Origin of the sequence: Hyella patelloides LEGE 07179 (assembly GCF_900659865.1) — a bacterium.
Taxonomy (GTDB): domain Bacteria; phylum Cyanobacteriota; class Cyanobacteriia; order Cyanobacteriales; family Xenococcaceae; genus Hyella; species Hyella patelloides.
In genome coordinates this window covers 1-44,269 of sequence record NZ_LR213790.1, presented here as the reverse complement: position 1 = coordinate 44,269, position 44,269 = coordinate 1, and the positions used below count along the sequence as shown (strand labels likewise).

The window sequence follows — 44,269 nt, the reverse complement described above, 5'->3', positions numbered from 1 at the left end:
ATCGGAGAGAAAAGAGCGACAGTGGCAGGCATTCGATTTTGTAGTTCTGTCTGAATCTTATCTGTTCTCCTTTCTGCACGATACTGGTCTACATTATGTAATGCGAACATGATACCGAACATCATCAAGACTCCGAAAGTAATCAAACGCTTAGTATGGGGTGAAGTTACAGAAGCTCTGATTCCTGCATTTTCTGCCATAGATTCAGCTATGAGAGCAAAGCTACACATGATGCTGATCACGACCGCAAAAGCTGCCAGTATGGAACAGATAGTCACCAAAAGTTCTGCATACTTATCAATCCAATCTGGCAGTATATTCCAACCAAGTGCTTCATCAGTAGTCCAGAGAATTACACCGACCACCACGATTAGGAAGACGATCAGTCCTGTATTGGTCGAAGCTCTTAGGGCGCGTCGGTAATTCATTATCAAATCTCCCCGTCAGGGATACACTACAACTTTAAGGGATTATTTTGACATTGAGAATATCGCAGGTATTTGTCTAGATTGATTATTCACTTGGACGGAATTAATTCTTATAGGATGGATTTACATTATATTTCTTAAGATTAACAACATCCGAGTAGCAATTCAAAAAATGTCCTAACCTGTATACGTAGTGCTATTAGCGATCGCCTAGTGCCAAGCTTCGTCTGATCGCCCAACTATCCAGCGATCGCTATTAACTCAGATCGTTTCTCACCCATTAACAAGAAACTTAGTTTGTGGCTAGGACTAAAATCAGCAAATTCACAGTAGCTAGTTGTTTTGTTTGATCTTTTGTTCAAACACTACTTATTAAATTCAAATTCTGCCATAACGAGCTTGTAAAATATTTTCAGGATGCTGTTGATTATGCAGCCACGCCCACATCTGATCCCCTAGGGAAAAATGCCACCATTCCCCAGGATGACGCATAAAACCAGCGAGAGTCATTACTTGGTTTAGTAATTGGCGATGTCGATGATATTGTTGCTCTACTAGCTGTTTGCTTTTTTGATAATAGTTTGGATGCGATCGCTCAGATAATTCATCTATTTCTCCTCCCATATCAATTACGTTGTTATAGCTATTCACCAGGGTTAAATCGATCGCAGCCCCCGTACTGTGAGGAGGGGGAAGCTCTTTTTCGATGCTTGGTACTGCCCAAAGCTGATACACTTGCTCCCAAATATTTTGTCTTTGTTGGGCTGATACAGTGCTGGGAGTGAGATGATGTTTTTTCAGCAACAAGTCAAAGGTATAGTCCACCATAAATTGTTGTACTCCCACTGGTCTATAGGCATCATATATTTTTAATTTCCAACCAGGGTGACTTGTCCCTAAGAAAAATTGAGCCATTTCTAAGGCTTCCACCACTCCTTGACGCAAACAATATGGCGATCGCTGTCCGTATTCTGCACCCAATTTTTCGTAAGGATGAGGTAATTCGACAGCAAATTTTTCCAAAGGAATGGGAATTAATGGCTCGTTACATTCTCGAATCAGAATTTTTTGATAGGGTTTCATCTTAACGATTAAGAAGATCAATACAATGGACGATGGAAAGAAGAAAGACAACTAAATCGCTGTCTTAATCATTGTTAAGCGATCACTATTAAAATAACTGCTTAAAACTAACTTATAATGCGAACTATTGCAGAGATTAATGACAAAATTCATCGGGGTCAAGTAGTAGCTTGGACGGTAGAAGAATTAAAAGCCCAAGTAGCAGATATCGGAATTACTCAAGCTTTTAAAACAGTAGATGTTATTTGCACGGGGACTTTTGAGCCGATGGAGTCTTCTGGCGCAATTATTAACTTGGGTCATACCGATCCACCGATCAAAATTCGTCAGTGTTGGTTTGATGGTGTACCTGCTTATGCGGGATTTGGCGCAGTAGATATTTATTTAGGAGCAACTGCGATCGCAGAATCCCACGATAGCAATGATTTACGCGACCAACTCAGAATCAATTCTCAAAGAGGTGGGGGTCATGTCATAGAAGACTTAATTGCAGGAAAAGCAGTTTCTTTTAAAGCATTAGGACAAGCCACAGATTGTTATCCCAGAGCTTCTTTTGAAAACACTATTACCAAAGACTCTATCAATCAATTTTATCTCTTTAATCCGCGAAATCTCTATCAAAACTTCATTGTGGGAGTTAATGGCAGCGATCGCCAATTGTCTACCTATCTAGGTACACTACAACCAGAATTAGGCAATGCGGTTTACTCTAACCCAGGAGCAATTTCCCCATTGCTCAACGATCCAGAGCTAAAGATAGTTGGTATTGGGACAAAAATTTGGCTTGGTGGTGGTGTAGGTTATATCGCGTGGGAAGGTACACAACATTTTCCTTTGCAAAAACGTTTGCCAAATCGTACTCCTATTGGTCCTGCTGCAACGGTAGCTTTAATTGGTGATGCCAAAGGAATGAGTGCGCAGTGGGTGCGAGGCTGTTATTTTCGTAACTATGGTTCATCTTTAATGTTGGGAGTGGGTGTTCCTATACCAGTGTTAGAAGAGTCTGTAATTCGCGATTGTGCTGTAAGAGATGGAGATATTGTTGCTCCTGTAATTGATTTTTCGATTCCCCGTCGAGTTAGACCAACTTTTGGTTTAGTGAGCTACGCTCAATTAAAAAGCGGACGACTTGTCATTGATGGGAAAAAAGTCAGAGTAGCTCCCCTAGCGAGTATTGCTTTCTCTAGACAAATTGCCGAAGAATTAAAACAAGAAATTACCACAGGAAAATTTACTCTAACTGAACCAGTTGCGATGTTATCTAGAGATCGCTCTTTTATTCCTCAAGATCCTAGAGGCTCATCGGTTTCTTTGGAAGATTAGGTGTTGTATCATGATGAGGTGGTGAGGCAAAAGTAGCAAGTCGCAAAATCTAGACGACGAACAAAGAAGGTTTTAAAGCAGATAATTTAAAAATCATCCCGCAACTATGCAATGCTGAAGATTAAGAGCATCGAGTCAAGAGTCAGAAGTTTTTGAGAATACAGAATATTAATAATCGATGATTAATGTTTTAATCAATTCCCAGAGTTTTATCATCTTATTCTCAGTATCTTTTGTCAGGCTAAATAAAGACAAACTGTTAACTAAAGTTTGAAGAATTAATCCTTCTGCTATCTGTCATCTGCTATTTTTTCTTTGCCTTACTCAAGATGAAACTTCTCTGGTACAAACTCGATCCTGCTTCTTTAAAATTACGCCTTACCGTGGGGATTGCTCTTTTTTCCACTCTGGGTTTGTGTGGTTTAGCCAGTTGGACGAGTATGCGGATGCAACAGATTTTAGTATCCACTCACAAAGACAATATCAAATATATTGCCGAACGTTTTCCCCACGATGTCAAAATTTATAGTGACATGGTGTCCTTAGAGGAAGGAGTACAAAAGGCAGTTGATAATTTATCCAATGACAATATAATTATGTGGGCAAAAAGCGATCGTAATGTCGTAACTGCTCGTTCACAAATACTGCAAAATACTAAAATTGCCCAGGTGCTTTTACCGCTTAAAAATGTGCCTCCCATCCCCCAAGTAAAAGATTTAGAAGGACGTTATTGGCTATTGTGTGCGACTCCTTTGCAAGTAAAAGGGGTTAATTTGGGAAAATTTTATATTGCTCAAGATATCACTGAAGATCAAAAGATGCTGCTGCGTTTACTCCGCAGCCTCACTCTTGCCACTATCATTGTCACAGCAATCATGATTACCGCCATTGCTTTCTATATTAATCGATCGCTGCGACCCCTTAAAAGAATTAGCCAACTTACTTCTGATATCTCTGCGGAGCGACTTGGTGAGGCACATTTCAATCTGGAAAATCCTCCCAGTGAAGTCAAAGAATTAGCCGAAACCTTTGAAAAAATGTTGCTGCGTCTTTCTCAATCTTGGGAACATCAACGACAACTTTTAAGTAATGTTTCTCACGAATTACGAACCCCTTTAACTATTATTTGTGGCTACCTAGAAAGTACTTTGAGGCGGGGACCAAATCTCACCGAAATCCAAAGAGAAGCCCTGACTACGGCTGCATCCGAAGCAGATCGTACCGTACAACTCTTACAAGACTTATTAGATTTAGCTAGAGCCGATAGTGGTGCAATGCACTTTCAACTTGAAAAAATTGACGTTCATGAGCTAATTACAGAAGTAGTCGCCATGACTAAACAATATAGTAACCATCAAATTATTTTTGAGTCTAATAAGAGTAATTTAGAGATCGCAGTTGATAAAAATCGCTGCAAACAAGTTTTACTAAATTTAATTGACAACGCCATCAAATATTCAGCTTCCGAGTACCCCATTACCATCAAATCTTATTTACAAGATAGTTTAGTAATTATTGAAATTTGCGATCGCGGTGTGGGCATTCCTTTACAGCAACAAGCCCGTATTTTTGAGCGATTTCACCGTTTAGATGAAGCTCGTAATCGTGCAGGAGGAACGGGTTTAGGTCTTTCTATTGTCAAAACTTTAGTAGAGGGGATGGGAGGCAAAATCAGCGTTCAATCCCAACTGGAAAAAGGCAGTACTTTCACTCTCAAATTTCCTGGTGTTTAAATACTTTCCTTGTGCTCTAAGTAATTAATAGAAAAAGAAGTTGTTTTCAGGTTTACTTGAGGGACAACTAAACATACAAGCAAAAAACCCACTAACAAAACGGTAGCTTTAGTTCCCCCTTTAATTTCCCAATTAAATGTTTGTTTTGTAATTTTGTTGGTCGAAGGCAATAAGACTAAACCCATGATGAAAAAGACGATCCCAATCAGTATATAGGGTGGTGGGTTCATCAAAGCTCCAAAACAAGCCATAAAAAAAAGCATTCCTAGCGATCGACTAAGATAAGAAACAATCATCAGTATTATTTTTCAGAATTTAATTTCTAGATTTTCTTAACCTATTTATAGTTCCCATCAAAGAGTTAAAATATCGCAAAAATCTTGATTTTATCGAGTATTTATCCAGCAGATGACAATAATTACAGTACAAGCTAGGCTGGTACGATGCTATTTAAAATTAGCTCTAAGCCATTAGCTATAAGCTATAAGTTTGAATCGCTTGAGACGGAGGAGTTAACCTCCACGCGCGCCCTGTTCCACTATGCCAGAAGTGGAGGAGTTGAACCTGGTGATAAGCTTGGAGCTTGGAGCTTGAAGCTGTTAGCTAGTTAAAATCAATCCTTTAGTTCAGTAATCTAGATTTACTATGGTAATCTTTCTCAGTAATTATGGGCATCATAAGGGGCAAAGTAATATTTGTGCCACAAAAAACGTTTGCTATCGTAAGGGGCTGACCCCGCCATCGAAGGGCGGACGGGCGACACAGGGATTCGAGGCCACCTCGAATCACACGCCCTTGGCTTGTACGCCCCGTCAATAAATCTATTCAAGCTTGACACACTTGTTTGTCTGTTGATGTAGTTTGACTAGCAAACCACTATATATAAGACGAATTACCTCAATTAATTTAATTCCACCGCCAGTAGAAATCAATATCAATCAATTATGAGCAGAACAGATAATCAAGAAGTAGTGGCAGGACTAGAACAGCCGGTTGTAGAAGAATTAATTCCCACTGATTTGGTAGAAGTAGAAGAAGATCGAACTTCTAGCAGTATTCCCAATGAGTCTTTGGCTCTTCTTTCTCCTGACAATCTAGGAACAGTGTTGAGTGTTGGGAATGCTGCAATTAACCCAGGAACAACAGTTACTATTCCGATCCTGATTAGTGATGCAGAAAGCTTACAGTCCCTTAGTGTCGACTTAACCTATAACACTTCAATCTTAAGTATTGCCGACCCCAATCCAGATACTCCAGAAAATGAAGGAGTTAGAAGAGCAGGAATCAGTGCTGATTGGGCATTAGAACCTAGTAACCCTGTAGCCAATGTCAATGAGGAAACAGGAGAAGTTGGCATTAGCTTAGTCAATACTGGAGATTTACCTCAACCAGATGAGGATGGCAATGTTCCCTCTGGAACTATCTTAGAAATTGATTTTCAAGTTAGCGAAGATGCTGATTTAGATTCTTTGGATGATGAGCTTATTGATTTACAATCAGCTAGAGTAGGGGTTAACGACGAAGATATTGCCGTAGGCGACGATAATTTAAGTGACGGCCCAGTACTTGGTCCCCTAGATACCAATATCAATCGTTTTCAAAGTACGGAGCGTCCAGGAACCTTTCTTTTCGCCGGAGAAGCAGAGAGTGTCAGTATTCGAGAAAACTTCTCCGACACCTTTGTGGAAGAAGGATTGGCTTTCCAAGTAGCAGATGAACCAGGAGAGGATTTAATCCAGATAAATCGTTTTCAAAATACGCAAGTTCCAGGAACCTTTCTTTTTGCCGCAGAAACAGAGAGTGTCAATATTCGAGACAACTTCTCCGACACCTTTGTTGAAGAAGGCATCGCATTTTATGTTTTTGGAGCGGGTTCCGACCAAGCAACACCATTTACCCGTTTCCAAAATATTGAAGAACCTGGTACTTTTGTGTTTGCAAGCCCTCAAGAAAGCGCAAGTATTCGAGACAACTTCTCCGACACCTTTATTGAAGAAGGCATAGCTTTTGAAGCTGGAACGTAAAGGTATAAGGAAGGAGGGAAATCCGTTTTCTTCTTTCCTGTTTACTACATATTGATTTCGAGTTAGCTCAAAAGGTTATAATAACTGAATATTAAAGTAAGCGATCGTTCATCTCATCAATTGTTTTATCGCAAAATAGAGAGAGACGGAAGTAAGTTTGAATAAACTGAAGGAACGCAATGTATTAAAAAAAAAATTAGAACTATAGGACAAAAAAATAATGGTAGCTGTTTCTGTAAGTAGTATATTTGTTGCAAGTGTAGCCATCTATTTGACTACAAAAATAGACGATGAAGTATTTAAAGTGGGAATGGCATTTGTCGCTCTGGTTTTTGGGTTGGTTACTCTAATTTGCGCTCCTTGGATTCTCAAGCTGTTAGTCATGGCCATTCCTTTATTTTTCGGGAATTTGGGTAATGTATCCAACTTGAATTAGACTCTAAACTAGTTTTCGTTAGGTGTAGATTACTAAATTTTGGTAGTATTGTGTAAAGTTTAATTAAGGAGTGCGATACCGTGGTGTCTTTACTGGTAGATTTTCTTGCCACAACAGGAGGCGAGTTTCCTATTTATTTCGTGGCTGTATATGTCGTGGGCTTTATTGCTGCTGTTTCTATTGGTTCAATTGCTTGGTACAATTCCAAGCGTCCTGCTGGTTGGGAAAACGCACAACGCCCTGATTTTGTCCCTGACATGGAAGATGAGAAAGAATCTTCAGAAAGCCAATCATCTGGCAAATCTTGACTCATTCATGGTCTATTCTTAATAATTTTATGACGGTGAGGGACTTTTTAAGGATCGGGATTAGAGTATAAGGAGTCAAGAAAATTCCTTTCTTCATTTCTCAATCCCCAATCTTCATCCTTCATTTCTTGTTCGTGATCCCTATATTTGACAATTGGGGCAAAAATGGCAAGAACGCCCCCCTAGCTTAATTTTTTCAATGGAAGTCCCACAAATACGGCAAGGTTCGCCTTTTCTGCCATAAACTAAAGCAGAGTCACCATAGTTACCGTTGACACCTAACAGATTTAAAAAATCACTGAAAGTAGTACCACCTTTATTGATAGCTGTTTGCAGCACTTCAATAATGGCTTGATGCAGTTTAGTAATTTGGGTAGGGGTTAGATCTGTTGCAATAGTTGTAGGGTGAATACCGCTTCTAAATAGAGCTTCATCAGCATAAATATTACCAATTCCCGCTACAATTGCTTGATCTAGCAATAAAATTTTAATATTGCGACGACGCTTGCTTAATTTGTCGGCAAAATAGGTTGCAGAGAATTCTGCTGCAAAGGGTTCGGCACCTAATTTTTGTAAACCTGTAATGATAGTTTCGGGGGATGTTTGGGGTGGTACTAGCCACACTTTGCCAAAAGTACGGGTGTCAACGAAGCGTAGTTCTTGATTATGGGGAAAGAATAAACGAACACGGGTATGTTTTTGTAAAGTATCAGTTTGTTTTGTCCAGAGTAATTGACCAGTCATGCGGAGGTGAACTCCCAACCATCCCTGTGGTTTTTGAGCATTGTCTACTAATTGAGCTAATAAATATTTTCCTCTTCTTTGCCAAAAAGCGATCGCCTTATCTTTAATACTACTATAAAATTCGCTAACAGAAAAAGGATAGGCAAGGGTTCTTTCTAGTAACACTTCCCCACCCTCAATGGTCTGTTTCACTGTCAATTTATCTAGCCCTCGACGGACTGTTTCCACTTCTGGTAATTCAGGCAAAGTTTGAACTATCTCCTAGTTATGGGGGACTAAGAATAGCCTATCAGTCAGACTGAATATTAACCAATGGGACAAAGCTCAGTTAACTTTAAAGGAACATTTTTCTTAGGAATTTTGCCACTTTAAACTGATAAAATGGGCTGGACGACCCCCTCGATCGACAGTTTGACTAATTTTTCTGATTTGCAGATTGAAAGGTATGGCAGTGGTGAAATATCTTTGTACAGACATCCCAATTTCGGGAGCAAAATAATTGGCGGTAATACCTGCTAGACTTATTCCTAGTAGCTGTGTGAAGGGTTCTTTTGGTAGTACTAGATGAGTAGTTAAAACCATTCCTGTAGTTAGCATAGTAGCTACTGAAGCGTTAGTTCCACAACGAGGATGAATAGCTAAATCCCATTCTCCTTTTTGCAGACGCATTAAAGCCAACTTTACAGCTTTTCTTAATTGTAAGGGATTAATTTTGCCATAGAGAAAAAAACCTTGTTCTGTGGACAGTCCTCCAATGGTTTCGTCGTCTTGAGATTGATTTTGATTTAGGCTACTCAGCACCCACACTGTAGCGTGTTCTAGGGCGTGTACCTGGCGCAGCATCAAAAATTCTTTGACACCAGGAATAAAGCCCCATTGTTGTAAAAATTCACTATCTTGTTTGTTTTCGGGAACAAACCAATCTTGATGGTTATTTAAAGTAGCATCACTCATCTTTATCCTGTAGCTTTTAGGGTTTAGCTCTTGGTACGTGTTTTTTAGCTTTCTTTTCCTAAGATTTTTGATGATAGCGATGTCATCCGAAGAAAATTGGCTAATATCTGAGAGCTTTAAGTAATACTTATTGTAAAAGCAAAACTTTTAAAAAAGAGTGATGTTTATATTTTCTTGTTGTTCTTAAAATTAATTTTTTAAATTTTTATTAAATAATTTGTTTGATAGTGTGCATCAGGTCTTCATATTCCCAAGGTTTACGAATACAACAATGTAAATTAGCTTTTTCCAGAACATCTGCGATCGCTGCTTCGCTAGCTTGACCTGTTAACATGATAGTTGTTATTTCAGGATATTTTTCATGGACGGCAATTAAAAATTCATCTCCTTTCATGCTAGGCATCCACCAATCGGAAATGACTACTTTTTTACTATTTGGTTCTTCTTTTTCGAGATCTGTAACTATTTCTAGCCCTTCTTCACCACTACTTGCAAATTCATATAAGCAATTATTATTAAAAAATTTACGTAGCTCGATTTTTAGGCTATCAAGTACTAAAGTTTCGTCATCGACACAAATAATAATTGGTTTAGGCATTAATATAGACTCCTTTTGATTTAGTGTATATTGTTAATTGGTAGAAAAACTTTAAAAGTTGTGTTGCCAGGGACAGAAGATACAGTGATGGTTGCTTGGTGTTTATCAATGATTTTTTTGACAATATCTAGCCCTAAACCACTACCTTCTCCTGGGGGTTTAGTAGTAAAAAATGGTTGAAATATTTTTGGTAAAATATCTTGAGAAATACCCTGTCCATTATCAGTAATTTTGACAATAATTTGTTGAGGATTACTTAGAGTTTCAATAGTCAATTTTCCTTGATATTGCATTGCTTGTAAAGCATTATGAATTAAATTTGTCCATACTTGATTTAGTTCATCGGGATAACAATAAATTTGTGGTAATGATTGATAATTTTTAATAACTTCTACCCCTTGTTTAATTTGATTTTGATAGAGAGTTAAAACAGTTTCTATTCCTTGAATAATATCAGCAGAGGATTTTGTTTCAGCCGAATCATGACGAGCATGGGTTTTTAAGGCAAACACTATTTTAGCTGCTTTATTAGTGGCAATCGCAATTGTATCGGCACTTTTTTGTAAAGAATAAAAACGATAAATCTGATTAAAAATATTGATGCCAGATTGTGCTTTTAGCAAGGGTATAATTACGGATAAATTTTCTGATAATCCTAGATCGACAATAGTATCTGCAAGGCTATCAGCATCATCAATTCCTTGAGTTTCTAGTTGGGAAATAACTTTTTTTTTGATTTTTCTTTTTTCTCTACTAGACAAAACATTATATTGATTATTAGCTTGTTTTAAAAGCTTAGTTATGATTTCTTTTTCCAAGTTATTTAAACTATTAAAAAATGACGATAAATAATATAAATCTTGCTTAAGAAAATCTTGAATATTACCAATAGAAGAGCGAATCGCCCCTAAAGGAGTATTTATTTCATGGGCTATTCCTGCAATTAACTGCCCCAAAGCAGCCATTTTTTCTGATTGAACTAATTGTGTTTGAGCAGCTTTTAGTTCTTCTAAAGTGTCTTGTAAATTTTGATTTTTTTTCTGAAGACTTTTTTGTAAAATCCGAATCGATAAATGATTGTGAACCCTGACTAAAACTTCCTCAATTTGAAAAGGTTTCGGAATATAGTCTACACCACCAACGCCAAAAGCTTTAACTTTATCAATAGCATTATTGTAAGCACTAATAAAAATTACAGGGATATTGGTTGTCTTGGGATTTTCTTTCAGTTTTTGACAAACTTCATAACCGTCCATTTCTGGCATATTAATATCCAGTAAAATTAGGTCAGGGGGAATAGCTTCCGCAGCAGATAAAGCCAACTTCCCATTGGGGACTGGTCTAACTTTGTACCCTTTACTAGTTAAAATTTGTAGGAGCAATCGCAAATTAACTGGATTGTCATCCACAGCTAAAATATCTGCTTTTGGTAAATCGAGTTGGCGACGCTCCATAATTATCAGGTCTACTTAAACAGTTGAATTTATCTAGTGACTAATTTTCTTGCTTAATTTCACATTAGGTAAATATCTGCCCTAGCCTAACTAGAGTTCCCTTTACAGTGCAAAAAATAACAAAATACTGTAATTTAGTTTATCTGTACCTTAATTTCTTTTATGCTAAGTAAGCACCAGTCAGCGATTAGAATTAATGGTAGATATTTTCAATAATCTTCCTCCTGTTAATATCGAAGCGGAAGAAGCAATTTTAGGTGGTATTTTACTAGACCCTGAAGCAATGGCGCGGGTAGCTGATAGTTTAGTAATTAAGGCTTTTTCCTTGGAAGCACATCAAGTAATTTATAGTGCTGCTCAAGTATTGCATTCTCAAGGTAAACCTACAGACTTGATGGCGGTTAGTAGCTACCTTGCAGATCGTAACTTACTGGAAAAAATTGGTGGTACAACCAAATTAGCCCAATTATTAAATCGTACTGTATCGGCAGTTAATATAGATCGCTATACTGCTTTAGTGATGGATAAATTCACCCGTCGCCAATTAATTTATGCAGGTCATGAAATTGTCGATTTGGGTTACGATACGACTAAAGAATTAGAAGAAGTATTAGACGAATCAGAACAAAAAATATTTCGCCTTAATCAAGAAAGACCCCAAGAAGGTTTAGTGCCAATTTCTGATACTTTGGTTAATGCTTTTAATACTATTGAAGAGTTACATCAAGAAACAGCTTTACCTGGCATACCTTCTGGATTTTATGATTTAGATGCTATTACTAGCGGTTTTGGACGATCCGATTTAATTATTGTGGCGGGAAGACCTGCGATGGGAAAAACTTCTTTTTGTCTTTGTATTGCTGCTAATATTGCTAAACAACAAAAGCTTCCTGTAGCCATCTTTAGTTTAGAGATGTCGCGGGAACAATTAGCACAAAGAATGTTAGCCAGTGATGCCAAAATCCCTAGTAATAGATTGCGCTCTGGTAGAATTAGCCAAAATGAATTTGAACCCTTGGTAGGTGCAGTAGGAAATTTATCCGAATTACCCATTTATATAGACGATACTGCTAATCTATCGATTATGCAAATGCGATCGCAAGTTCGCAGATTACAAGGACAAACTAAACAAGAATTGGGCTTAGTTTTACTAGATTATCTTCAATTAATGGAAGGAAGTGGTAGCGAGAATCGGGTTCAAGAATTGTCAAAAATGACTCGTTCTCTTAAAGGTTTAGCTAGAGAGTTAAACGTTCCTATTATTGCTTTATCTCAACTTAGTAGGGGGGTGGAACAGCGAAATAATAAACGTCCCATGCTTTCAGATTTAAGAGAAAGTGGTTCAATAGAACAAGACGCGGATTTAGTAGTTATGCTGTATCGTGATGAATATTATAATCCCGATACTCCCGATCGCGGTATTGCAGAAGCGATTATTGTAAAACATCGTAATGGCCCAGTTGGTACGGTAAAATTAATTTTCCAAGGTGAATTTACTAGGTTTGATAATTTAGCTAGACATGGTAATTATTAAAGGATGAGGGATGAGGGATAAGGAAAGTACAATTTAGCCCTATAAGTATTTTTATCGATAAAACCGAGTGATTTTTAAGTAGATGCAAATAGTTAATCAAATTATTGAGATTCAAACAGATATAGGAATTAATATTCATAATATTACGCCTCAAGTTGAAGCAATATTAACAGCAACAAGAATAAAAAATGGTAAAGTAATTGTATTTGTAAAACATACAACTACCGCAGTTGCTATTAACGAATATGAAGTGAGATTACTGGAAGATATCAAAAGACATTTTGCTAAACTAGCTCCTGCTGATGCTAAATATTTACACAATGATTTGCATTTGCGAGATGTTCCTCCTGATGAACCAGAAAATGCTCATTCTCATTTAATAGCTATGATGTTAAATAATAGTGAGACTGTTCCTGTTGTTGATGGAAAATTAGCTTTAGGTACTTATCAATCTATTTTATTTTTTGAACTAGATGGCGCAAGGAAGCGTCAGGTGTTAGTGCAAATTACAGGAAATTGAAAAATAATTAGTTAGGTGGGCAATGCCCATCTTACAGTAACCGTTAACAACCAACAATTAATTTAATAGTGCAAAATACTGTTTTTGAGCAATTTCAACTAATCGCATTTCTGGGCGTAACTGCTGATAGTATTAAGCTGTTGCAAACTCTACAAACTGCGACAGGTGGTGTACTTTACTCTCCTAAAAAGCTAGAAATAGAACAAACAAATAATCTCCAAAAATACAGCAATTCTCTATCAGAGCAAGTAACGACAATCTGGAATCAATATGATGCTTTAGTCTTCTGTTTAGCTACTGGTGCAGTAACAAGAATAATCGCACCTTTATTAACAGATAAACATCACGATCCTGCTATTATAGTCATCGATGCAGCAGGAAAATTTGTTATAAGTCTTTGTGGCGGACATCAAAATAATGGAGACTTATTAACAAAATTAATTGCTCAGCAGCTATCAGCAACACCTATTATTACAGGAAGTTCTAGTAGCTTAAATTTACCCGTAATCGATCTATTAGGGAAGCCTTTTGGATGGGGAAAAGGTACGGGCAATTGGACAAATGTAATGGCTGCAGTAGCTAAGAATGAAACAGTAGAGGTGATGCAAGATGCTGGCTCTAGTTTATGGATGAATAGCTTACCTGAAAAGCATTCTTTAGTAATTAATAATCTCAAACAAGATAATCACAATACTGAAAAAATAACCGAGACTAATATAACGTATCAAGCCAGAATTTGGATTAGTGCTACTACTAGAAACTTGGCAAATAGTGATAAATTACCAAAAGTACAATGGCATCCTAGAGTATTGTGGATTGGTATCGGTTGCGAAAGAAATACCGCACCACAATTAATTAAAGACGCGGTGACTAATACTCTTCAACAATATCATCTTTCAGTAAAAGCGATCGCAAGTATTGCCACCATAGAGATTAAAGCTGATGAGCCAGGTATTATCCAACTGTGTCAAGAGAACAATCTACCCTTAAAAACCTTTAATGCAGATACTCTCAAACAAATTACAGTTCCCACCCCTTCTAAAATAGTAGAGCAAGAAGTTGGTACACCTAGCGTAGCTGAAGCTGCTGCTATCTTTGGCGGTATGTCTGCTAACAGCCCAGATAATACCAATAATTGCCAACTATTAGTCAAAAAACAAATCTTTAAACAGAAAAATCAAGGCGCAGTTACAATCGCGATCGCGCAATCCGATGTAGAATATACAGGCAGAATAGGAAAATTGTATCTTATTGGTACAGGGCCTGGTAGTCTAGAACAAATTACTCCTGCTGCTAAAACTGCCATAACCGAAGCCGATGTAGTAATTGGCTATACTCTCTACATTGACCTAATTAAGTCTTTATTACGTTCATCACAAATTATTGAAGCCTTACCCATTACCCAAGAGAAAGCAAGAGGAGAAAGAGCCATTGCATTAGCACAATGGGGTTTAACTGTGGCTGTAATCTCTTCAGGAGACTGTGGGATTTATGGGATGGCGGGCTTAATTTTAGAACAATTAAAAAGTAAGGAATGGGATGGGCAAAATCCTCAAGTACAAGTTTTTCCTGGTATTTCCGCTTTACAAGCTACTGCATCTCGTGTCGGCGCACCTCTAATGCATGACTTTTGCTCTATTAGTTTGAGTGATTTACTAACACCTTGGGAAGTAATTATTAAACGGATCGAAGCAGCAGCAATGGGGGATTTTGTAACAGTATTTTACAATCCGCGATCGCAAAAAAGAATAGATCAAATTGTTAAAGCACAAGCAATCTTTTTACAACACAGAGCTAAAAAGACTCCCGTAGCAATTGTTAAATCTGTTTATCGCGAAGACGAACAAATTACGATTACTACTTTAGAAAAAATGCTCGATCATCCTATAGATATGCTGACTACCGTTATTATTGGAAATAGTAATACCTATGAATATCACGATTGGATGATTACACCCAGAGGTTATTTAAAGTAGCTTAATAGAAATATTTTTATGTAAGTGATTATTAGCTTGATTACAATGCTTCTATTAACTTATTAACTAAGCATAATTCCAATTATCTTTTGGTTCAAATTCGCCCCAAGGATTTTCCCCATGATAAGCTCCTACATATAAAACTTTATCTCCTCTAATTACCCACTCCATACCATGTTCTTCTTCCCATTCGCAGTTTAATTCGAGGTCAATTGCTGGCTCATTTCGTCCTTCTGGATTGGGAATAAATAATGAACTAGGATTAATTAAAGCTAATACTGCTCTGGGATCATCGAAGTATTTTAAATCTTCACCAACAGTTTCTAAACAATCATTGCAATAGCGAATTGAAGCTTCACAAAGATGATTAATAATCATATCATCAAAATTATTTAAATATTTGGCACACTTTAATACATAAGTTTCACTGGCATCCTCCAAATTATAAAGATTTATGTATCGCTCGAATAAAGTGCAATAAACTTCACCTTCTTGTCCATTAGAAGCATTGTGCAAATTTTTAATTAGTTTAATCATTTTATCCTTACCCATCAATATACCAATTGAACGAGCCTTTTCAGAAGTTGTCTTGATAAAGTAGTCGGTAGGTTCAAAGAGCAACAAGCAGTAAGCAACAAACCACCAAACACTGTACGGACGTTCTGTCAAAACGTTTCTACCCAATAATCAATAACCAAAACCAAATGAAATTACCAGAATTAGATAGCCAAATTATAGATCGTATATTAGAAATGGCATGGGAAGATCGTACCCCTTTTGAAGCCATTAAGACTCAGTATGGCTTACAAGAAAAACAAGTAATTGCTATCATGCGTCGGGAAATGAAAGCCTCTAGTTTTAGGATGTGGCGTAAACGAGTTAGCGGCAGAAAAACCAAACATTTAACACAAAGAGACTTTATTGAAGGTAGATTTAAGTCTCAAAACCAAAAAACTTAGACATAGCGTTCTTTGACCCAGCAAAGACTGAATATCCTAATTCTCGTCAATAGCAAAAGCAAATCACTTATATAAGTAAAAATTATTATATCTTGCTTGTTTTTCACAACAATTAAAATATATAATAAGCAATGTTAAAGCCTGGGTAGCTCAGTCGGTTAGAGCACGAGATTCATATCCTCGCGGTCGGCAGTTCAAGTCTGCCTCCAGGCATAATTAATTCTCTAAATGGTTGTCTGCCTGACGCTTCAAGTCAACAGTTTGCAATTAATAAATTTTTTAGGGATTTTTCTTAGTTTAATTGAGTTACAAGCTAATCTAAGAAAGTAATCAGATTTGAAGCTCAAAAATTTTCTATGAATGGTAGCGAACTACTAACTTTGGCTGTACTATTAACCCCTGGAATGTTGTTATCAATTGTAATTATGCTCACCTTCGCTAAAGGTGGATAAAGTCTGTAACTAACAAACAGCAACTATAAACCGAAAAATAGAACAGCACGAAATTGATGGTCAAGTTAAATTTTTAACTTCCCATCTTTTTGTGTGTTGGAAAATCATAGCCCTACTTTATTCTGCTTCTGAAGAATCTTGAGAATTAGAGCGATCATTTAAAGAATCAGACTGAGACAGATTTTCTTCTAAATCCCTTCTTTTTTCCATTTGACAGAGGAAATAGCCAGTCATCATAGCTGAGGCTAAAAGATGAGCCAGATTTTCACGATCTGTAGTAACTTTAATATTAAAGTCGCCTGTAGGTAACATTCCTACTAGCCCTTGTACGTTTTGAGAGATAATTTGTTTCACTTCAGGACTAGCTGAATGAGCAACCCTAGCTAATACTTCAGGATGTTGCTGTCGCAGGTATTCCATGAGATTATTGTAATCTCTATCAGAAGACTCCGACTCTAAAAAATCAAAATTAAATATCATTCCTAATCCAAATTTTGGATGTACGTTATATATACTTTGCCACAATATTGATGATAACCGCTATAGCAAGATACGCTAAATTTCTCTAAGAAATGGCTAATTTATCGATTTCAAAGTATTGATGAAACTTGTCTGTAACTTCTAGCCAATAGGAGCGACCATCTGTTTGAGGACGTTTCCGAATAAAGCCAAGCTCTACTAATTCCCCTACTTGCTGATAAGCACTGCTTCCTCGCATTTCTATGAGATCTGTTTGTAGCAAAGGATATTTAATAGCGATCGCAGCTAAAGTCCGTAATGCTCCTTTGCCCAGTTCAGCAGGGATTGAATCTTTTAACAGAGTTTCATAAGCTGATTTGAGTTGCAAGCTATAGCCTAAGTTATTTTCGACAATTTCTAAGGCACTATCACGGTGAGCATAGTCACTCATTAACTCAATTAAGGCCTCTTCAATCGTTTCTGTTTCAGCTTGGAGCGATGTAGCTATCTCAGCCAGAGAAAGAGCTTTACCTTTAATGTAGAGAAGTGCTTCGATCTTGGTTGTTAATTTCACTTTATTTACCTCATCAAGATTGAACACTATCTAATATTTATCTATATTTATCTATATTTATTAAAGTAACAAAGGGAAAAAATGCCCTACTGGGCCATTGCCCTGACCAATATCTAAAGAGTTCTGTAATGCTACAGTAACGTAGTGTTTTGCTTCTTTAACAGCAGTCAATAAATCTTTGCCTAAAGCTAAATTAGCAGCGATCGCAGATGAGAGAGTGCAGCCTGTACCGTGAGTGTTTTTAGTGACAATTCTTTCTCCTGTGAGAATTTCCCCGTTATGACCATCAAACCAAACATCTGGACTTTGATAGCGATCGCTCAATCCACCACCTTTAATTAAAACTACTGGTACCCCTAATTGCTTTTGAATAGTAACGGCTGCTTGTTTCATCTCCTCAACAGTGTTGATTTCTTGATTACTCAAGATGCGCGCCTCATAAAGATTAGGGGTAATTATAGTTGCTTGAGGTAATAGTGACGTTTTTAAACTGATAACAGCACTGTCATCAATTAATTGTACTCCCGCACGGGATACCATTACAGGGTCTACTACCAACGGATGAACATTGCGCTCTCTGATAAATTTTGCTACTGCTTCAATAATTTCTTGATTAAGTAACATTCCTGTTTTAACCGCATCCACTGACATATCGTCAAAAATAGCTGCCAATTGTGCTTGAACCAATTTAGGCGTTATGGCTGCTACGTCTGTAACTCCTACTGTGTTTTGAGCCGTTACACAGGTAATAGCACTTGTCCCATGAATTTTATGAAAGGCAAAAGTGCGTAAGTCAGCTTGAACTCCCGCACCACCTCCACTATCAGAACCCGCAATTGTTAGTGCTATTTTTGTCATTGAATACGATTAATAATTTGGTTTAATTTCGAGGAAAACGTCTTCTTTGTAGAAAGTCAGGTATTTCAATCCGATTGGGATTCTTGGGCGGTTGAGGAATTTGGCGATCGCTGTTTTGACCCCCTGAATTCTGTTCTGGGGCGGATTGGGAACTAGAGCCAAACAGTGGAGTGTTTTCGGCAAAAAGTGGATGTTCATTGCTTGCTGATTCATTATCAAAACCTGTAGCAATAACGGTAATCCGAATATCTCCCTCCATATTGTCATCAATCACCGCACCAAAGATAATATTGGCATCTTGATCTACTACTTCATAAACGCTTTCCGCAGCAGCATTGACTTCATGAAGTGTCAAATCGTAACCGCCTGTAATGTTCATTACTACTCCTTTTGCTCCATTAATCGAAGCCTCTAGTAAAGGAGAAGATACTGCCGTAGCTGCTGCTTCTCTAGCGCGGGATTTTCCAGAACTCACTCCAATACCCATTAATGCTGAGCCTGCGTCAGCTACAATTGCTCGTACATCGGCAAAATCAACATTAATCAAACCAGGAATTGTGATAATATCAGAAATTCCTTGGACACCTTGCCTTAACACATCGTCTGCAATACGAAAAGCTTGCTGAATAGGGGTTTCTGGAGAAATTACGGTTAAAAGTTGATTATTGGGAATTGTGATTAGAGTATCAACACGGCTTTTAAGAGCATTGATTCCTTCTTCTGCTTGAGTAGTGCGTCTTCTACCTTCAAAAGTGAAAGGACGTGTGACCACCCCTACAGTTAAGCAGCCCATTTCTTTAGCTACCTCGGCTGCGATTGGTGCTGCACCTGTACCAGTACCGCCTCCCATACCAGCAGTGATAAATACTAAATCGGTGTTTTCCAGTGCGTGAGCAATTTCTTCGCGAGATTCCTCTGCTGCTTTTTGTCCAATAGCGGGATTACCTCCTGCACCCAAACCTTTAGTAATTTTTTGCCCAATTTGTAATTTTTGAGGGGCATCTGCTTTTTCCAGGGCCTGAGCATCTGTATTGACTGCCCAAAATTCAATACCTGAGACATCGCTTTCAATCATTCGGTTGACTGCATTGCAACCACCGCCACCTACTCCAATAACCTTGATTTTTGCAACATTACTAGGTACAATTTTACTATTACTGATTTCTTCCTTGGTTGATGGAGTATTGGGATTCCCCATAAAGGGGGAAGTTTTTACATTATTGGAAGATTGATTTTTGTTGGCCACAAATAACTGGTTATATTCGTGGTTATTGTTGATTTGATTTACGGAAAGATATTCAATTTTACGATTGGAAGTCATGAGAAGTATGAATAGGTATTTGCAGGTTATGCGAGGTCGATTTAGTTTCTTGGTCTGAGAACTAACTAATTATCATTCAAATAAATCAATTTGCCTAAAAATTTTTAAATTTTTGTAATGATTGCACATCTAAATTTAGCAGATAACGATAAGTCGCTATCTTTGTTATATTCCAAGATGATAATGTTTTACAAAATCAGTATTATTAAAAGTTTATTGATTATAATAGTATGTATTTTGTCTAAATTAGACAGAGTAAACATATCTTTAAAAGCTATGAGCTATCAGCTATCAGCTTGTTCAGAGTTTAGTTTAGGAAAAAGAGCTTACTGGAGTTTTGTCAGAATGTTCAAGAAATTAGCAGAGTCTCACAAGCGTAAATTGTGAAAGTTATTACCGTCTGAACCCATAGAGCTCAAGGCTAATGAATCATCAGTAGCTCCACTTTATTTTTGTGAAAAATCATAAGGTGAATCTTGGTGTTGGATATATATAAGAGTGTAAGGGTATAGAGTAAATTCCTTCGCAATTGATTTGACCAACGCTCACGTGCCGTCTCCGAATCGCAGCGTATTCCCTTGCACCTTACGTCGGCGCGGGGGGACGGCGGAGTCCCGTCAACACTCGCGCGACCGAAGGAAGTCCTTTAGGGCGTTCCTTTGCCGAGGAAGCCTCGGCAGGGGTGGATAGGGGGGACTTTTCTGGTTTTATGTTTTGCTGCCAACATTTGTCTGTGGTTTGTTGAAGTCCCCCCATCCCCGCGCTCGTCAAGCGGGATCGAGATAATATATGACTTTTCATTGGTTGACCTAGTTCTCAAGTATTAAGGTAGCCGATCTACGATAGGACTTACGCATTGGTAAAAAAGACAAACTATGCAGCAAGAGCTATTTCAGCAAAAAATGGCTCAGTAATAAATCTTCTAAATATTTGAATACTAACGTTGTTGGCATTACTGAGAACGACAACGATCTGGCATTTTTTGTCTTCCTTTGGATTTTATCTGAATTTGATCTTAAAAATTTGAGAAGGTTAAAACATCTGAAAAACGTCTTAAATCATATCTCAACGAAAGAGATAATTATTGTGCGACTTTAGTCCTATAGCTGAGTCGATTTCTCTATAACTAAAGTCTCTAAAATAGATCGCCAATAAATATATAATCAAAGTAAATGCTATGATGTGTGGCCAAAATTTATATTTGGGTAAATTCACAAGACCTTGAGAAAACTGGCTCTATAAAATTAGGCGTACTAAATTACTTATTTTTCCCCTTTGAAGCAGAAAACAAAATTATCAATTAGTTTCCATAATTATTGTTCTAAAAAAGGAGCATCTGGATTAGTCAGATCAATTTGAGCAATATTTTGTAAGTCTCGATTAGTTGCCAAATCTGGAAAACTTGCTAGAGTCTCAAACTGACGTTGCAATAAGGAATAATCTGCGCCAAAAATGACTTTAAACCTGCTGGTAACTAGAGATAGCTTTCCTCCATCTTCCCAATGAACTTCTTGGACATCAAGAGTAGGATAGGCAGTAATCAAACTGTAGATTTCTGACCAAATACTGCTGTATTGTGGTTTAAAATTGACAACTTTAATAGCAGTTGAAGAAAAATTAGCTTGTTGATGGTTGTATAAAATCGGTTCTAGCCAAACCCCCTGGCTATCTAAAAAACCTACCTTTCCTAAAGATAGTGCTGTAGCAACAGGAATTCTTTCTTGAAGATAAATATTAACTGAAAGAGGAAAAATAGTTTTTGTTACTTGGACTGCTTGCAAAGCAGAAATTGATTGTAACTGACTTTCTATTTGCTGGCTGGGTATGGTGATAATAGATTGAGGATAGGTAATGTTAATACTGTTGGAGATAATGGCAGAATCAATTAAGCGATCTCCTATGATCGTGATTTGGGATCGATCCTTAATCTGCCAGTTGCCAGACAGGATCGAAGCAAGAATACCACCAGCAAACATACTGACCACAAGAGAACGATACAAATAATGACGCTGTACTTTACGCTGTTTTGTTTTGAGTAAAGTAATCTTTTGCTTCAATTCAGGACAAGGATGAGCGGTCATAGATTTACAGCAACCGTAAATTTTGTGTTATTTTTAGAGCATCTAGATGCCGACTTCTGAATCTTAGAGTGAAAAATGTTTAAAATAAATACCTGTGATAAAGTAGGCTCTATATATTTATTACTTGTAGATTTTCACTGACATTATATATACAAATTATGATAATTACTAAAAGCGGGCTGGTTCTTGGTGCTACTGCCATTGCACTCTCTACTGTAGCGGTTACTGGCACTGGTGTTCATTTATCTCAAAGCCAAGCTTTTTTTCAAGAAAGTCCCAAAGAGTTAGTTGATGAAGTTTGGCAAATTATTAATCATCAGTACGTTGATACAAATTTTAATGAACTTGATTGGCAGAATGTACGCCAAGAATATTTAGAGCGTCCTTACGGCGACAAAGAAGAAGCTTATGATGCAGTTAGGGAAATGCTAGAAAAGCTGGGCGATCCCTACACTCGCTTTATGGATCCTGAAGAATTCAAAAATATGCAAATTGATACCTCTGGAGAATTAACTGGGGTAGGTATTACAATTGCTAAAGACGAAGAAACAGACCGCTTAATGGTCATTTCTCCTATTGAAGAAACTCCCGCTTTTGAAGCTGGTATCTTAGCCAAAGACATCATTACTAAAATTGATGGGGTTGATACCAAAGGAATGGACACCAATGATGCGGTACAATTAATTAGGGGTAAGCCTGGAAGTTCGGTCACCTTAACTATTCAAAGAGAGCAAGGAGAAATTAATTACGAGATTGTTCGAGCCAAGATTCAAATTCATCCCGTAAAAGCCAGTCTGGAAAATACGCAAATTGGTCAAGTGGGCTATATTCGCTTAACTCAATTTAGCGCACAAGCTTCTAAAGAAATGCGCGAAGCTATCGAAGATTTTGAAAATCAAAATGTTAATGGCTATATTTTGGATCTACGCTCTAATCCTGGTGGCTTATTATATGCCAGTATTGATATTGCTCGGATGTGGCTCAAAGAGGGTGCAATTGTCTCTACTGTAGATCGTGGGGGAGAGAGCGATCGCCAATGGGCAAATAACAACGCATTGACCGATAAACCCCTAGTAATCCTAATAGATGGTGGTTCTGCTAGTGCCAGTGAGATTCTTTCAGGGGCGTTACAAGATAATGATAGAGCCGTATTAGTTGGCACACAAACTTTTGGTAAAGGTTTGGTTCAGTCAGTACGCTCTTTAGGAGATGGCTCTGGGTTAGCTGTTACTATTGCTAAGTATTTAACTCCTAGTGGGCGAGATATTCACAAAGAAGGAATCCCACCCGATCATATAGTAGAATTAGCCGAAGAAGAACGGAAAAAACTTCAAAGCGATCTCACTTTAATGGGAACGGAAGAAGATCCCCAATTTAGTAAAGCAATACAAATCTTAGGTCAAGAAATTCAAGTACAAAACAATTCTTCAGATCGAGCTAATAAATAGAGAAAGCAGTGAGGAAAGAGGAACAAACAACTAAGTACTAGCCATTAATAAGTAATTACTACATTATGGTGATTGTTTCTTAACTTAAAATTCATGTTTCATTCCTTATTGTGGTTGGCATTTTCCTGAACGAATTAAACCTACTCTTTTAACGATTGCTTCTTCTTGAGTTTTAAATTCCCCCCAACTTTTGACATTTGGGGATTTTTCTTCTGATGTAATAATGTCGCAAGTACCGTCTTCTTGTTGGATGATATACCAATTTTGTTGCTTGTTCATGGTTAGCGGCTGGTTGCTCCTTGTTCCTTATTTTTTGTTCCTTATTTTCCCACTGTCCACCAAGCTAAACCATAATTTTGCGTGGGTTCATTTAACTGACGACGGTAGTGAACGCGGATTTTGTAGCGTCCATCAGCAGGAATAGGGCAAAAAATATGTTCTACACTGTCTTCGTAACTGATAGAAGAGCAAGTATTTCTGAGATTACTAGACTCGTCCGCAGGAATTAAATAGAGATCCAGATTATTTAAGCCGCGATCGCGAAAAGTTTCCCCAACAGTATATTTTCCGTCACGATTAAAATCATTAAGAGAAACTAGCCGATCCCAGGTTAGAGTAATAGCTGCATGACTTCCTGCTTTGAGGGGTTGCTCTATGTAATAGTCTTGATATTCATTAACGGCGATTTGACTATAGTTCCAGCCAATGTTAGGAGTTAATTGTTCTGGGGAAATTTTTCCGCTACTAAATTGTTGATAGGCGCGAAACACATTAAGGTGTCCCGTACCCATCTGGATATCTAGGGGAATACGAGGATTGACATAGGCATCAGAATCTAACCAGGTAGTGTTTTTTTCGCTGATAGTAGTGCGTTCCATTCCCAGTAGTAAACCATCTCCAGTATCAAGAATTTTATCCGCAGAATTAAGTAAAACTGCTTTGGTTACTTCATGACGACGTGCATCGGTAGTCCAGTTGGGAAGAGATTGACTAATGTTGCGATCTCCAAATTCTTGTAACAGAGCAACAGAAGCAGTGATATGGGGTGCTGCAAAGCTTGTTCCGCTTACTTTTTCTGGTTTTCCTTCTTTATTGTGTACGGCAATTTGGCTACCAGGAGCTAATAAACTGACGGCTCTGCGATCGCCATAATTAATTTCTTTTTTAATTGCATTGCGACCAATTCCCACAGGAAGCGCACTCAAATTAGCAAAATCTACTTTGACAAATCGCTCATTCCGTTTTGTGGTGTAAGCAGTAGTAACCCCATTAAAATTATCTGTAGGAATGGGAATTCCTCCTGTGCCTTGATTACCTGCAATTATGTAAAGAGTATCATGAACTCTGGCTGACCAATCAATGCATTCTGTTAAGAGAGCTTTGCCATCCAGTTTGGCTTCTTCTCTTTCATCTCTTTCTAAAGATTCTCCAAAGCTAAAATTAATAGCTCGAACATCATTCCCATTTTGTTGAGCAATATGCTGACTAGCAAGACATTCTTCTGCTTGTCCTCCCTTGCTAAAAGAACCAACCGCAGTAGCGTATAGTTTAGCTAATGGCGCAACCCCTTTTAAGAGTTTGTCTTGACTAATCATGACTCCTGCTACCATTATGGCATGATTATCAATGTTGCTATCAGATTTTGCCGACTCGTTACGATAAAAAACTGCGTTTGGCTTAATTTTTGAATAAATTGTATCTGCTTTATCTACGCCAAATTTACCTGGACGACCAATTTCTACTTGACCAATGCCAATTTTGCGTCCTAATAGGTTGTAAGGTGCTTCATGGAGTCGTAACGCGTTGATCCCCGCATCACCAGTAGAATCATTAAGAGCTAATACAGGAGCAACAGTCCCCACTACTAGACCAACACTAATTAGCTTGAAAAATTTGTAGTTCATCAATATTTAGCCAAAAAAGTTTCTTGTCTCAATCTCTTAAACAAAGCTTTTAAATTATCTTAGACCCTCGAAGGCTAGGAAAGTTCAGCTCCAAAAGCTCACAACTTGTAAAAAAATATTTGCACAAATGGTACAATATAGGTTACAAGTATGTAGTGTCTTTTTGCTTATGGTATATTCAACAAAGCAAATTAGACAATCAAAATCTTTAAAACCGAGGGTGATGGCTCTTTGTTCTCAACCAACAAAGAATCCAACTGCTAGCTGTTAGCGATCTTTGTTAGCTTTATTCTTTATAATAGTATTTGGTTTAAGTTTAAATTGAAGTAATTGCGACTTTTGCTTTGTACCTTTACAATTAGATTGATAATTAGCTAAAAACTAAGACCTAGAAGCTTGTATACGATAAATGGCTTCTGTTTAAATTCATGATATTTTGGTAATACTAAAGTATATTGTATATACGAATACCATCTATAGTTTGATATAGCCGTCGAAGCAAAATTTAAAACACATAGATTGTGTAGAGACAATTCTCTTAAAATATCTTGGCAACAAGTATCTATCTCTTAATCTATATTATGGTTGCCAGACCTGTGACAGTAGCCATTTTAATCAAACACTAATTGTAAGTTTAACATTATTGAGACATATGAATAAACAAGTTGCACATCCTATGGTTAAGTTGCAGCGCAAAGTATCTTCCCTAATACAATCAAATATTGTAAAACCAGAAGATAATTTGAGTAAAATAGCACTTTTGCTAGGTAGTGACTGGAAATACTGGAAAAATGAATTGATAGAATTTGATTTTTCTCTAAAAGACCCTATTCAAGAGCTTTTGCTAGTAGAAGACTGGGACGAAGACTAATTCAGCGATCGATTGTCAGTGAACAGTAAACAGTGATGCAACCCTGCGGGGGGAACAATCGTAAGTTTGTATTGAAAAACATTCCCAAGGGGCTGATACCAATTCTCAAGGGCGCGGAACAAGATAAGCCCTATTTTCTACTAGGTAAACTACAAAATTGCGCCCCGTTCTTTCGGTTTAAGATGTTTTTGGCAGCGCATCAAGAAACGCCCCTACTCTAAAGATCATCTGTCGCCAACATTGTTTGATTTAGTATAAGATATGTGACCTCTATCAACAGGATTTAGTATCAGTTACTGTTTATTCTTACTGGGCTAAATTTATGGAATTTACTACAGAAAACCCTCGTCAATTGGCGTTTTTGGCTTTACAAGAAATAGATCGTCATCAGACTTATACTGATGTGGCATTAGATCGTATATTGCGGAAAAATAGCTTAGAAACAAGAGATCGGTCTTTGGTGTCTCAATTAGTTTATGGCGTAATTCGCACAGAGCGATCGCTAGATACTTTAATCGATTTATTAGGTAAAAAAAAAGCTTCTCAGCAACCACCCAAGCTTAGACGTATTTTTCATCTAGGTTTATATCAATTACGTTATTTAACTCATGTTCCCTCTTCCGCAGCCGTTAATACAACCGTAGAACTATCTAAAGTTAACGGTTTATCCCGTCTCAAAGGGGTGGTTAATGGTTTGCTACGCAACTACATTCGTCAAACAGCAAATGGCGATCTTTTAGCATTACCACCAGAGTTATCTACAGAAGGTAACACTATTATCGGAAAACAGGATTTATCCCCAGAAGATATTAATAAAATGGGGGTTTATTATTCTTTCCCTAACTGGATAGTCAAAAATTGGCTACAGCAGCTATCGGTTCAAGAAACTAATAAGCTACTTGCTTGGTTTAATCGACCAGGAAAGATCGAGCTACGAGTTAATATCTTGCAAACCTCCGTTGCGGAAGTTAAGACCGCTTTGGAAGATATAGGAGTGCAGGTATCTTTAATCGCCTCACTTCCCCAAGCTTTAAGAATTGAATCTGGTGCAGGAGATATTCGCAAGTTACCTGGTTATGATGCAGGATGGTGGATAGTCCAAGATAGTAGCGCACAGCTAGTAACGCATTTGCTCGCTCCTCAGCCAGGAGAAACGATAATCGATGCTTGTGCAGCACCAGGAGGAAAAACTACCCATATTGCCGAATTAATGGGAGATCGAGGAGAAATTTGGGCTTGCGATCGCTCTACTAAGAGATTACAAAAGGTAGCGCAAAATGCCAATCGTTTAAAACTAAACTCCATTAATGCTTTAGCAGAAGATAGTCGTAATTTAGAGCGTTTTGTTAATAAATGTGACAGAGTTTTACTGGATGCACCCTGTTCGGGACTGGGAACACTCCATAAACGTCCTGATATTCGTTGGCGACAAACCCCTGAAAAAGTAAAAGAATTAACCATTTTACAAAAAGAACTTTTAGAACAAGCAGCCACTTGGGTAAAACCCCAGGGAATTTTGGTTTACGCTACCTGTACTCTTAATCTCCAAGAAAATGAAAAAGTAATACAATCGTTTTTGGAGAGTCATCCCCATTGGAAAATTCAATCGCCATCTGGTGTTTTTTGGGATACCTTTGATACTGATGCTGGTTGGCTAAAGATTTATCCTCACCAGTACAATATGGATGGATTTTTCATGGTGAAACTAGCTAGACAATATTGATTTTGTGGGTTTATGACTCTTTGTTAGTGGTTCTTTAACTCGTAGTTAACTACTAAAACTGATAACTGATAACTGATAACTGATAACTGATAACTGATAACTGATAATGACAGCCGTTAAAACTTGTAAAACCCAAAAATTACTCAAAATACTGATTGGTGCTGCTTGGATTGATGGAGTAATCGAGCCAGAGGAAAGAAAGTATTTGCATCGTGTAGCCACAGAATTAGGTTTGGCAGATGATCCTGATATTCGAGCCTTACTTTTAGAAATTAAGCAGGTTACACCTCAAGAATGTTATCAATGGATTGACGAGTACACTACAGATAAGCCTAATATCAAAGATTATCAAGATTTACTCGAAAAAATGAGCGGTTTGATCTACAGCGATGGGTATGTAGATGTTAGGGAAACTCGATTAATGGAAAAATTGCAATTATGCGATCCTAGCAACAAATCCTGCACTAACATTTTGGATAAAGTACTCAAAAAAATTCAAACAATGTATCAAAAAGCCATTCAAGAGCAATCGTGATTAAAAGTAGCAAGTAAATAACAACTAACTATATTATCCCGCCTGACGGGACGAGCAATCAACCACCAACAACTAATCATTAAATGTAATAGTGTTTTCTTTAACTAAAACCAGTGGTCGTCAGCGAGAAATTATAGAGATTGTTCTCGGTAATGGCTGGGACTATATGCGGGGTTTATTAGTGGGAGGAAAAGCTGATGAACCTCAGTTACCTCCTCCTGCTGTCTTTAAGAATATCTTGACTGAATTAGGCCCTTTTTATGTCAAAATTGGTCAACTTTTAAGTACTCGACCCGATCTTTTACCACCAGAGTATATTCAGTCTTTAACCGCCTTGCAAGCAGAAGTTCCTCCTGTACCCTGGTTGGAAATAGAAGCAGTTATCAAAGAGCAATTATCGCAACCGATTACGCAGATATTTTCCAATATCGATCCAGAACCAGTTGCAGCAGGATCGATCGCTCAAGTGCATCATGCTACTCTAATCAATGGAGAGTCTGTTGCCTTAAAAGTCCAAAGACCAGGAATCGATCGCATTGTAGATCAAGATATCATATTGATTAAAGCGATCGCAGAATTAGTTTCTCTCACAGAGTTTGGACAAGATTACAATACTGTTGGTCTTGCTGAAGAATTTACCCAAGCTATTAAAGCAGAATTAGACTTCACTAAAGAGGCTGGTTATACCGACCAATTAAGACAAAATTTAGCTACAAGCAAGTGGTTTGACTCTCAAAAGCTTGTAATTCCTAAAATATATTGGTCGATTACCACAGAAAAATTGTTAACTTTAGAATGGTTAGTTGGTCAACCAATTTTACAAGCGGATGTACCTTTGGTTTCAGAAGATGCGGTTAATAATTGTGAAACTATTACTACGATCTTATTTAGAGCTTTCTTTCAACAGATGTTTATCGATGGTTTTTTCCATGCAGACCCCCATCCAGGTAATATTTTTTATCTAGATAATAGCAAGGTAGCTCTGATCGATTGCGGTTCTATTGGTAGTTTAGACCCCCGTACCCAAAAGTTATTAACTGAGATGCTACTCGCCATTATTGATATGGATGCAAGTCGTTGTTCTCAGCTTACTTTAGAACTTTCAGAAAACAGTCAAAGTTCTAATTTAGCCACTTTAGAAAATGACTACGACAAGATTTTACGCCGTTACTATAATCTTAATTTGGCACAACTAAACTTTAGTGAAATATTTTATGAAGTACTGCAATTAGCTCGAAAAAATAAAATTAAACTTCCTCGTAATTTAGGTTTATTCACTAAGACTTTAGCTAATCTAGAAGGAGTAGCTCGCCAATTAAATCCTAACTTAAATCTTTTAGTTGAAATTAAGCCTTTGATGACGGATATTTTACGCCGTCAATTAATAGGGGAAGCTCCAATTCCTACGTTACTCAGAACTGTTTTAGATTTTAAATCTTTATCTCTCCAATCGCCTCGTCAGCTAGAACTCTTATTAGAGCGTTTAGGAAAAGAAACTTTACAATGGAACATTTCTGTTAAACAGGTAGATTCTTTACGACGCAGTGTTGATGATTCTGCTAATCGTCTGTCTTTTAGTATTGTGGTTGGCTCTTTGATTATGGGTGCTGCGATTATTTCTACGGGCGCGCAAACCCAACAATTAGCTTTGATTACTGATATTTTATTTGCTGCTGCTAGTTTTTTAGGTTTGTGGTTGCTTGTCAGTATTTTACGTTCGGGAAGACTTAAATAAAGGATGAATGATGAAAGATGAGGGATGCCTATCACGGATACCGTTTCCGCCTTAGGACTCGCTTCCGCCTTAGGACTCGCTCCGCATCGCGCGACCGAAGGAAGTCCTTTAGGGCGTCGCGCATAAAGGATGAAAAGTAGTACCAAATAAATTATGGTTTCTATTTGGAATTACTATATATTTTCAGATAGAGAGTTCAATATTTTAGCTCTTCTAATAATTCGGCAATTTTTATTTTAGGTATTTAAAATATCAAACTATTTGGTTGTTAATTGTCCACTAATTACCCTTGAACAACTTGTTTAACAGTAGTAAAAGTTTCTAACCCAATTAAACCTTGACGGTAGCCTTTTTGATTTGACATTCCTAAGAAAACCGCTTCTCCACAATTAGGATTACGTTCAAAATGAGGAGAAGCATTAATGTAGATTAAAGCACTGTCAACATGACGAGCAAATTGACGACTTTCTTGATAAGATTCTGTGACTAAACAATCTGCATGACCACTACTGTAACGATTGATCCAAGTAACTGCTTCTGATAAATCTTCTACACAACGAAAAGCGACAATTTTTTTCATATAGGGTCTAGCCCATTCTGAAGGATTGAGAGGTTTTAAATATTCAGAAAACTCTTTTACTAGATCGTTTTCTCCTCGTAATTCAAAGCCTTGCTTTTGCAAGTTATTAAATAAAGAGGTCAAATAGGAAGGCTTAATACTGCTATGGATTAGGATTTTTTCAATGGCGTTAACTGCATCTGGCGCACCTTGATGACTCCCAATAACCATCCGTCTAATCAATTCTAAATTACCGCTAGTAGACCAATAAAGGTAGCAGTTACCAATTGCGGTGCGTAATACTGGTGCAGTGGCTTGTTCGGCTACTTGTTGTACCAAACTGGGACGACCATAGGGAATAATCAGATCGAGATCGCGGTCTTGTACCACTAACTCCTGAATAGAAGACCCCGTATCAGGGGAAATTATTTCTACGCAACCAGGGGGTAATTTGGTATCATCCAATGCGGTTTTGATGGTTTGAGAAATTACCTGATTAGTATTACTTGCGGTGCTACATCCTCTCAAAATAAGACTATTACCAGTTTTCAGACACATTCCCGTAGCGATCGCTGCTAATTCGGGAAAGGCTTCGTAAATTAAAGCAATTGTTCCTAAAGGTTTTAGTTGGCTATAGGTTTGACCAGGTTCTAACTGATAAGGAGCATTAATTAGCCTTTTGGTAGGGTCTGTGGTCTTTGCCAACTGTTGCAGGATCGATACAGTTGTTCCTAGTCTTTCTGGGGTTAATTTAAGCCAATCAACTGTTAATTCAGAAACTGCCATTTCTCGGCTCATTTCTAGATCGAGAGTATTGGATTCTAAGATATCGTTGAAGTTAGCCTTTATAGCTTCTGCCAACACCATCACACTTTGACGACGTATTTTTGCTGATGCTAAAGCTAGCTTTCTAGAAGCTTGGCGCGCCTTTCTAACTGCGGTGAGAGTTGGATTTGATGAAATACTATCCATATCTTTTTTTTCAGGGTCTATAGGCTAACCACAACACCAATCCTATGAGCGTAATTAGCACTAAGCACAGCACTACCCAGAGGGTCATACTCGGAGCAGAAAACCGATGCAAGATTAACGGCAATGCGATCGCAAAAATAATGGGTGATAAAACAACGGCAATGAATAGTAGCGACAGGGAATTAGGACTTAATCCTGGATAGATATTAACCCACCGATGACCATTCCATCGCCAAGCTCTTTTTTGATAAATAGAGGATAGTTGTTCGATTACTTGATGATTATCTTGTACTACAAAAATCTGTTGACAGCGATCGCATCCCATAGCTTCAGTGAGAAAAATGGGCTTTAAGCAGCCATTACGGCGACAAGGACAGGGATAGTCTTTGTCTAAGCTTATTTTTTTTATTTTTTGGAATTTATGTTTGTATTTTCGCACCAAAGGTAATTACTGGAGATTCTATAGTTTTTTGTGAAAAATGTTCTTTACTCTATTTCTATTGTATTTTGTTCTGAAATGCTTTAACCCTCAAGCTTATCTTAATAAAATTATTTTCTAGTCACTTGTCTCATTAAATAAATTTAGGGGAAAGTGACCATAAGTCCCAATAATAGCTTCATCATCTCCTTGCATAGCCACTAAAACACCGCGGGAGTTACCTGTATAAGTATCTGCATAATAATTCATTTTACGAGTATTAAATTTTATGTAAACAGATTCTTCGAGATTTTCTGGTTTACGATCTTTTTGAGAAAAATCATAGCTATAGCCTAAAGCTTCTAAATAGCTTTGGAGAGCCTCCAAGCCCTGTACTAGATTATCAGCACAGATACCTAAATTTTCCCATTCTGATTCTTGAGCCACCATCAATAATGCTTTTCGTAGCTGCTTGATTGCGGTGGGTGAATTATCTTGATTTTCAGTATCGCAACCATAGATTTTTAGTAATTTAACTGCATCCGCTATGGTGAGAGTGTTCATTTCTGATTCAGACATAAGTTCGTCCCAATTAAGTCTATCTACTTACTTACTACTATACGCAATTACCTGCGATCGCAGCTAGAACTTATGCACTTAAATAAAATATCGTAATCTCTTGTTTCTCAGTAATTATTTCGATACAACAATTGACTCAATGCTTTCTTCTAGACAACTTTGGCGATCGCTTGTTGAACACTTTTATGATGCTAATCCTGCTTGCTGGAATATTTGTTGAGGAGTAATCTCTAATTCTGGTAGCAGATCGTCATTTATTATCGTAGTGGCGCGGAAAGTTTTTGGTAATGTATCAGGATAAAACACAGTAATGGTTTGAGCTTTGGTATCAATCAACCACACTCTAGCAACTCCTGCTTGCAAATAATCTGTTGCTTTTTCTGCTAAATCGCCAAATGTTTGCCCAGGTGAAATGATTTCAATTGCTAATTCTGACGCAACGGGACAGGCTTCATCTAATATCCAATCAGCACTAAGACAATCGTAGGATATGTAGGTTAAATCGGGAATTGGAACCCAATCAGAGCCATTTCGTTTGAGTCTAATTGCCCATTCTGGGTAAAGTCTTCCTTTATTATGACACCAATTTTGCAGCAATACGATTAGAGCAGCTTGCACAGCAGAATGAAAAGATTTAGGAGACATTTTAGGAATAGCCTGACCATCTACAAGTTCGTAAGTAAAATCATCTTCTGGAAGGTTAAAGAACTCTTCAATGGTAAGCTTGGTGGTTGATGTAACCATAGTTATTGGAATGAGATAGCTAAAAATATTTTAGCAGTTTCTTGGGTGGGGCGATCGCGCTAAGCTATTTTAATTAAGAATTTTTGGTCTACGGCTTGCAAGAGGAATTTCACGATTATTTTCTTGATAGTCTTCCTTAACTAATTCCCAAGCAATTTTTAATTCTTCTAGGGCTTCTTGAGGAGTATCGCCAAAAGCAGAAATGGTTGGAATTTCCTGAAAATGTGCTAGCCAATCTCCTTGTTCATCAACATATAAATTGATTACAAAACCATCAAAATTATAATTTTCTAAAGACATTATTCTTCTTCCTGTTGATATTTGATAAATTGTTGAACTTGATAAGGTTTTGCTTTACCATCCTTACGGGGTTGAATTGGTAACGGCTGACCATTTGGCGAATACCATAAGCGATGACTTCCTTTCTGACGGCTAAATTTCCAGCCTGATTGTTCTAATAGAGTTTCAAATTCATTAAAAGTAAGATTTTGTGGGCTGGAGTTTGCCTTTTGCCACAACTTGTCTCTTTTGCTCATTCGCTAATTATAAAATTTCTGGACTAAGTTCTTGAGTTTTACCAGCATGATGCTCTTCCATTGCTTCAGCAGCTAAATCCGCAAGTAAGTCTTGAGATCGATCGAATTTTGCATCCCATTTTGCCTCATCTTCTAATTCTTCTAAAATCATAGACGCAATGGCATTTTGTCGATCTGCATCTAATGTTTTTAGTTGTTTAATTGCTTGTTCTAATAGCTCTGTCACGGAAATTAAGATAGATTGCTTTGAACTAACTTTATTATCTCGTACTCGATCTCTGTTGGTGTATATTTACTTTTTAAGCACATAAATATTACTTTTAATCGATATATTTACTTTTGAACCATAACCTATAGTTCAAATAAACTAAAAAAAGAAGCGATAATTATGGTTGTCATGAATGAAGGTGACAAAAAATTATTTGACCTAGTTTTTGAGAAATTAATGAAGCTTCCTCTGTATAGACATAGCGATCAAGAGAAAAATTTATCTAGAAAGTTTAATAAATTTACTAAAAGCCAATCATTCGATGATTTTTTAAGAGCAAATAAAGCGAAAAGATTCAAATTTAAATTTATTAACGAAACATATCAAATACCTAGCCTACATAAACAATGTTCCTTCTCTTTGAATACCCTATCAAATAAATATAAGGTAGCAGGCTGTATTGCATTAATATGCCTTGGTTTAAGCTTTTTTTACAAAACAAATATTCTGTGGTTGAAAATGCTGGGAGTTTTATTTTATGGACTTGCTCTATTTAGTTTTCTGATTTATTTCTGGAATTTTTTTAGGTTATTTATTCCAATTAATAATATCTTTGGTAAGATGAATAATATATCAATAAATATTGAAAAAGCTATTGTTGATTGTCAGTATCTTACTAAAAAAGAATTAAATGAAAAGGTAGATATAATAGTCAAAATTATCTTAAAAGATGAGATAGTAAGAATAGAGAGTTGGGAAAAAAGTGTTAATGCTCTTTCTATTTTGCTCGCTTTTTGGCTATGTCTGGCATTTGTGCCTATTGTAGGAGATACTTTACTCGACTCGATAAGATGGATAGCTAATTTATTAGGATTTAACAATTTTCATCTAATTCAGGAATTGAATTTAGATAATTTCTTAAATAAGCTTTTATTTCCTGGCATTCTTACAGTACTTATTTTGGTATTCAACTCCTCTTTAAGGAATATAAAAAGAAAAATTACCCGTTCTCTTGAAGTTCATCAAGAATCTATTAATTAATTAATAATTCAAATTCTCAATCTCTCCTTCAGCTTCGTTAACAATTGCTTTTAAACTATCCAACATCTCATTACTAACATCATTCCACATTCCCCTTTGATTGGCTTCTAACAATCTTTCTGCCATATCTCTTAACGCCCAAGGATTTTTATCTTGAATAAATTGTTGTACTTGCTCATCTAAAAACATGGGCTTCCGCTACACCTTGATACATAGCTTAGATTAAGCTGAAACTAATTTGGCAACAGGTAGTGGTTTATTTTCGCTTTTTAGATACATTATTAAGTCATCCATGACTTCTAAACCATGTTGGAGAGCTTCTTGATATGTTTCTCCGTGAGTCACTGGCTGCATAACTTCATCAGCAAAATCAGGAAGATAAACTAAATAGGAATTGTCTTCTGTACTCCAGGCAATAGTAATTTGATATTTATGATTCATTTTTAGCTCTCTGTATGGCTTGTTTCACTTGTTTTTCTGAATATGGTTTAGCATCCGAACCATCTTTTCCAGGCAGGTTTACCCTAATTGTAGTCCCAGGATATTGATATATTGCATGACTGCCTTTACCTCGTTTGGGTATTAACTCAAAACCTGCTTTGAGAAGCATTAGTTTTAATTCTCTTATTTTTTTCGGCATATCTGGCACTTATTTTTAATTGCACATTTTTATTTTTATCGTGAATAGCTATTGTAATTATGTTTATGCAAGTCAGATAAATATACATTAGTAATTAAGATTTTCAATTTCTCCTTCAGCTTCATTTACAATAGCTTTTAATTCATCTAACATCTGATTGCTAACTTGATTCCACATTCCTCTTTGATTGGCTTCCAATAATCTTTCTGCCATATCTCTTAACGCCCAAGGATTTTTATCTTGAATAAATTGTTGCACTTGCTCATCTAAAATATAAGCTTCAGCTACTCCTTGATACATATAGTCGCTGACGCATTTGGTGGTAGCATCATAGGCAAATAAATAATCAACGGTTGCAGCCATTTCAAATGCTCCTTTATAGCCGTGGCGCATCACTCCTTTAATCCATTTCGGGTTGATTACTCGCGAGCGATATACTCTAGCAATTTCTTCGGTGAGTTTGCGTACTTTGGGGTTATTGGGTTGAGAATTGTCGCCAAAATACACTTCAGGATTTTTTCCTGTCACACTTTTAACGGCTGCGGTTAATCCTCCCTGGAATTGATAATAATCATCGGAATCTAATAAGTCGTGTTCGCGATTATCTTGGTTTTGTAAAACTATTTGTAGGTTTTGTAGCCTTTGTTGAAAAGATTCTGGTGCAGAATGTCCTTTACCTTGGGCATCATAGGCGTAGCTACTCCAGTTAATATATGCTCTGGCTAAATCAGCTTCGGTTTGCCAGTTTTGCGCTTCAATTAAACCCTGTAACCCTGCACCGTAAGCACCAGGTTTCGAGCCAAAAATGCGATAATTAGCTCTGGTTTTAGCTTGCTCTGAGGTTAAGCCTTGGCTTTGCCAGTAGGTTGTTTCTGCTATTACTTTAGCTGCTAGAGGATTAATTGCTGTTGGCTCTTGCAATTGGGCGATCGCCTGTGTTATATTGTTTAAAAGATTTAGTATATTGGGGAAAGAGTCGCGAAAAAAGCCTGACACCCTGATAGTGACATCGACGCGAGGGCGATTAAGCACTGATTCATCGAGAATTTCAAAGTCTACTACTCGACGTGATAAACCATCCCACACAGGGCGCACTCCCATTAATGCCATTACTTGAGCAATATCGTCACCTCCTGTACGCATAGTAGATGTACCCCAAATGGAAATAGCTAAGGTTTGGGGATATTCGCCGTTTTCTTGGGTGTAGCGTTCGATTAGGGTTTCTGCTGCTGCGCTTCCTACTTCCCAAGCAGTTTCTGTGGGTATAGCTCGAATATCTACGGAATAAAAGTTACGTCCTGTGGGTAGTACTTCTGGTCTACCTCTGGTGGGTGCGCCCGATGCGCCACTGGGTACATATTTTCCTTCTAAAGCATGGAGGAGATTGGTTATTTCTTGGCTGGTTTGTTGCAGGGAGGGTAAGAGGTGGGTTTTTATCCAATGTAGTTTTTTATTTGTATTGGGTAGAGACGTTCCGTCAGAACGTCTGTACAATTTATCGAAATGCGATTGATCGTTGTGTGGAGGAAAAGGATTGAGAATAAATTTATCTACTAATTCTGCTGCGATGGTTTCGAGGATTTCGGTTATGTCTCCTTGATTGTGGATTTGTCTCACGCAAAGACGCAAAGTCGCCAAGGTTTCTTCTGATAATTGAAGGGTTGAGATTTTATTTTCTAAGTTTTCTAAGTTTTGAATTTTAAATTGTAAATTCTGAATTGTTTCTAAGCCTAAATCTTTGGCAATGGCTTGGGTTAGACCAAGTTGATTTATACTGGAGAAACGAGAGATCGCGATTATTAAGTCTCTGAGTTGTGTACCTTGGGGGCATTGTCCTAAAATATGCAAGCCGTCTCTTATTTGGGCTTCTTTTAATTCGCAGAGGTAACCATCGGCTATGGTGAGAAATTCGGTGATGGATTCGGTGGTGATGTCTAATTCGCGATCGAGATGTTCTTGTTTTACTAGCTTTTCTATTCTGTTACTAATGGTTTTTAAGCGAGTTGGATCGAGGGTTTGAGCTTCGTAGTATTCATCGATTAAGGCTTCTAGTTTATCCAATCCACCATAAAGTTCTGCTCTGGTTAGTGGCGGTGTAAGATGATCGATAATGACTGCGTGGGCGCGTCTTTTCGCTTGTGAGCCTTCCCCTGGATCGTTAACAATGAAAGGGTAGATATGGGGAATGGCTTGTAATGTTACTTCAGGATAGCAAGTGTTAGATAAAGCGAGGCTTTTTCCTGGTAGCCATTCTAAATTACCGTGTTTTCCTACATGAATAATGGCATTAGCTTGAAATTTCTCCCGCAACCAATAGTAATAAGCAAGGTAATCATGGGTTGGTTCTAAGTCTGGCGCATGGTAATTTAAACTAGGATCGCGATCATATCCTCTAGATGGTTGGATACCAATAAAGATATTTCCTAACCTAACACCACTAATTGTAAGGGCTTTTCGCGCGATGCGTCCTAAAGGATACCGCTTCGCATAAAGCGAGTCCTTTAGGGAAAAGCCCTTACTACCGTTTTCTCTGTCATAAACATACCCCCATCTATTAATAACTCCCTGTTGCACTTCAATAGGTAGGGTTGCAAAATATTTTTGATATTCTGCTACTGAAAGACTCTGATATATCTTGCGGAGAGTTTGACTTTCTCTGTCGTTAGTGACTCCTGTAGTAAGGAGCTTGATTAAATCATCTCCTGTCTGGGGAATATCGGTAATAAAATACCCGTCTTTTTTTAAAGCTTTTAAAATCTCGATACAGCTAGCAGGGGTATCTAAACCAACGCCATTAGCGATTCTACCGTCTTTGTTGGGATAGTTAGCTAAGATCAGAGCTATGTTCTTTTCTGAATTGGGAGTGGTTTGCAATTTTACCCAATTGGCAGTAAGGTCAATAACAAAATCAATGCGATCGCTATTTGGTTGATAGACTACCACATCTGTCTCTAATTTCTTTTGGCGTTGTTTGATTGTTTTAAAGGAAATGGCTCTGGTGATAATTCTGCCATCAATTTCTGGTAACGCCACATTCATCGCGACATCCCTGGGGGTTAATCCCATCAAGCTATTACGCCATTGTTCTTCGGTAGAGCTACTTAATATTACTTGTAAAATGGGTAAATCTAACTTTAGCCAAATTTTAGTAGCAGATTCATCACCGATTTTGGCTACGGCAAAGCTAGTAGTATTAAGCAAGATCGCTACTGATTTTTCTTGTAGAAGATCGATCAGTTGACTCTGAATTTCAATATCCTTTAGAGAAGAAATAAAAATAGGTAAAGGATTTAAGTTTTTACTTAATAAAGCTTGACAAAGATCGTCAATTGGTAAGGTGTTTCCTGCTAGATAATGAGAGCGATAGAATAAAATCCCAACTGTGTTTTTGATTGCTGAAGTGGCTTGATATTGTGGTTTTAAAGTTAAATAAATACCTAAACGAGGAATTATTTGGGGTGGCTGGAAAGCGTAATTAGTTGCTAAAAAGCGATCGCTTATAAATTGTAAAGCATTTGTATAATTACTCACTCCTCCTTCAATAAAATAACGCCACAAATTATTGACCACAGATAACTTGACTGTAGAATGACTAATTAAATCGGGATCGGGGTTATCATCCCCTGGTAAGACAAATAAAGCGGTGTTATTATATTCAGCAGTTTCTTTTAATCTTTCTAAACCATAAGACCAATAAGCAATTCCACCTAAAAGACGCACGATAATTATTGTGGCTTGAGACAATACATTTTCGACATAAGTATCAATGGTTAATTGCTGTTGCAAATTTAATAAGTTAGCCACTCTAACATCAGGAAAGTCTTGGTGTAATTTACGAAGAGCAATGGCTAAGGTTTGAATTTCAGTATCAGCAGAAGTTAAGAAAACTATCGGCGCAGGGTTTTGTTCAATAAAAATTACTCCTTCATCTTCAGGATTCCAACCACCAGGAGTTGCTGCTATTTTATGCATAATGGGAAAGCTAATATAATCTTGAGAAATAATTACGGTTTGGGAACAAACAAATAAAATGAGAGATGCTATAGGAGAGTTTAGTTATCTTTAATTATTTAGAAAGTAATGAAAGTGTTGCACAACACGTCAATTTCTATTCTTAATCAAGATTGCTACCTATTAAAGGATGTCAGTAAACATTATTCTACTTTGAGTGGTCATAAGTACAATCCTACAAACAAAACTAAAATTTACTTAAATTAACTAAGCTTGTGAGATGTTTGTAACAAGAAATTAGTAATGGGATAAGTATTTTTTCTCGCTCCTTCTGCTCCAACTATTTTTTTGCTTAAAACCCAATTACGCTTACTTAAATTATGACTGATGATTACGTTTTTCTGATAACCAAATCAAGGATACTAAACTTAATAAACTATGAATTCACTAAATAATATTACATTTTTAAAGCAAAAAGCTATTCTAATTGATTTATTATCTAATTTCTTAGAGTTGTTAGCAATAGTTTACAAAACAAGTATTGCTTTTGAATAAACAAGAACTTATAAGCTATTTAAATTACGTAATTAAAATTTACAGAAATAGCCTTATATAGACTTTTAGTGTTGTGCTAAAACTAGGTACAACCGAAAAAGAATTAATAATCTTAAGTATTGACAATGGTTGATTAAGTAACTTTTTAACTTATTCAGCAAAAACCACAAATATTAATAATTGTTATAGCTTAATCCAACATGGGAGTCCCCGTGAGGCGGAGGATAAATAGAAAATACTCTCTGACCAAGAACATTTCCTCCCGTCAATTTATGTAATACATCAAGCTCAGATACTAACAACTATCGTATTGATATTAGACCAATGGAACAATTACTACATCATCAAGTAGAACAAAGACGTATTTTGGATAGCATTAAGTTTCAAATTAGCCAAAATCAAGAACTGTCAGATATTGTTCAGTTTACTATAGAAAGAGTTAGAAATCTTTTAAGTGTAGATCGTTTAGTAATTTACCAGTTAGATATTCCTCAAAAAGCTTATCAAGAACAATACAGAGAAAGTGAAACCGTAAATCGGGTTACTTATGAAGCCAAATCTTCAACAGAAATTAGTTCAGTTTTACATTTTCAACAGGAAAACTATCATTATGATTTGAGAAAGTGTTGGGCTAAATATCGTCAAGGATTTACCTTAGCAATTAATGATATTGACAGTGCTAATTTAGCTTCTGGTCTTGACGATTTAATGTACCAACTAAGGGTAAAATCTAAATTAGTTGTTCCTATTAATTTACGAGGAGAACTTTGGGGCTTATTAATCGCTCATCAATGCGATAAGGTGAGAGTATGGCAACATAATGAAACTCAATTGTTGCGTCAAATTGCTGAATACCTAGCGATCGCAACTTATCGTCATCAGTCTTATAAAGAATTACAAAGCCAAAAGAAACTATTAGAAAAACAAGTCGAAAATCAAGCTCAACAAATAGAAAATGCTTTAGTTGCAGCCAGAGTTGCTAGTCAATCTAAACATGAATTTATTAGTAATATGAGCCATGAATTACGAACCCCCTTGACTAGGGTAATCGGTTTATCTGGTACTTTATTACATTGGTCTTCAGAAAAAGGTCATATTCCTTTACCAGTAGAAAAACAACAGCAATATTTACAAACAATTCAAGAGAGTGGCAAGCATCTTTTAAAGTTAATCAATAATATTATTGAGTTTTCCGAAGTACAATCAGGAAAGCATCTTTTAAACGCCAAAAATATTTCTTTATTCGAGTTTTGTCAAAGAATTATACAATCTTTGCAAGTACAAGCAGAAGATTTAGGGCTTAAACTAACCTTAGACTTTCAGCTAAAAGCATACTCTGATAGTTTTTATGGCGATCCAGTAAGACTAGAAGAAGTATTATTAAACTTATTAGATAATGCTCTCAAATTTACCCCCGCAGGAGGAGATGTTTTTTTAAGAGTTTGGCAAGAAAAAAAACAAATTATTTTTGAAGTGGAAGATACGGGAGTTGGCATATCAGAACAGAAGTTACCTTTATTATTTGAAGCTTTTAAACCCTTAGAAAGTTTTCGTCAGCGTATTCATGATGGTGCTGGTTTGGGCTTAGTTTTAGCTAAACATTTAGTGGAGCTTCACGGAGGAAATATAGAAGTAGAATCAACTTTAGGAGAAGGTTCAACTTTTCGTGTTTATTTACCAATTGTTAAAAATGCTAATTTAGTAATACATAGTCCGATTTCTACCGATCGTCAAATTGCATCAAATACTAAAAAAGTTATTCTTATCACTCAAGATGAAGAAATAGCAACTTTTATCTGTCAAATTTTAACCGCAGCCGACTACAAAGTAGTTTGGTTAATTGATGCGATAACTGCAATCAATCAAATTGATTTTTTAGAACCACAAATAGTAATTTTAGATCGGGATAATCTTGATATAGAAATTCCTGATGTTACTGATACTATCAAAACCCTGGAAAGGGTTGAAGCAACTAAAATGATTTTATTGTATTCTCAAATGGAATCTGATGAATGGGAGTATTTTCTACAAAATGGTATCAGCGATCGCGTATCTAAGTCAATGAATTTGCCTCACTTACTAGATAAAATAGAGGCTTTAACTTAGTTATTTGTTAGTCGTTAACTTTATAATCTTCAATTTTTCATTTTGAATGACTGTATGTAATGCCCAATTACCATCAGTATCGGGATAATCCAACCGATAATGTCCGCCTCGGCTTTCTGTGCGAAATAAAGCACTTTTAAGAATTAAAGAGGCAATATCTAATAAATTGAGAGTTTCTGCATAAAGCCTTAAATGTTGTTCTGCATCAAGAGAAGATAATGCAACTTGTTGTCGAGTAGCTAAATTAAATACACATTGATGAAAAGAAAGCCCCGATAGTTTATCTTTCCATAATTGAACTCGATCAAGAGCATCTTTGAGAGTTTCTGCAACTCGACAAATTCCTGCACTTTGCCACACTAGATCGGGTAATTGTTGTCGAATACTACGGACTATCTCAATCTCCTCTTGCCAATGTTCCTCTTGAATAGTCAGCCATTCATCTGTAGGGAAAAACTCTACAGGAGCAACCTCTAAATTAGCTAACTGTGCTGCATAAACCACACATTCTAATAGAGAGTTACTAGCCAACCGATTTGCTCCATGTACCCCCGTACTAGCAGTTTCCCCCACCGCATATAAGCCAGAAATTGAAGTTTCACTAGCCGTATTAACTTGAATTCCTCCCATCCAATAATGAGCAGCAGGAGTAACAGGAATGGGCTGCTGAAAAACATCCACACCCCATTTTTGGCACATACGAATAATATTAGGAAAACGATAGCGAATTTTATCCTCTGGGATAGGGCGTAAATCGAGATAAACCTTACTTTCCCCAGTCTTTTGTAAATGGGTAAAAATTGCCCGACTCACCACATCTCTAGGGGCTAATTCTCCGTTTGGATGATAGTCAAACGCAAAACGCTTTCCCTCCTTATCTACTAGATGCGCTCCCTCTCCCCTAACTGCTTCACTGATTAAAAATCTGGGTGCGCCAGGAACATTTAAAGCGGTAGGATGAAACTGCACAAATTCTAAATCTCTAACTATTGCACCACTACGCCAAGCGATCGCGACTCCATCTCCTGTGCTAACCTGGGGATTAGTAGTTTGGGAAAATACTTGTCCGCCTCCTCCTGTGGCTAAAATAACGGCAGGTGAAGCTATCCAAGTGATTTTTTGCTGATGTAAAATACTAATTCCCTGACAGCTACCAGTATCTTCGTTGAGCCAGAGATTCAAAGCAAAAGCTTGAGACAATACTGTAATATTGGAACGTTGCAATACCTGTTCTGTGAGAATGCTAACTATTGCCCTACCTGTAGTATCGGCTGCATGGAGTACTCTAGGGCGAGAATGAGCAGCTTCTAAAGTCATTGCTAAGTTTTTACCTTTGCGATCAAAAGCCACTCCCATATCCACCAAAGAGTTAATCGCATCTTTAGCATTTTCTACTAAAAATTGTACCGCATCGCGATCGCATAATCCTGCACCAGCTTTTAGGGTATCTTCCAGATGAAATTGAGGCGAATCCTCTGGATTAATTGCAGCAGCAATACCCCCTTGCGCCCAATCACTAGCTCCTGTTTTTAATTCATCTTTTGTAACTAACCCAATACGGTAACGAGAGTTAAGACATAAAGCAGCATATAAGCCAGCAGCACCAGAGCCAATTATCAAGACATCAAACTCGCGCGTTCCCTTGCGTCTTTCGCCGACGCGGGGTCGCTCGTCTAAATTAGAATTGTTCAATTTGTTTTATACTTCAGCATCATTGGAATAATTATCAATGATCGTTTATCAATTATCAATCAATCATCTTGGCTTATCCAGTTATGTGTCATGGTGGAACATGATGCAATACTGTTCGGTTAAGCTAAAAGATGAGTTAATGAGAGTATTCGTAACCGAAATCGTATGGAACTTAAACCTTTAACTCTTATTGCGCCAAAAATCCAAGTGAGTGAATTATTTCCCGCTTTGAA

The 44,269-nt window shown here is 37.2% G+C and carries 43 protein-coding genes, 1 tRNA gene, 1 pseudogene and 1 riboswitch; of the genes and pseudogenes, 17 read left to right on the top strand and 28 right to left on the bottom strand.

Features of this window, described 5'->3' with window-relative positions; genetic code table 11:
* Together H1P_RS06385 and H1P_RS06380 are read right to left on the bottom strand one after the other, a co-directional pair.
* The coding region (locus tag H1P_RS06385) for a hypothetical protein (protein ID WP_144865256.1) at positions 1 to 428 on the bottom strand (428 nt) is incomplete at its 3' end.
* A 378-nt stretch (positions 429 to 806) separates the two neighbouring features.
* The gene (locus tag H1P_RS06380) at positions 807 to 1,511 is read right to left on the bottom strand and encodes a M15 family metallopeptidase (RefSeq protein ID WP_144865254.1); all 705 of its coding nucleotides are present in this window, start codon (positions 1,509 to 1,511) and stop codon (positions 807 to 809) included.
* A 117-nt stretch (positions 1,512 to 1,628) separates the two neighbouring features.
* Between H1P_RS06380 and H1P_RS06375 the strand changes: the two genes are divergently transcribed.
* Positions 1,629 to 2,834 (top strand): homocysteine biosynthesis protein, encoded by a 1,206-nt coding sequence (locus H1P_RS06375; RefSeq protein WP_144865252.1) that lies wholly within the window; start codon positions 1,629 to 1,631, stop codon positions 2,832 to 2,834.
* 329 nt (positions 2,835 to 3,163) lie between these two features.
* A complete protein-coding gene (locus H1P_RS06370; RefSeq protein WP_144865250.1) occupies positions 3,164 to 4,567 on the top strand; it encodes a sensor histidine kinase in 1,404 nt (467 codons plus the stop codon).
* Here the strand turns inward: H1P_RS06370 and H1P_RS06365 are convergent.
* Positions 4,564 to 4,863: a hypothetical protein gene (locus H1P_RS06365; protein ID WP_144865248.1), complete on the bottom strand. Its 300-nt coding sequence runs from the start codon at positions 4,861 to 4,863 to the stop codon at positions 4,564 to 4,566. The two genes, H1P_RS06370 and H1P_RS06365, sit on opposite strands and share 4 nt — an antisense overlap.
* Before the next feature lie 648 nt (positions 4,864 to 5,511).
* Between H1P_RS06365 and H1P_RS06360 the strand changes: the two genes are divergently transcribed.
* The 3 genes from H1P_RS06360 (at position 5,512) to psb35 (ending at position 7,335) form a co-directional block, all read left to right on the top strand.
* Entirely contained in the window at positions 5,512 to 6,591 is a 1,080-nt protein-coding gene (locus tag H1P_RS06360; RefSeq protein WP_144865246.1) for a hypothetical protein, read from the top strand.
* A 103-nt stretch (positions 6,592 to 6,694) separates the two neighbouring features.
* Positions 6,695 to 6,772, top strand: a riboswitch (Glutamine riboswitch).
* A 39-nt stretch (positions 6,773 to 6,811) separates the two neighbouring features.
* The gene (locus tag H1P_RS06355) at positions 6,812 to 7,027 is read left to right on the top strand and encodes a hypothetical protein (RefSeq protein ID WP_144865244.1); all 216 of its coding nucleotides are present in this window, start codon (positions 6,812 to 6,814) and stop codon (positions 7,025 to 7,027) included.
* Positions 7,028 to 7,110: 83 nt separating this feature from the next.
* Positions 7,111 to 7,335, top strand: a complete 225-nt coding sequence (gene psb35 / locus H1P_RS06350; RefSeq protein WP_186375861.1) for a photosystem II assembly protein Psb35 — start codon at positions 7,111 to 7,113, stop codon at positions 7,333 to 7,335.
* 141 nt (positions 7,336 to 7,476) lie between these two features.
* Here the strand turns inward: psb35 and H1P_RS06345 are convergent, their stop codons facing one another.
* The 4 genes from H1P_RS06345 to H1P_RS06330 all read right to left on the bottom strand — a co-directional run bounded on the left by H1P_RS06345 (position 7,477) and on the right by H1P_RS06330 (position 11,085).
* Complete coding sequence (locus tag H1P_RS06345) at positions 7,477 to 8,325, bottom strand: DNA-formamidopyrimidine glycosylase (protein WP_144865242.1); 849 nt, start codon at positions 8,323 to 8,325, stop codon at positions 7,477 to 7,479.
* Between the two features lie 105 nt (positions 8,326 to 8,430).
* Positions 8,431 to 9,033 (bottom strand): DUF6391 domain-containing protein, encoded by a 603-nt coding sequence (locus H1P_RS06340; protein ID WP_144865241.1) that lies wholly within the window; start codon positions 9,031 to 9,033, stop codon positions 8,431 to 8,433.
* Between the two features lie 208 nt (positions 9,034 to 9,241).
* The gene (locus H1P_RS06335) at positions 9,242 to 9,631 is read right to left on the bottom strand and encodes a response regulator (protein WP_144865239.1); all 390 of its coding nucleotides are present in this window, start codon (positions 9,629 to 9,631) and stop codon (positions 9,242 to 9,244) included.
* Positions 9,632 to 9,651: 20 nt separating this feature from the next.
* Positions 9,652 to 11,085, bottom strand: a complete 1,434-nt coding sequence (locus tag H1P_RS06330; RefSeq protein WP_144865237.1) for a hybrid sensor histidine kinase/response regulator — start codon at positions 11,083 to 11,085, stop codon at positions 9,652 to 9,654.
* Positions 11,086 to 11,281: 196 nt separating this feature from the next.
* On the opposite strand from H1P_RS06330, the gene dnaB reads away from it, so the two are divergent.
* From dnaB to cobJ, 3 genes are all read left to right on the top strand, one after another.
* Entirely contained in the window at positions 11,282 to 12,619 is a 1,338-nt protein-coding gene (dnaB, locus tag H1P_RS06325) for a replicative DNA helicase (protein WP_144865235.1), read from the top strand.
* Positions 12,620 to 12,701: 82 nt separating this feature from the next.
* Entirely contained in the window at positions 12,702 to 13,139 is a 438-nt protein-coding gene (locus tag H1P_RS06320) for a secondary thiamine-phosphate synthase enzyme YjbQ (protein ID WP_144865233.1), read from the top strand.
* A 68-nt stretch (positions 13,140 to 13,207) separates the two neighbouring features.
* Positions 13,208 to 15,115, top strand: a complete 1,908-nt coding sequence (gene cobJ, locus H1P_RS06315) for a precorrin-3B C(17)-methyltransferase (RefSeq protein ID WP_144865231.1) — start codon at positions 13,208 to 13,210, stop codon at positions 15,113 to 15,115.
* 66 nt (positions 15,116 to 15,181) lie between these two features.
* Here cobJ and H1P_RS06310 read toward each other — a convergent pair whose 3' ends face one another.
* A complete protein-coding gene (locus H1P_RS06310) occupies positions 15,182 to 15,784 on the bottom strand; it encodes a DUF6985 domain-containing protein (protein WP_222426957.1) in 603 nt (200 codons plus the stop codon).
* A gap of 35 nt (positions 15,785 to 15,819) precedes the next feature.
* Here H1P_RS06310 and H1P_RS06305 point away from each other — a divergent pair, with 35 nt between their 5' ends.
* The gene (locus tag H1P_RS06305) at positions 15,820 to 16,074 is read left to right on the top strand and encodes a TIGR03643 family protein (RefSeq protein ID WP_144865229.1); all 255 of its coding nucleotides are present in this window, start codon (positions 15,820 to 15,822) and stop codon (positions 16,072 to 16,074) included.
* 139 nt (positions 16,075 to 16,213) lie between these two features.
* Positions 16,214 to 16,287, top strand: a tRNA-Met gene (locus H1P_RS06300).
* Between the two features lie 356 nt (positions 16,288 to 16,643).
* Here the strand turns inward: H1P_RS06300 and H1P_RS06295 are convergent.
* From H1P_RS06295 to H1P_RS06270, 6 genes are all read right to left on the bottom strand, one after another.
* Positions 16,644 to 17,006 (bottom strand): DUF760 domain-containing protein, encoded by a 363-nt coding sequence (locus H1P_RS06295; protein WP_144865227.1) that lies wholly within the window; start codon positions 17,004 to 17,006, stop codon positions 16,644 to 16,646.
* 85 nt (positions 17,007 to 17,091) lie between these two features.
* Positions 17,092 to 17,559: an SMC-Scp complex subunit ScpB gene (scpB, locus tag H1P_RS06290; protein ID WP_144865224.1), complete on the bottom strand. Its 468-nt coding sequence runs from the start codon at positions 17,557 to 17,559 to the stop codon at positions 17,092 to 17,094.
* 60 nt (positions 17,560 to 17,619) lie between these two features.
* Complete coding sequence (thiD, locus tag H1P_RS06285; RefSeq protein WP_144865222.1) at positions 17,620 to 18,417, bottom strand: bifunctional hydroxymethylpyrimidine kinase/phosphomethylpyrimidine kinase; 798 nt, start codon at positions 18,415 to 18,417, stop codon at positions 17,620 to 17,622.
* Between the two features lie 22 nt (positions 18,418 to 18,439).
* The gene (ftsZ, locus tag H1P_RS06280) at positions 18,440 to 19,738 is read right to left on the bottom strand and encodes a cell division protein FtsZ (protein WP_144865220.1); all 1,299 of its coding nucleotides are present in this window, start codon (positions 19,736 to 19,738) and stop codon (positions 18,440 to 18,442) included.
* 585 nt (positions 19,739 to 20,323) lie between these two features.
* Positions 20,324 to 20,539, bottom strand: a complete 216-nt coding sequence (locus tag H1P_RS06275) for a hypothetical protein (protein WP_144865218.1) — start codon at positions 20,537 to 20,539, stop codon at positions 20,324 to 20,326.
* Positions 20,540 to 21,051: 512 nt separating this feature from the next.
* On the bottom strand, positions 21,052 to 21,819 hold the full coding sequence (locus H1P_RS06270; RefSeq protein WP_144865216.1) for a cell division protein FtsQ/DivIB: 768 nt from the start codon (positions 21,817 to 21,819) through the stop codon (positions 21,052 to 21,054).
* A gap of 158 nt (positions 21,820 to 21,977) precedes the next feature.
* On the opposite strand from H1P_RS06270, the gene ctpC reads away from it, so the two are divergent.
* Complete coding sequence (ctpC, locus tag H1P_RS06265; protein ID WP_144865214.1) at positions 21,978 to 23,267, top strand: carboxyl-terminal processing protease CtpC; 1,290 nt, start codon at positions 21,978 to 21,980, stop codon at positions 23,265 to 23,267.
* 105 nt (positions 23,268 to 23,372) lie between these two features.
* On the opposite strand, the gene H1P_RS35810 is transcribed toward ctpC, so the two are convergent.
* Together H1P_RS35810 and H1P_RS06260 are read right to left on the bottom strand one after the other, a co-directional pair.
* Complete coding sequence (locus H1P_RS35810; RefSeq protein ID WP_186375860.1) at positions 23,373 to 23,546, bottom strand: hypothetical protein; 174 nt, start codon at positions 23,544 to 23,546, stop codon at positions 23,373 to 23,375.
* Between the two features lie 41 nt (positions 23,547 to 23,587).
* Positions 23,588 to 25,171 (bottom strand): S8 family serine peptidase, encoded by a 1,584-nt coding sequence (locus tag H1P_RS06260; protein ID WP_144865212.1) that lies wholly within the window; start codon positions 25,169 to 25,171, stop codon positions 23,588 to 23,590.
* A gap of 652 nt (positions 25,172 to 25,823) precedes the next feature.
* On the opposite strand from H1P_RS06260, the gene H1P_RS06255 reads away from it, so the two are divergent.
* From H1P_RS06255 to H1P_RS06240, 4 genes are all read left to right on the top strand, one after another.
* The gene (locus H1P_RS06255) at positions 25,824 to 26,042 is read left to right on the top strand and encodes a DUF4327 family protein (protein WP_144865210.1); all 219 of its coding nucleotides are present in this window, start codon (positions 25,824 to 25,826) and stop codon (positions 26,040 to 26,042) included.
* Positions 26,043 to 26,364: 322 nt separating this feature from the next.
* A complete protein-coding gene (locus H1P_RS06250; protein ID WP_144865208.1) occupies positions 26,365 to 27,765 on the top strand; it encodes a 16S rRNA (cytosine(967)-C(5))-methyltransferase in 1,401 nt (466 codons plus the stop codon).
* A gap of 106 nt (positions 27,766 to 27,871) precedes the next feature.
* Positions 27,872 to 28,300 (top strand): tellurite resistance TerB family protein, encoded by a 429-nt coding sequence (locus H1P_RS06245; protein ID WP_144865206.1) that lies wholly within the window; start codon positions 27,872 to 27,874, stop codon positions 28,298 to 28,300.
* Positions 28,301 to 28,391: 91 nt separating this feature from the next.
* The gene (locus H1P_RS06240) at positions 28,392 to 30,035 is read left to right on the top strand and encodes an ABC1 kinase family protein (protein WP_186375859.1); all 1,644 of its coding nucleotides are present in this window, start codon (positions 28,392 to 28,394) and stop codon (positions 30,033 to 30,035) included.
* 283 nt (positions 30,036 to 30,318) lie between these two features.
* Here H1P_RS06240 and H1P_RS06235 read toward each other — a convergent pair whose 3' ends face one another.
* The 7 genes from H1P_RS06235 to H1P_RS06205 form a co-directional block, all read right to left on the bottom strand.
* Positions 30,319 to 31,566, bottom strand: coding sequence for a glutamate-5-semialdehyde dehydrogenase (locus tag H1P_RS06235; protein ID WP_144865202.1), 1,248 nt, complete (start codon positions 31,564 to 31,566; stop codon positions 30,319 to 30,321).
* Positions 31,567 to 31,576: 10 nt separating this feature from the next.
* Positions 31,577 to 32,005: a hypothetical protein gene (locus tag H1P_RS06230; RefSeq protein WP_144865200.1), complete on the bottom strand. Its 429-nt coding sequence runs from the start codon at positions 32,003 to 32,005 to the stop codon at positions 31,577 to 31,579.
* Positions 32,006 to 32,122: 117 nt separating this feature from the next.
* Positions 32,123 to 32,563 (bottom strand): DUF1824 family protein, encoded by a 441-nt coding sequence (locus H1P_RS06225; protein WP_144865198.1) that lies wholly within the window; start codon positions 32,561 to 32,563, stop codon positions 32,123 to 32,125.
* Between the two features lie 183 nt (positions 32,564 to 32,746).
* On the bottom strand, positions 32,747 to 33,307 hold the full coding sequence (locus tag H1P_RS06220) for a Uma2 family endonuclease (RefSeq protein ID WP_144865196.1): 561 nt from the start codon (positions 33,305 to 33,307) through the stop codon (positions 32,747 to 32,749).
* Positions 33,308 to 33,376: 69 nt separating this feature from the next.
* Entirely contained in the window at positions 33,377 to 33,607 is a 231-nt protein-coding gene (locus H1P_RS06215; protein WP_144865194.1) for a type II toxin-antitoxin system HicB family antitoxin, read from the bottom strand.
* A complete protein-coding gene (locus tag H1P_RS06210) occupies positions 33,607 to 33,843 on the bottom strand; it encodes a type II toxin-antitoxin system HicA family toxin (RefSeq protein WP_144865192.1) in 237 nt (78 codons plus the stop codon). The genes H1P_RS06215 and H1P_RS06210 overlap by 1 nt, the downstream gene beginning before the upstream one ends.
* 7 nt (positions 33,844 to 33,850) lie before the next feature.
* Positions 33,851 to 34,069, bottom strand: a complete 219-nt coding sequence (locus tag H1P_RS06205; RefSeq protein ID WP_144865190.1) for a hypothetical protein — start codon at positions 34,067 to 34,069, stop codon at positions 33,851 to 33,853.
* A gap of 162 nt (positions 34,070 to 34,231) precedes the next feature.
* On the opposite strand from H1P_RS06205, the gene H1P_RS06200 reads away from it, so the two are divergent.
* Positions 34,232 to 35,092: a hypothetical protein gene (locus H1P_RS06200; protein ID WP_144865188.1), complete on the top strand. Its 861-nt coding sequence runs from the start codon at positions 34,232 to 34,234 to the stop codon at positions 35,090 to 35,092.
* Here the strand turns inward: H1P_RS06200 and H1P_RS06195 are convergent.
* From H1P_RS06195 to cobN, 4 genes and pseudogenes are all read right to left on the bottom strand, one after another.
* Positions 35,093 to 35,306: pseudogene (locus H1P_RS06195) on the bottom strand (cobaltochelatase subunit CobN); the annotation flags it as partial.
* 8 nt (positions 35,307 to 35,314) lie between these two features.
* Entirely contained in the window at positions 35,315 to 35,533 is a 219-nt protein-coding gene (locus H1P_RS06190; protein WP_144865184.1) for a type II toxin-antitoxin system HicB family antitoxin, read from the bottom strand.
* On the bottom strand, positions 35,523 to 35,732 hold the full coding sequence (locus tag H1P_RS06185; RefSeq protein ID WP_144865182.1) for a type II toxin-antitoxin system HicA family toxin: 210 nt from the start codon (positions 35,730 to 35,732) through the stop codon (positions 35,523 to 35,525). The genes H1P_RS06190 and H1P_RS06185 overlap by 11 nt, the downstream gene beginning before the upstream one ends.
* A gap of 87 nt (positions 35,733 to 35,819) precedes the next feature.
* The gene (cobN, locus tag H1P_RS06180; RefSeq protein WP_144865180.1) at positions 35,820 to 39,704 is read right to left on the bottom strand and encodes a cobaltochelatase subunit CobN; all 3,885 of its coding nucleotides are present in this window, start codon (positions 39,702 to 39,704) and stop codon (positions 35,820 to 35,822) included.
* An 858-nt stretch (positions 39,705 to 40,562) separates the two neighbouring features.
* On the opposite strand from cobN, the gene H1P_RS06175 reads away from it, so the two are divergent.
* A complete protein-coding gene (locus H1P_RS06175) occupies positions 40,563 to 42,344 on the top strand; it encodes a hybrid sensor histidine kinase/response regulator (protein ID WP_144865178.1) in 1,782 nt (593 codons plus the stop codon).
* Here the strand turns inward: H1P_RS06175 and nadB are convergent, their stop codons facing one another.
* Positions 42,345 to 44,036, bottom strand: a complete 1,692-nt coding sequence (nadB, locus tag H1P_RS06170) for an L-aspartate oxidase (protein WP_144865176.1) — start codon at positions 44,034 to 44,036, stop codon at positions 42,345 to 42,347. It abuts the gene before it with no gap.
* Positions 44,037 to 44,269 lie beyond the last annotated feature (233 nt).

Bases quoted from the DNA above. Each gene is read 5' to 3' on its own strand.
- H1P_RS06380 (WP_144865254.1), bottom strand. From the start codon at position 1,511: ATGAAACCCTATCAAAAAATTCTGATTCGAGAATGTAACGAGCCATTA.
- H1P_RS06375 (WP_144865252.1), top strand. From the start codon at position 1,629: ATGCGAACTATTGCAGAGATTAATGACAAAATTCATCGGGGTCAAGTA.
- H1P_RS06370 (WP_144865250.1), top strand. From the start codon at position 3,164: ATGAAACTTCTCTGGTACAAACTCGATCCTGCTTCTTTAAAATTACGC.
- H1P_RS06365 (WP_144865248.1), bottom strand. From the start codon at position 4,863: ATGATTGTTTCTTATCTTAGTCGATCGCTAGGAATGCTTTTTTTTATG.
- H1P_RS06360 (WP_144865246.1), top strand. From the start codon at position 5,512: ATGAGCAGAACAGATAATCAAGAAGTAGTGGCAGGACTAGAACAGCCG.
- H1P_RS06355 (WP_144865244.1), top strand. From the start codon at position 6,812: ATGGTAGCTGTTTCTGTAAGTAGTATATTTGTTGCAAGTGTAGCCATC.
- H1P_RS06340 (WP_144865241.1), bottom strand. From the start codon at position 9,033: ATGAGTGATGCTACTTTAAATAACCATCAAGATTGGTTTGTTCCCGAA.
- H1P_RS06335 (WP_144865239.1), bottom strand. From the start codon at position 9,631: ATGCCTAAACCAATTATTATTTGTGTCGATGACGAAACTTTAGTACTT.
- H1P_RS06330 (WP_144865237.1), bottom strand. From the start codon at position 11,085: ATGGAGCGTCGCCAACTCGATTTACCAAAAGCAGATATTTTAGCTGTG.
- dnaB (WP_144865235.1), top strand. From the start codon at position 11,282: ATGGTAGATATTTTCAATAATCTTCCTCCTGTTAATATCGAAGCGGAA.
- H1P_RS06320 (WP_144865233.1), top strand. From the start codon at position 12,702: ATGCAAATAGTTAATCAAATTATTGAGATTCAAACAGATATAGGAATT.
- H1P_RS06305 (WP_144865229.1), top strand. From the start codon at position 15,820: ATGAAATTACCAGAATTAGATAGCCAAATTATAGATCGTATATTAGAA.
- H1P_RS06295 (WP_144865227.1), bottom strand. From the start codon at position 17,006: ATGATATTTAATTTTGATTTTTTAGAGTCGGAGTCTTCTGATAGAGAT.
- thiD (WP_144865222.1), bottom strand. From the start codon at position 18,417: ATGACAAAAATAGCACTAACAATTGCGGGTTCTGATAGTGGAGGTGGT.
- ftsZ (WP_144865220.1), bottom strand. From the start codon at position 19,738: ATGACTTCCAATCGTAAAATTGAATATCTTTCCGTAAATCAAATCAAC.
- H1P_RS06275 (WP_144865218.1), bottom strand. From the start codon at position 20,539: ATGAAAAGTCATATATTATCTCGATCCCGCTTGACGAGCGCGGGGATG.
- H1P_RS06270 (WP_144865216.1), bottom strand. From the start codon at position 21,819: ATGACCGCTCATCCTTGTCCTGAATTGAAGCAAAAGATTACTTTACTC.
- ctpC (WP_144865214.1), top strand. From the start codon at position 21,978: ATGATAATTACTAAAAGCGGGCTGGTTCTTGGTGCTACTGCCATTGCA.
- H1P_RS35810 (WP_186375860.1), bottom strand. From the start codon at position 23,546: ATGAACAAGCAACAAAATTGGTATATCATCCAACAAGAAGACGGTACT.
- H1P_RS06260 (WP_144865212.1), bottom strand. From the start codon at position 25,171: ATGAACTACAAATTTTTCAAGCTAATTAGTGTTGGTCTAGTAGTGGGG.
- H1P_RS06255 (WP_144865210.1), top strand. From the start codon at position 25,824: ATGAATAAACAAGTTGCACATCCTATGGTTAAGTTGCAGCGCAAAGTA.
- H1P_RS06250 (WP_144865208.1), top strand. From the start codon at position 26,365: ATGGAATTTACTACAGAAAACCCTCGTCAATTGGCGTTTTTGGCTTTA.
- H1P_RS06245 (WP_144865206.1), top strand. From the start codon at position 27,872: ATGACAGCCGTTAAAACTTGTAAAACCCAAAAATTACTCAAAATACTG.
- H1P_RS06235 (WP_144865202.1), bottom strand. From the start codon at position 31,566: ATGGATAGTATTTCATCAAATCCAACTCTCACCGCAGTTAGAAAGGCG.
- H1P_RS06225 (WP_144865198.1), bottom strand. From the start codon at position 32,563: ATGTCTGAATCAGAAATGAACACTCTCACCATAGCGGATGCAGTTAAA.
- H1P_RS06220 (WP_144865196.1), bottom strand. From the start codon at position 33,307: ATGGTTACATCAACCACCAAGCTTACCATTGAAGAGTTCTTTAACCTT.
- H1P_RS06215 (WP_144865194.1), bottom strand. From the start codon at position 33,607: ATGTCTTTAGAAAATTATAATTTTGATGGTTTTGTAATCAATTTATAT.
- H1P_RS06210 (WP_144865192.1), bottom strand. From the start codon at position 33,843: ATGAGCAAAAGAGACAAGTTGTGGCAAAAGGCAAACTCCAGCCCACAA.
- H1P_RS06200 (WP_144865188.1), top strand. From the start codon at position 34,232: ATGGTTGTCATGAATGAAGGTGACAAAAAATTATTTGACCTAGTTTTT.
- H1P_RS06190 (WP_144865184.1), bottom strand. From the start codon at position 35,533: ATGAATCATAAATATCAAATTACTATTGCCTGGAGTACAGAAGACAAT.
- H1P_RS06185 (WP_144865182.1), bottom strand. From the start codon at position 35,732: ATGCCGAAAAAAATAAGAGAATTAAAACTAATGCTTCTCAAAGCAGGT.
- cobN (WP_144865180.1), bottom strand. From the start codon at position 39,704: ATGCATAAAATAGCAGCAACTCCTGGTGGTTGGAATCCTGAAGATGAA.
- H1P_RS06175 (WP_144865178.1), top strand. From the start codon at position 40,563: ATGGAACAATTACTACATCATCAAGTAGAACAAAGACGTATTTTGGAT.